Origin of the sequence: Phenylobacterium sp. (assembly GCF_025351295.1) — a bacterium.
GTDB lineage: Bacteria > Pseudomonadota > Alphaproteobacteria > Caulobacterales > Caulobacteraceae > Phenylobacterium.
The window spans coordinates 1-57,215 of record NZ_JANXWD010000105.1 but is presented as its reverse complement, the minus strand read 5'-3'; the positions used below and the strand labels follow the sequence as shown (position 1 = coordinate 57,215).

At 68.5% G+C, this 57,215-nt stretch carries 46 protein-coding genes and 1 pseudogene (1 of these 47 running past the window's edge); 14 read left to right on the top strand and 33 right to left on the bottom strand.

What is annotated here, in order from left to right; translation table 11 throughout:
- From Q0R13_RS14745 to Q0R13_RS14705, 9 genes are all read right to left on the bottom strand, one after another.
- Positions 1-138: the start of a fatty acid desaturase gene (locus Q0R13_RS14745; protein WP_293905189.1), read on the bottom strand. Its footprint begins 804 nt before the window's first position; 138 of the gene's 942 nt are visible here — the first part of the coding sequence; its start codon is at positions 136-138; its stop codon lies beyond the left edge, outside the window.
- Positions 135-1,073, bottom strand: coding sequence for a fatty acid desaturase (locus tag Q0R13_RS14740; protein WP_293905187.1), 939 nt, complete (start codon positions 1,071-1,073; stop codon positions 135-137). The genes Q0R13_RS14745 and Q0R13_RS14740 overlap by 4 nt, the downstream gene beginning before the upstream one ends.
- A 176-nt stretch (positions 1,074-1,249) precedes the next feature.
- The gene (locus tag Q0R13_RS14735) at positions 1,250-1,654 is read right to left on the bottom strand and encodes an EamA family transporter (RefSeq protein ID WP_293905185.1); all 405 of its coding nucleotides are present in this window, start codon (positions 1,652-1,654) and stop codon (positions 1,250-1,252) included.
- Complete coding sequence (locus tag Q0R13_RS14730) at positions 1,647-2,012, bottom strand: EamA family transporter (RefSeq protein ID WP_293905183.1); 366 nt, start codon at positions 2,010-2,012, stop codon at positions 1,647-1,649. Before Q0R13_RS14730 ends, Q0R13_RS14735 begins: the two co-directional genes overlap by 8 nt.
- 91 nt (positions 2,013-2,103) lie before the next feature.
- Complete coding sequence (locus tag Q0R13_RS14725) at positions 2,104-2,871, bottom strand: ATP-binding cassette domain-containing protein (RefSeq protein ID WP_293905181.1); 768 nt, start codon at positions 2,869-2,871, stop codon at positions 2,104-2,106.
- The gene (locus tag Q0R13_RS14720; RefSeq protein WP_293905179.1) at positions 2,868-3,674 is read right to left on the bottom strand and encodes an ABC transporter permease; all 807 of its coding nucleotides are present in this window, start codon (positions 3,672-3,674) and stop codon (positions 2,868-2,870) included. Before Q0R13_RS14720 ends, Q0R13_RS14725 begins: the two co-directional genes overlap by 4 nt.
- Before the next feature lies 1 nt (position 3,675).
- Positions 3,676-4,164 (bottom strand): outer membrane lipid asymmetry maintenance protein MlaD, encoded by a 489-nt coding sequence (mlaD, locus tag Q0R13_RS14715; RefSeq protein ID WP_293905178.1) that lies wholly within the window; start codon positions 4,162-4,164, stop codon positions 3,676-3,678.
- A 53-nt stretch (positions 4,165-4,217) separates the two neighbouring features.
- Complete coding sequence (locus tag Q0R13_RS14710) at positions 4,218-4,829, bottom strand: ABC transporter substrate-binding protein (protein ID WP_293905344.1); 612 nt, start codon at positions 4,827-4,829, stop codon at positions 4,218-4,220.
- Between the two features lie 56 nt (positions 4,830-4,885).
- Positions 4,886-5,692, bottom strand: a complete 807-nt coding sequence (locus tag Q0R13_RS14705; protein ID WP_293905176.1) for a VacJ family lipoprotein — start codon at positions 5,690-5,692, stop codon at positions 4,886-4,888.
- A gap of 268 nt (positions 5,693-5,960) precedes the next feature.
- Between Q0R13_RS14705 and Q0R13_RS14700 the strand changes: the two genes are divergently transcribed.
- From Q0R13_RS14700 to Q0R13_RS14690, 3 genes are all read left to right on the top strand, one after another.
- Positions 5,961-7,895: a PQQ-binding-like beta-propeller repeat protein gene (locus Q0R13_RS14700; RefSeq protein WP_293905174.1), complete on the top strand. Its 1,935-nt coding sequence runs from the start codon at positions 5,961-5,963 to the stop codon at positions 7,893-7,895.
- A gap of 85 nt (positions 7,896-7,980) precedes the next feature.
- On the top strand, positions 7,981-8,835 hold the full coding sequence (locus Q0R13_RS14695) for a DUF1003 domain-containing protein (RefSeq protein ID WP_293905173.1): 855 nt from the start codon (positions 7,981-7,983) through the stop codon (positions 8,833-8,835).
- Between the two features lie 158 nt (positions 8,836-8,993).
- Positions 8,994-10,193 carry a pyridoxal phosphate-dependent aminotransferase gene (locus Q0R13_RS14690; RefSeq protein ID WP_293905172.1) on the top strand — a complete coding sequence of 400 codons (1,200 nt, stop codon included), beginning with the start codon at positions 8,994-8,996 and terminating at the stop codon, positions 10,191-10,193.
- A 3-nt stretch (positions 10,194-10,196) separates the two neighbouring features.
- Here Q0R13_RS14690 and Q0R13_RS14685 read toward each other — a convergent pair whose 3' ends face one another.
- The 3 genes from Q0R13_RS14685 to Q0R13_RS14675 form a co-directional block, all read right to left on the bottom strand.
- Positions 10,197-10,991, bottom strand: a complete 795-nt coding sequence (locus Q0R13_RS14685; RefSeq protein WP_293905170.1) for a phytanoyl-CoA dioxygenase family protein — start codon at positions 10,989-10,991, stop codon at positions 10,197-10,199.
- Positions 10,988-12,145, bottom strand: coding sequence for an amidohydrolase family protein (locus Q0R13_RS14680; RefSeq protein ID WP_293905168.1), 1,158 nt, complete (start codon positions 12,143-12,145; stop codon positions 10,988-10,990). The genes Q0R13_RS14685 and Q0R13_RS14680 overlap by 4 nt, the downstream gene beginning before the upstream one ends.
- Before the next feature lie 98 nt (positions 12,146-12,243).
- The gene (locus Q0R13_RS14675) at positions 12,244-12,900 is read right to left on the bottom strand and encodes a dienelactone hydrolase family protein (RefSeq protein ID WP_293905166.1); all 657 of its coding nucleotides are present in this window, start codon (positions 12,898-12,900) and stop codon (positions 12,244-12,246) included.
- A gap of 200 nt (positions 12,901-13,100) precedes the next feature.
- On the opposite strand from Q0R13_RS14675, the gene Q0R13_RS14670 reads away from it, so the two are divergent.
- On the top strand, positions 13,101-13,973 hold the full coding sequence (locus Q0R13_RS14670; protein ID WP_293905164.1) for an alpha/beta hydrolase: 873 nt from the start codon (positions 13,101-13,103) through the stop codon (positions 13,971-13,973).
- A 79-nt stretch (positions 13,974-14,052) separates the two neighbouring features.
- Here Q0R13_RS14670 and Q0R13_RS14665 read toward each other — a convergent pair whose 3' ends face one another.
- Both Q0R13_RS14665 and Q0R13_RS14660 read right to left on the bottom strand, forming a co-directional pair.
- Complete coding sequence (locus Q0R13_RS14665) at positions 14,053-15,801, bottom strand: ATP-binding protein (RefSeq protein WP_293905162.1); 1,749 nt, start codon at positions 15,799-15,801, stop codon at positions 14,053-14,055.
- Positions 15,798-16,985: an FIST N-terminal domain-containing protein gene (locus Q0R13_RS14660; protein ID WP_293905161.1), complete on the bottom strand. Its 1,188-nt coding sequence runs from the start codon at positions 16,983-16,985 to the stop codon at positions 15,798-15,800. Before Q0R13_RS14660 ends, Q0R13_RS14665 begins: the two co-directional genes overlap by 4 nt.
- Positions 16,986-17,156: 171 nt before the next feature.
- On the opposite strand from Q0R13_RS14660, the gene Q0R13_RS14655 reads away from it, so the two are divergent.
- The 3 genes from Q0R13_RS14655 to Q0R13_RS14645 all read left to right on the top strand — a co-directional run bounded on the left by Q0R13_RS14655 (position 17,157) and on the right by Q0R13_RS14645 (position 22,010).
- On the top strand, positions 17,157-19,772 hold the full coding sequence (locus tag Q0R13_RS14655; RefSeq protein WP_293905160.1) for an AAA family ATPase: 2,616 nt from the start codon (positions 17,157-17,159) through the stop codon (positions 19,770-19,772).
- 101 nt (positions 19,773-19,873) lie between these two features.
- Positions 19,874-20,647 (top strand): methanethiol S-methyltransferase, encoded by a 774-nt coding sequence (mddA, locus tag Q0R13_RS14650; protein ID WP_293905159.1) that lies wholly within the window; start codon positions 19,874-19,876, stop codon positions 20,645-20,647.
- A gap of 304 nt (positions 20,648-20,951) precedes the next feature.
- Positions 20,952-22,010, top strand: a complete 1,059-nt coding sequence (locus tag Q0R13_RS14645) for a helix-turn-helix domain-containing protein (RefSeq protein WP_293905158.1) — start codon at positions 20,952-20,954, stop codon at positions 22,008-22,010.
- Between the two features lie 125 nt (positions 22,011-22,135).
- Here the strand turns inward: Q0R13_RS14645 and Q0R13_RS14640 are convergent, their stop codons facing one another.
- The 3 genes from Q0R13_RS14640 to Q0R13_RS14630 all read right to left on the bottom strand — a co-directional run bounded on the left by Q0R13_RS14640 (position 22,136) and on the right by Q0R13_RS14630 (position 25,566).
- Positions 22,136-24,562 (bottom strand): TonB-dependent receptor, encoded by a 2,427-nt coding sequence (locus Q0R13_RS14640; protein ID WP_293905157.1) that lies wholly within the window; start codon positions 24,560-24,562, stop codon positions 22,136-22,138.
- A 184-nt stretch (positions 24,563-24,746) separates the two neighbouring features.
- Positions 24,747-24,998, bottom strand: coding sequence for a hypothetical protein (locus Q0R13_RS14635; protein WP_293905156.1), 252 nt, complete (start codon positions 24,996-24,998; stop codon positions 24,747-24,749).
- Positions 24,967-25,566 carry an RNA polymerase sigma factor gene (locus tag Q0R13_RS14630; protein ID WP_293905154.1) on the bottom strand — a complete coding sequence of 200 codons (600 nt, stop codon included), beginning with the start codon at positions 25,564-25,566 and terminating at the stop codon, positions 24,967-24,969. The genes Q0R13_RS14635 and Q0R13_RS14630 overlap by 32 nt, the downstream gene beginning before the upstream one ends.
- Positions 25,567-26,091: 525 nt before the next feature.
- On the opposite strand from Q0R13_RS14630, the gene Q0R13_RS14625 reads away from it, so the two are divergent.
- The gene (locus Q0R13_RS14625) at positions 26,092-27,702 is read left to right on the top strand and encodes an FAD-dependent oxidoreductase (protein WP_293905152.1); all 1,611 of its coding nucleotides are present in this window, start codon (positions 26,092-26,094) and stop codon (positions 27,700-27,702) included.
- 25 nt (positions 27,703-27,727) lie between these two features.
- Here the strand turns inward: Q0R13_RS14625 and Q0R13_RS14620 are convergent, their stop codons facing one another.
- Complete coding sequence (locus Q0R13_RS14620) at positions 27,728-28,981, bottom strand: dicarboxylate/amino acid:cation symporter (protein ID WP_293905150.1); 1,254 nt, start codon at positions 28,979-28,981, stop codon at positions 27,728-27,730.
- Between the two features lie 302 nt (positions 28,982-29,283).
- Between Q0R13_RS14620 and Q0R13_RS14615 the strand changes: the two genes are divergently transcribed.
- A complete protein-coding gene (locus tag Q0R13_RS14615; protein WP_293905148.1) occupies positions 29,284-30,150 on the top strand; it encodes a PEP-CTERM sorting domain-containing protein in 867 nt (288 codons plus the stop codon).
- 47 nt (positions 30,151-30,197) lie between these two features.
- Here Q0R13_RS14615 and Q0R13_RS14610 read toward each other — a convergent pair whose 3' ends face one another.
- From Q0R13_RS14610 to Q0R13_RS14575, 8 genes are all read right to left on the bottom strand, one after another.
- On the bottom strand, positions 30,198-31,106 hold the full coding sequence (locus Q0R13_RS14610; RefSeq protein WP_293905146.1) for an SAM-dependent chlorinase/fluorinase: 909 nt from the start codon (positions 31,104-31,106) through the stop codon (positions 30,198-30,200).
- A gap of 84 nt (positions 31,107-31,190) precedes the next feature.
- Positions 31,191-31,988: an ethanolamine ammonia-lyase subunit EutC gene (gene eutC / locus Q0R13_RS14605; protein WP_293905144.1), complete on the bottom strand. Its 798-nt coding sequence runs from the start codon at positions 31,986-31,988 to the stop codon at positions 31,191-31,193.
- Positions 31,985-33,361 carry an ethanolamine ammonia-lyase subunit EutB gene (locus tag Q0R13_RS14600; RefSeq protein WP_293905143.1) on the bottom strand — a complete coding sequence of 459 codons (1,377 nt, stop codon included), beginning with the start codon at positions 33,359-33,361 and terminating at the stop codon, positions 31,985-31,987. The genes eutC and Q0R13_RS14600 overlap by 4 nt, the downstream gene beginning before the upstream one ends.
- A 100-nt stretch (positions 33,362-33,461) precedes the next feature.
- Positions 33,462-34,790, bottom strand: a complete 1,329-nt coding sequence (locus tag Q0R13_RS14595; RefSeq protein WP_293905142.1) for a DUF5690 family protein — start codon at positions 34,788-34,790, stop codon at positions 33,462-33,464.
- On the bottom strand, positions 34,787-35,584 hold the full coding sequence (gene phnX, locus Q0R13_RS14590; RefSeq protein ID WP_293905141.1) for a phosphonoacetaldehyde hydrolase: 798 nt from the start codon (positions 35,582-35,584) through the stop codon (positions 34,787-34,789). Before phnX ends, Q0R13_RS14595 begins: the two co-directional genes overlap by 4 nt.
- Positions 35,581-36,726, bottom strand: a complete 1,146-nt coding sequence (locus Q0R13_RS14585; protein WP_293905140.1) for a TIGR03364 family FAD-dependent oxidoreductase — start codon at positions 36,724-36,726, stop codon at positions 35,581-35,583. The genes phnX and Q0R13_RS14585 overlap by 4 nt, the downstream gene beginning before the upstream one ends.
- Entirely contained in the window at positions 36,723-38,723 is a 2,001-nt protein-coding gene (locus tag Q0R13_RS14580; RefSeq protein WP_293905138.1) for a tetratricopeptide repeat-containing sulfotransferase family protein, read from the bottom strand. The genes Q0R13_RS14585 and Q0R13_RS14580 overlap by 4 nt, the downstream gene beginning before the upstream one ends.
- A gap of 69 nt (positions 38,724-38,792) precedes the next feature.
- Positions 38,793-41,441 (bottom strand): TonB-dependent receptor, encoded by a 2,649-nt coding sequence (locus Q0R13_RS14575; RefSeq protein ID WP_293905137.1) that lies wholly within the window; start codon positions 41,439-41,441, stop codon positions 38,793-38,795.
- Positions 41,442-41,675: 234 nt separating this feature from the next.
- Between Q0R13_RS14575 and Q0R13_RS14570 the strand changes: the two genes are divergently transcribed.
- The 3 genes from Q0R13_RS14570 (at position 41,676) to Q0R13_RS14560 (ending at position 45,617) form a co-directional block, all read left to right on the top strand.
- Positions 41,676-42,710 (top strand): LysR substrate-binding domain-containing protein, encoded by a 1,035-nt coding sequence (locus tag Q0R13_RS14570; RefSeq protein WP_293905135.1) that lies wholly within the window; start codon positions 41,676-41,678, stop codon positions 42,708-42,710.
- A 654-nt stretch (positions 42,711-43,364) separates the two neighbouring features.
- Positions 43,365-44,153 carry an enoyl-CoA hydratase/isomerase family protein gene (locus Q0R13_RS14565; RefSeq protein WP_293905133.1) on the top strand — a complete coding sequence of 263 codons (789 nt, stop codon included), beginning with the start codon at positions 43,365-43,367 and terminating at the stop codon, positions 44,151-44,153.
- 153 nt (positions 44,154-44,306) lie between these two features.
- Positions 44,307-45,617 carry an aromatic ring-hydroxylating dioxygenase subunit alpha gene (locus Q0R13_RS14560; protein ID WP_293905131.1) on the top strand — a complete coding sequence of 437 codons (1,311 nt, stop codon included), beginning with the start codon at positions 44,307-44,309 and terminating at the stop codon, positions 45,615-45,617.
- A gap of 17 nt (positions 45,618-45,634) precedes the next feature.
- Here the strand turns inward: Q0R13_RS14560 and Q0R13_RS14555 are convergent, their stop codons facing one another.
- The 4 genes from Q0R13_RS14555 to Q0R13_RS14540 all read right to left on the bottom strand — a co-directional run bounded on the left by Q0R13_RS14555 (position 45,635) and on the right by Q0R13_RS14540 (position 51,432).
- Positions 45,635-46,714, bottom strand: coding sequence for an IS630 family transposase (locus tag Q0R13_RS14555; RefSeq protein WP_293905341.1), 1,080 nt, complete (start codon positions 46,712-46,714; stop codon positions 45,635-45,637).
- 436 nt (positions 46,715-47,150) lie between these two features.
- Positions 47,151-48,548 carry an MFS transporter gene (locus Q0R13_RS14550; RefSeq protein ID WP_293905129.1) on the bottom strand — a complete coding sequence of 466 codons (1,398 nt, stop codon included), beginning with the start codon at positions 48,546-48,548 and terminating at the stop codon, positions 47,151-47,153.
- A gap of 68 nt (positions 48,549-48,616) precedes the next feature.
- On the bottom strand, positions 48,617-50,374 hold the full coding sequence (locus tag Q0R13_RS14545) for an amidohydrolase family protein (RefSeq protein ID WP_293905127.1): 1,758 nt from the start codon (positions 50,372-50,374) through the stop codon (positions 48,617-48,619).
- A gap of 296 nt (positions 50,375-50,670) precedes the next feature.
- A complete protein-coding gene (locus tag Q0R13_RS14540; protein ID WP_293905125.1) occupies positions 50,671-51,432 on the bottom strand; it encodes a PEPxxWA-CTERM sorting domain-containing protein in 762 nt (253 codons plus the stop codon).
- Between the two features lie 234 nt (positions 51,433-51,666).
- Between Q0R13_RS14540 and Q0R13_RS14535 the strand changes: the two genes are divergently transcribed.
- Positions 51,667-52,332: a response regulator transcription factor gene (locus Q0R13_RS14535; protein ID WP_293905123.1), complete on the top strand. Its 666-nt coding sequence runs from the start codon at positions 51,667-51,669 to the stop codon at positions 52,330-52,332.
- On the opposite strand, the gene Q0R13_RS14530 is transcribed toward Q0R13_RS14535, so the two are convergent.
- From Q0R13_RS14530 to Q0R13_RS14520, 3 genes and pseudogenes are all read right to left on the bottom strand, one after another.
- Positions 52,292-54,073 carry a hybrid sensor histidine kinase/response regulator gene (locus Q0R13_RS14530; RefSeq protein ID WP_293905121.1) on the bottom strand — a complete coding sequence of 594 codons (1,782 nt, stop codon included), beginning with the start codon at positions 54,071-54,073 and terminating at the stop codon, positions 52,292-52,294. The two genes, Q0R13_RS14535 and Q0R13_RS14530, sit on opposite strands and share 41 nt — an antisense overlap.
- A 264-nt stretch (positions 54,074-54,337) precedes the next feature.
- Complete coding sequence (locus Q0R13_RS14525; RefSeq protein WP_293905119.1) at positions 54,338-55,267, bottom strand: PEPxxWA-CTERM sorting domain-containing protein; 930 nt, start codon at positions 55,265-55,267, stop codon at positions 54,338-54,340.
- A 977-nt stretch (positions 55,268-56,244) separates the two neighbouring features.
- Positions 56,245-56,448, bottom strand: a pseudogene (locus Q0R13_RS14520) (DDE-type integrase/transposase/recombinase); the annotation flags it as partial.
- Between the two features lie 161 nt (positions 56,449-56,609).
- Between Q0R13_RS14520 and Q0R13_RS14515 the strand changes: the two are divergent.
- The coding region (locus Q0R13_RS14515; protein ID WP_293905118.1) for a PAS domain S-box protein at positions 56,610-57,215 on the top strand (606 nt) is incomplete at its 3' end.

Below are 57,215 nucleotides of genomic sequence, written 5' to 3'. Positions count from 1 at the left end.
CTGCGGCCAGGCGACGAAGAAGGCGACGATCAGTCCCAGTTGGACATAGACCAGCGCCGCGGGGATCGCGTCCCAGGCTGCGTAGCGGAACAGGCCCGCGCGGGCCTTGGGCCGCTGGCGCAATCCCGCCAGGGTCATGAAGTCACCTCGTCGGACCCGCGCGGCCGCGCCGCCTTCGGCCGCTTGGCGGTCGGCACCTGCCACGTGCTGGGGTCGAGGAAGCCCAGGAAGTGCGCCGGCCCGATCACGGTCACGCCTTCGCGGCGCTGCTCCTCGGCGATGTCGCGATGCAGGGCCGTCATCTTCGTCCAGTGAACCTTGGGCCGGTAGTGATGCTCGGCGTGGTAGCCATTGTAGAGGAAGACCCAGTTATAGACCTTCTCGTAGGTCGAGACCCCCCAGGCGATCGGTTTGTCCGGATTGCCGCCCAGGTGCTCGTAGTAGCCGCACAGGTTGGAGACGCACTGGCCCAGGTAGCTGCCCGCCACGATCAGCGGCACGAACACCCAGCGCCCGGTGAAGACGCCGGCGACCAGCAGGGCGCCGTAGAGGGCGATGATCGACCAGAACTCGAACAGCGCCTGCTTCGCCTCCAGCGGCCGCTTCTCGCCGATCCGCCGGGCCAGTTCAAACGGGTCGTCGTCGCGGAAGAACTGCAGGAACACATAGGACAGCATCGGCTCGGGCTTGCCCTCATGGCCGTGCTGGTAGATCGACAGCGGGTCGATCGTGACGCCGTTCTCGTTCGGACGGTCGGCGTTGCCCGCGTGATGCTTCAGGTGGATGTAGCGGTACATGGTCTGCGGCGAGATCAGCGCCAGGGTGATCGTCAGGCTCATCAGCCGATTGAGCCGCGCCGAGGCGAAGAACGGGTTGTGGATGAAGTTGTGGGCCACCGAATTCAGGTTCCAGCCCACGCTGAAGGCGTAGACCAGCAGCCAGGCGATCCGGCTGGGCCAGGTCAGCTGGGGCCAGACGGCGAAGAACACCGGGACCAGCGCGAGCTGCAGGACGGCGAGGGCCGCCGGGACCGCGTCCCAGCGGCTGACCTTGAAGGCGTGGCGGCGAGCCATCTGCGTATCGGGCACGACAAGTAGTCCCAGGATGTCGGCTGAACCCAGGTCAGCCGGAGGTCGGTTCGGGCGCAGGGCCCGCGCGGGCGCGGAGCAATCGACGACCGCGTGGCGTCCGCTCCGAATGTAGGACGCCACGGACGGCGCTCAACCTCATAATCGTCGCAACGGGCCTGTCAGGGCTCGGAGTCTTCGTCCGACGCCATCAGCACCACGCCGGCGATGATCGCGACGACGCCCACGATCCGGGTCAGGTTCATGGTCTCGTGGAACACCAGGACCGCCGCGGCCAGGGTGGCGACATAGATGGCGCCGGTCATCGGAAAGGCGCGGCCCATGTCGATGGTCTTCAGGATCGTCATCCAGATCAAGAAGCCGCAGAAGTAGAGCGCGAAGCCCAGCAGCACGACCGGCGTGGTGACGGCATGCAGCGCCGTGGTGACCAAACCCTGGCCGACGTCCAGGCTCGCGCCGGCGAACTTGAACACCACCTGGGTGAGCGTCTCCACCGCGATGAACAGCGCCCAGCCCCAGAGCGCGCGGCCCAGCGTCGGCTGGAGGTGTCCCGCGCGCCTATCCAAGGCTGGCGCCCACGAGACCCGCCCCTATGGTGATCAGCCCGGCGGCGAGCCAGCGGCGCCGCCCCGCCCGCTCGCCCAGGAACAGCCGCCCGGCGACGATCGCGCCCACATAGGACAGCGCCGCCATCGGCCCGACCACGGACAGCGGCGCGTGACCCAGCACGAACATCCATGAGGCGGCCTCGACCGCGTAGCCGGCGAGGCCGGCGAAGATCCATGGATTGGTGGCCACCGCCCGCCAGAAGCCCAGGCCCGAGGGCGCGTCGCCGATCCGGTCCAGGCCGAGCTTGAACATGGTCTGGCCGAATACATCGAGCGCGACGGTGAGCCCGAACAGGAACCAGGCCAGGGCAATCATGCGGATCTCCGGGGCGAACGCGCCCGGCCTTTGCGACGGTGGGTGCACCTAGCGCCTTTCGCGGACGCCGTCACCGACCTTGGCCGCGCCCTTACGCCGCGCTGGTGATCGGGCCGTCCGGGCGGCCGTCGACGAACTGGCGGACGTAGGCGTTGTCGGTGCGGTCCAGGTCGGCGGCCGGGCCGCGCCAGACGATCTGGCCGCCCTGCAGCATGGCGATCTCGTCGCCGATGGTGCGGGCCGAGGCGAGGTCGTGGGTGATCGAGACCGCCGTGCAGCCCAGGCGGCGCACCTGGTCGACGATCAGGGCGTTGATCGCCGCCGCGGAGATCGGATCGAGGCCGGTCGTCGGCTCGTCGAAGAACAGCACCTCCGGATCGCCGATGATGGCGCGCGCCAGGCCGACCCGCTTCTGCATGCCGCCCGACAGCTCGGACGGCCGCAGGTCCGCCACCGTCGCCGACAGCCGCACCCGCGCCAGGGCGTCGACCGCCCGGGCCTTGGCCATCCGGCGCGGGACGCGGTCGGCGTGGATCAGGCGGAAGGCGACGTTCTCCCAGACCGTCAGGCTGTCGAACAGCGCCGATCCCTGGAACAGCACGCCGATCCGGGAAAACAGCTCGCGCCGCGCCTGTTCGCCCAGGCCCAGGACGTCGCGGCCGTCCAGGCTCACCGCGCCGGCGTCCGGGCTGAGCAGGCCCAGCGCCACCTTGATCGCCACCGACTTGCCCTGCCCCGATCCGCCGATGATCACCAGCGACCGGCCGGCGGCGACGCTGAGGTCGAAGCCGTCCAGGACCGGCGCGCCGTCAAAGCGCTTGCAGACCCCCGTCCACGCGAGTTTCGCTGGCGCGCTCATCGGTGAGTGAACAGGGTGGTCAGCAGGTAGTCGCTGGCGAAGATCAGAATCGCCGCCGATACCACGGCATGCGTTGTCGCCCGGCCGACCCCGCGCGCGCCGCCGGAGGCGTGGTAGCCGTGGTAGCAGCCCATCAGGGCGACGATGAAGCCGAATACCGCGGCCTTTATCAGCCCGGAGCCGACGTCCCAGCCCTGCACGAAGGCCGCGGTGTTGTGGATGTAGACCGTTGGGTTGAACCCCAGGACCCGGACCGCCACCAGCCAGCCGCCGGCGATGCCGATGATGTCGGCCACCACAGTCAGCAGCGGCAGGACCATCACCGCCGCCAGCAGGCGCGGCGCGACCAGGTAGCGATAGGGATCCGTGGAGAGCGTCCGCATGGCGTCGATCTGCTCGGTGGCGCGCATGGCGCCGATCTCCGCGGCGATGGCCGCCGAGACCCGGCCGGCCAGCATCAAGGCGGCCAGCACCGGACCCAGCTCGCGGGTGATCCCCAGGGCGACGATCTGCGGCATCACCTGTTCGGCGTTGAGCCGCCCGCCGCCGCTGAAGATGTTGAGCGCCAGGGCCGCGCCGGTGAACACCGCGGTCAGCCCCACCACCGGCAGCGAGAAGAAGCCGATGGCCACCAGCTGGCGCAGCGCCTGGCCGGGAAACCAGGGCGGGCTGAAGATCGCCGCGACGCCGCGCACCGCGAAGATCGCCACCGCGCCGACCAGCCGCACGACGCTGAGCGCCGAGCGCCCGATGGCGCGGACGGGACGGAGGGTCCCGCCCCAGGACGCCCCCGTGGCGGTCATGCTACTGCGGCCCGGCCGGCGCGGCGGCGGCGGGCGCTGCGGCCGCGGGCGGCTGCGGGCGGATCACCTGGCCGATCAGGCTGAACAGGTCGACGGCGCCCTGGGTGTTCTCGATCTCGCCGCCGGGCTTGAGGTCGTCGCTGGCGCCGCCCGGCGCGATGGCGACGTGGGCGCCGCCCAGCAGGCTGTCGCTGGTGATCTTGGCGGTGGAATCCGATGGCAGCTTCACCGTTGGGTCCAGGCTCAGGCGCGCCACCGCCAGATAGGTCTTGGGGTCGAGGGTGATCTGGCTGACCGTCCCCACCTTGACGCCGGCGACCGTGACGGTGGCTCCGGGCGCCAGCGCCCCGGCCTCGCCGAACCGGGCCGTCAGGTCATAGGCGCCCGCCTTGCGACCGACCCCGCCGACGCTCAGCGAATAGACCAGGAACCCCGCCGCCAGGACGAGGACCAGAAGACCCATGCCGGTTTCAGCCCATTGTTCGCGCACGGCGAAATCCTTTCGAGAGCGGAGTCAGGCGGCGTCGCAGATGACGGACGCCCTCACCGGGCGTGGGGCGCGGGGCGCTGGACGTCGCGCTGCAACTGGGTGATGAGCACGCCGATATTCCCCCCGGCGTTGTCGATCGTCGAGACGAAATCCTGTTGCTGGGTGATCGCCAGCCAGACGCCCTTGAACTGCACGTCGACCACCTTCCAGGCGGAGCCGCCGCCCAGGACCCGCCACGAGACCGCCACCGGCTGCCCAAGCTGGCCGCCGGAGACCAAGGTGTTGACGACCACGTCCCCCGGCTTGCGCACGACCGAGCCGGTCACCTTCAGGAGTTCGCCGTGATAGTCGTCCAGGCGGTTCTGGTAGACGTGCTCGGCATAGGCCCGGAACGCGGTCGCGAACTGCTCGCGCTGGGGCGGGGTGATCGTCCGGGCATATTTCCCCAGCACGAAGCCGGTGATCTTCGGCACGTCCGCCAACTCGTCGATGGCGCGGTGGAACGTGGCGTTCTTCTGCGCGGCGGTCTGGCCGCGGTCCGCGAGGACCGAGATGATCCGCTGGGCGCCCGTCTGCACGAACTGTTCGGCGCCCGGATCGCGGGCTCCCGCCGCCATGACCGAGGCGGGGCTCCCGAGCCAGGCCAGCGGGATCGCCGCCAGCATCAGGGCGGACAGGCGGCGGCGGGGATGGCGGCGGATCGTGTTGCGCGGCATGGAACTCATGGTTTGTCGGGCGGGAGTTTGTCGAGCGGGGGCATGCTTGGTTGGGGTTCGCCCGAAGGGGGCTCGAAATCGGGAAGTTCGGCGACGGCGCCGGTCGCCTGCTGCACGACGAACACCCGGTGCTGGGTATAGGCGGAACGCGCGGTCGCATAGGGATCGATCCCGTCGTCCAGCGCCCGCAGTGCGGTGTCCTGCGCCACCCGGCTCTCCAGGCCCCCGAGCACGGCGCGCGAGGTCTTGAAACTGGTACGCGAGGCGCCCGGTATCAACGAAACCGGGTCGATGACGATGTCCACCACCCGACCGATTCCGTCCCGCAGGTCCAGCGGGCCGATCACCGGCACGTAGAGGTAGGGTCCGGCCTGGGCGCCGTAGCGGCCCAGCGTCTGCCCGAAATCGGAATCGTGCCCTTCGATCCCCATGCCCGTGGCCACGTCGAACAGACCGAGCAGTCCGATCGTCGAGTTGATCGCGAACCGCGCCGTCGACTTGGCCGCACGCCGCGGGTGGGCCTGGAGCAGGTCGTCGAGCGCGTTGCCGGGCTCCCACAGGTTATAGACCACCGAGGTGACCCGGTTGCGGATCGGCAGCGGCGTCGCGCGCATGTAGCCGTGGACGACCGGCCCGATCAGGTGATGATCCAGGCCGTTGCTGAACGCGAAGACCCTCCGGTTGAGGCCTTCCCAGGGATCGTACGGCTGCGCCAGTTCCGCATTCGGGCCCGGTAGGGCGGCGCCATCGGGCGCTGGCGGTGCGGCCTGGGCCCTGGCCGAGCCGGCCAGCAGCGCGGCGACAAGGGCCAAGCCCGGCGACCACCCCGACAGGCGGAGCCGGCCTTTATCTGGAATCATACGGCAATGCCTGAACGCTGAGGCCTGATCTCAAGGACGCCACGGGCCGTCACCAACCTCAGTTCGGTATGGATACGAGCTTATGCAAGGGTCGGCCGCATGTCGCCGACCTCCGCTGCGATTTCCACCCGCGACGGGCTCGCAAAATGCGAGCGCAGGCGCTACGCCCTTTTCGCCGCCCGGGTTCGGGTCGCCAAGACTCATTCCGGGGGGAACATCGATGGCGAGTTTGGCATCCCGTTTCGCGAGCGTCGCGCTCGCCGCCGTAACGCTCGCCGTCGCCTGGCAGGTTCCGGAGGCGAGAGCCCAGGCGCCCGCCGCCGCGGGCCAGGCGGTGTTCGCGGCGCGCTGCAAGGCCTGCCACGACCCGGCCGTCGAACGTGCGCCCAGCCTCGCCGACCTGGCTCAGCGGCCTGCAGCCGATGTGCTGAAGGCGCTGACCACCGGGATCATGAAGCCGATGGCCGGGGGCCTGAGCCCGGCCGACCTCGACGCCGTGACGGCCTATATCGCCTCGACCGGCAAACCCGCCGCGGTCGCGAACCGGCCGACCGGTCAGGAGATGCCGCAGGTGGCCATCCGCGGCGGCGTGGTCGGGACCGACCCGATGTGCGCCGCCAACCCGCCGATCGAGGCGGCGGCCGGCGACTGGGCCAGCATGGGCGTCGACGACGCCTCGACCCGCTTCCAGCGCCGCCCGGGCCTGGCCGCGGCCGACATCCCGCGGCTGAAGGTGAGTTGGGCCTTCTCGATGACCGGCGGCGGCCAGCCCACGGTGGTCGGCGACTGGCTGTTCGTCACCAACCGCTCGGGCAAGTTCTACGCCCTGGATACCCGGACCGGCTGTGTCCACTGGGCGCTGCGCGACGTGGTCTCGCGTAACACCCCGCCGGTGATCCGCAGCCCGATCTCGCCCAGCGGCTGGGCCATCTTCACCGGCGTCGCCGACCACTCGGTGCGCGCCTATGACGCCCAGACCGGCAAGCCGATCTGGCAGAGCCCGGTGCTGGAGACCCATCCGTCGACGGTGATGACCGGCTCGCCGGTGGTGGTGGGCCAGCGGCTGATCGTGCCGATCTCCTCGATCGAGGAAGCCTCGTCGATGAGCAGGGCCTACGCCTGCTGCACCTTCCGCGGCTCGCTGGCGGCGCTGGACCTGAAAACCGGCAAGCTGCTGTGGAAGACTCCGACCATCGCCGAGCCCCAGAAGGTGATCCGCGAGAAGGACGGCGGCCAGCAGATGAAGGGTCCGGCCGGAGCGGCGATCTGGGCCGCCCCGTCCTTCGACCGCAAGCGCGGCCTCGTCTACGTGGTCACCGGCGACAGCTACACCGACGTCGACACCATCGGCGCCGATGCGGTCATGGCGCTAGAGATCGCCACCGGCAAGATCCGCTGGCAGCACCAGGTGACGCAGAAGGACAACTTCGTCATGGGCTGCGGCCGCAATTCCACCTCCGGCAACTGCCCGACGCCGCTGGGTCCCGACTTCGACTTCGGGGCCACGCCGGTGCTGATGACCCTCGCCGGCGGCAAGCAGGTGCTGGTGGCGGGCCAGAAATCCGGCCTCGCCTACGGTTTCGATCCGGACACCGGCAAGCGCCTCTGGACCACCCAGGTCGGCGTCGGCTCGGCGCTCGGCGGCATCGAGTGGGGGATCGGCGCGGACGACAAGCGGGTCTATGTGCCGGTCTCCGACCTGGGCGCGCTGATGGGCGCTGGACGGCCCGGCGCGCCGGCCGCCAAGCCCGGTCTAAACGCGCTGGACCCGGCCACCGGCAAGATTCTCTGGACCACGCCCGCGCCCGACGCGCCCTGCGTCTACGCCGCCGACAAGGGCCAGCCCAGCCGCTGCGTGCGCTCGCAGTCGGCCGCGCCGGCGATCGTCCCGGGCTTCGTCTTCCAGGGCGCCCTGGACGGCTGGTTCCGCGCCTACGACAGCGCCACCGGCAAGATCGTCTGGGAATATTCCACCACCGCGCGGACCTACGACACCGTCAACGGCATCAAGGGCCAGCCGGGCGGCGGCATCGACGGCATGGGCCCGACGGTGGCCGGCGGCATGGTCTTCCTGACCAGCGGCAACAACGGCGCCGCCCGCGTGGGCAGCAACGGCGTCAACGTGCTGCTGGCGTTCTCGGTAGACGGGAAATGACGCCGCCGCCCTGGCCTCCGGCCAATTTACTCTGAATGGACGGCCGGGCGACCGTCGCCCGGCCGTCGCGTCCGACAGGTGATCCATGGCTACGCGCGCCGAGATCCTTCACGGGATTCCGCTCTTCCAGTTCCTCGACCAGGCTGAACGCGAGACGCTCGCGGCCGACCTGGACGCCACCGAGTTCGCGGCAGGGCACGTGATCTTCGCGGCCGGCGACCCCGGGGATTCGATGTACATCGTCACCGCCGGCGAGGCGGAGATCTTCTTCAAGAACAACACCGGCGACGAGATCATTCTCGAACGCGTTGGCGAGGGTGGTTATTTCGGCGACCTGTCCCTGCTTGACCACGGCTCGCGCACGGCCTCGGCGCGGTGCGTCGCGGCGGTCGAGGCGCTCAGGGTCGATCGCAACGACCTCGAGGTGCTGGTCCGCGCCTATCCCCAGGCCGCGCTCGACCTGCTGGGGGCCATGGCGGGCCGCGTGCGGGTCAACGCCGAACTGCTGCGCCACACCGCCTCGCGCAACGTCAACGACGAGGTCGCCGACGCCCGCAGCGCGGTCGACCAGGCCGCCGACTGGATCGCCGACTTCAGCGGCAGCATCCCGTTCCTGATGATCCACGTGGTGATCTTCTTCGTCTGGATCGCCTGGAACATGGCGCTCAGCGAAACGCTGCGGTTCGACGCCTTCCCGTTCGGCCTGCTGACCATGGTGGTGTCGCTGGAGGCGATCATCCTGTCGGTGTTCGTCCTGCTCAGCCAGAACCGTCAGATCGAGAAGGACCGGGTGCGTGGCGAGATCGAATACGACGTCAACCTCAAGGCCGAGCTGGAGATCATGCAGTTGCACGAGAAGATGGACCGCCTGACCGGCGACCTGCTGGTGCGCCTGGCCGAGATCGAGCGCGGGGTCCGCAAGGTGGGCGCGAAGGGCTGACGCCGCCGGGCGGGCCGAGGTCGCATCGCATAGAAATTCAGCATCGGGGCGCCGGCCGGCGTCCACCCGCCCATCGGCCAGCACGACCGGATTGCCAACTTCGCGAGTGAGCTTACCGTCGCGGTTCGCGAACCACTGACCATTCGAGGGCCGATCCGATGACTGAAGCTTCCGCCGGGCTTTCCGAGGACTTCGAAGCCGACCTGACGCGGCGCGGCTATTCCCGGCGGTCGTTCGGCCGCATCTTCGGCCTGCTGGCCGCGGGGCCAGGGGTCGCCAGCGTGGCCGGCGCGGCCTTCGCCCAGACCACTGCCACCAACCCGCACGCCAAGGCCGACGCCGGGGCCGCGCCCACGGCGGTCTCCGCCATGGTCCACATCGGCGCCAACGAGTGCTGGACCGGCCCGCTGGAGCCGGGCGCCAAGGCCGCCGCCGCCGCGGTCGCCACCGGCAACCGCTACACCAGCACCCAGCGCACCGACTTCGTGAACGCCGTCGTCGCGGTGGAGAAGGTGCCGGCCAGCCACGTGCTGCCGTGGGCGGGCTCCAGCGACCCGATGGCCCGCATCGTGGTCACCTATTGCTCGCCGACCCGCGGCCTGGTGATCGCCAACCCGACCTTCGAACTGGCGCCCAGCGTCGCCCGCTACATCGGCGCCAAGGTCAGCGAGGTCCCCCTCACCGCCGACTACCGCCACGACGTGAAGGCCATGCTGGCGGCCGATCCGAACGCCGGGGTCTACTACATCTGCACCCCCAACAACCCGACCGCCACGATCACCCCGCTGGCCGACGTGGAGTGGCTGCTGGCCAACAAGCCGGCCGGGTCGATCGTCCTGCTGGACGAGGCCTACACCCACTTCGCCGGGGTGCCGGTCGGCAGCTACCTGGCCGCCCAGGACAAGGACATCATCGTCCTGCGCACCTTCTCCAAGCTGTTCGGCATGGCCGGGATGCGGATGGGCCTGACGATCGCCCGGCCCGAGCTGATGATGAAGACCATGCGCTACGACGGACAGATGGCCAGCTTCGCCCTGCCCAACCCGTCGGTGGTCTGCGGCGCGGTCAGCCTGGTGCAGGCCGACCTGATCGCCAAGCGCCGCGCGGAGATGGTCAGGGTGCGCGACCGCAGCCTGGCCCTGCTGGACAAGCGCAAGATCGGCTACATCCCGCCGGCCGCCAACTTCTTCATGGTCGACTGGAAGAAGCCGGCCCGGGACGTGAAGGCCGCGTTCGCCGGCGAGGGCATCGAGATCGGCCGCTCCTGGCCGATCTGGCCCAACCTCTCGCGGATCACGGTGGGGTCGGCCAGCGAGATGGACGCCTTCAACGCCGCCGTGGTGAAGCTGAACCTCTGAGCCCTACACCCGCAACTGCAGGAAGCCAGGGTCGCGGAATGGCTCGCCCGCGACCATCCGCTCGTGGAAACCCGCCACCCGCGGCCCTGCGCCGCCTTCACGCGGCTCGTAGACCGCCTGGTCGCCGAAGAAGCGCAGGGTGAGCGTCCGGCGCCGGCGGCCGGGATGGGTCGGCGCGCCGCCGTGCAGGACCGCCGGGTGGAAGACGATCAGGTCGCCCGGCTCGACCGCCCAGGAGACGATGTCCCAGCGATCCCGGTCGGCCTCGATGTCCGGCAAACGCGGCAGGGACGAACGCGGATGGGTGGGTGCGGTGTCGTCGCCGAGCTCGAAGCGCGAGCCGTTGTAGAGCCGCCCCCGATGCGAGCCGCGAACGAATTCCAGCGAGTCGGCCTTCGGCACGGGATCGAAGGTGATCCAGGCCACCGCCAGGTCTTCGCCGGCGACGGCAAGGTAGGAGGAATCCTGATGCCACGGCGTGCGCCGCGCCTCGCCGCCTTCCTTCAGGAACACCTGCTCGTACATGAACCAGACCGGCCCCGAGCCCCACAGATCGGCCACCAGCGCCGGGATCGGCGAGGCCTCGAGCATGGCCCGGTAGCCGGTGAGGCAGTCGGGATTGTAGAGGTCCTGGTAGAAAGTCGCGTCGCTCGCCTGGCGGATGTTCGAGGCCAGTGGCCCGGGGTGGGCCAGGCTCCAGTCGTAGGCCGCTCGCGCGCCTGCCAGGGCTTCCGCATTCAGGACGCCCGGCAGATGGACGACGCCGTCGCGGGCGTAGGCCTCGCCGACTTCGCTCACGCGTCCATCCGGAACAGCTTCAGCGCGGTCCTGCCCAGGATCTTCTGGGCGTCGTCCACGCTGCAGGCCCGGAACACCGCCTCGATGGCGCTGCGGGTATAGCCGAAGGTGCTTTCCTGGTGCGGATAGTCCGACGACCACAGCACCCGGTCGGCGCCGATCCTGTGCAGCATCTCCAGCCCCACCGGGTCGGTCATGAAGGTCGCATAGCAGTGGTGGGCCCAGTACCAGCTGGGCGCGTGCGCCAGCTTCGGCGAGACCGAGGTGGGGAAGGAATTGTAGATCATGTCGGCGTCGTGGAGCATGCCGGGGACCCAGCTCAGCCCCGCCTCCACGAACACCACCTGCAGGCCCGGGAACCGGTCGAACACCCCGCCGAAGGTGAGCTGCGCCCAGTTCTGCCGGAACCCCTGCATCTGGGTCAGCACCGAGACGCCGACCGCGCCCGGCTCGGCGGTCGGGATTGCCTCGCCGATGTGGAAGGCCAACGGCAGGCCGCTCGCCTCGACGGCCGCCCACAGCGGATCCATCCGGGGGTGATTGTACTGGATGGTCCGGCCGTCGGCGAACTTGCCGGGCTTGATCGGGATCATCAGGCAGCGCGCGCCCAGCTCCGCGCAACGGGCCACCGACGCGCCCGCCGCCTCCGGGTCCCAGTAGCTGGGGACCATCACCGGGTAGAGCCGCCCGGGCGCCTGGGCGCAGACCGCGCCGATGTGCGCGTTGTAGGCGCCGAACACCTCCGCCTTGTGCTCGATCTCGCCGAACATCATCAGGCCGAACAGGCGCTGCGGAAAGATCAGCTCCTTCTCGACGCCCTCGATGTCCAGGTCGGCGATCCGCGCGTCGAGGTCGGTCAGGCCCGGATAGCACTCCAGCGCGTCGCACAGGTGCTGGGCGATCGCCGGCGGGGTCATCGACTTGCCGCCGATGCTCAGGTCCCAGCCGCCGTCCTTGAGGACCATCCGCGGCGCCTGGTCTTTCAGGTGAGCGGGAAAGCGGTCGACCCAGAGGTCGCTCTCCAGCATGTGGCTGTCGGCCGAGACGATCACCGTCCCCGCCGGCCAGTCGCGGCTCCGCGCCTGCGGCCGCCGCTGTGCGGCGACGGCCAGCCCGACCTGTTCCGGGATCTCCAGGATGAAGCCTTCGGCCATGGCGTGCTCCGGCGCGCGACTGCGCTGAAGCAAGGTTATGTCGGGCCAGGGATGGGGGCAATCGAGACGAGGATCGCCGCGGGTTCGCTCAGCTGGGTCTACGCCAGCACCCGGCTCAGGAACTGTCCGCCCAGTCGCAGGCCGGCCTCGTCGATGCTGTGCCCCAGGCCGCGCGACATGTGGGTGCTGACCTCCAGGCCAAGCGGATCGAGCGCCGCCCGGGCCTGCTGCAGGGCGGCGACCGGGACGGTGGGATCGGCGTCCCCGTGAACGAGCAGGACCGGGGGCTTCGAGAGCAACTCGGCGGCCAGGCTGTCCGGATCGGCCAGCATGCCGGAATAGCCGATCACGCCCGCCAGCGGCCGTTCGCGTCGCGGGCCGACGTGCAGGGCGACCATGGTCCCCTGGCTGAAGCCGACGAGGGCGAGCCGGTCTTCCGTCAGGCCGTAGGTGGCCAGCTGGCCGTCGATATAGGCGTTCAGGGTCGGCGCGGCCTCGCGAACGCCGGCGGCGCGGGCCTGCGGACTGAAGCTGGTCAACGGCCACCACTGCCGCCCGCCGGGCGCGCCCGGGCAAGGCTGCGGGGCGTTGGGCGACAGGAAGACGGTATCGGGCAGGGCGTCGCGCCAATAGGGGACCAGCCCGATGAGGTCGTCGCCATTCGAACCATAGCCGTGGAGCAGAATGACCATCGAGGTCGGCGCGCGCCCTGAGGCGGGAAGGACCAGCGGTCCCTGAAGAGTCGGCGTTTCCATCGGACGGGAGGTGGGGGTCTGGGCGGGTTCCGGTCAAGCCGTGACGTGGGCGATGGCGAAGTGGGGCGATGGCGAAGTGGGGCGCTGGCGAAGTGGGCGATGGCGACGCGGGAGATGGCGGTGCGGACCGTCAGACGGTAACGGGTCTGCACGTCCGGCCGGCGGATGATATGGGACCCCGGCGCATCGCGGAGACTGCCATGGAAGGCCCGACGTCCCACTTCTACTTCTCGCAGCGTCTGCGCCTGCATTACGTGGATTGGGGAAACGAGGCGGCCCCGCCGCTGTTGCTCGTCCATGGCGGCCGCGACCATTGCCGCAACTGGGACTGGGTGGCCCAGCGGCTGCGTGACCGCTACCACGTGATCGCCCCCGATCTGCGCGGGCACGGCGACAGCGCCTGGGCGGTCGGCGGCGGCTACGAGATGGCGGGCTACATCTACGACCTGGCCCAGATCATCCATCAGAAGGGCATGGCGCCGGTGACCATCATCGCCCACTCCCTGGGGGCGGGCATCACCCTGAACTACTGCGGCGCCTTCCCCGAGAATGTGAAGAAGGTCATCGCCATCGAGGGCCTCGGCCCTTCGCCGGCGGTCATGGAAGAGCAGGCCAAGCGCTCCGTCGAGGCGCGGATCCGCGCCTGGGTGAAGGATCGACGCGAGAACTCCGGACGGGCGCCGCGGCGGTACGCGACACTCGACGACGCGGTCGCCCGCATGGCGCACGAGAACCCACACCTGAGCCCGGAACAGGCGCGCCACCTGACGATCTACGGCGCCCATCAGAACGAGGACGGCACCTACTCCTGGAAGTTCGACAACCACGCGCGGTGGGGCGGCGGTGTGGGGGGTCTATCGCATGAGGACCAGCAGCACCTGTGGCGCAGCATCACCGCGCCCGTCCTCCTGGTACGCGGCGCGGAGTCCTGGGCCTCTGACCCGGTGGTCGACGGCCGCATCCAGCACTTCCGCAACGCCCGCCTGGTGAACTTCGAAGGCGCCGGCCACTGGGTCCACCACGACCGGCTCGATGCGTTCATGGCGGCGGCGGAGGTGTTTTTGGCGGAATAGGCCGCTCAGTATCCAACGAGCCGGCGCCGATGGGGCGTCCAGCGACAGCAGGTCCCCGCGCCTGTTGGCGCGATCGGCCTCAGCCGAGTCCGAACGCGGCTGGTCCCGCGGCCGGTGCGAGCGATGCCGTGCTGAGCTGCGAGATCTTCGCGAGCAGGGCGGCGGCGTCGATCGGCTTGGGCATGTGCGCGTCGGCGCCGGCCTCCAGCGACTGGGCCACCTGGTGGGTCATGGCATTGGCCGACAGCACGATGATCGGGATCGGCGCATCGCCGCGTTGCAGCTCCAGCGCGCGGATATTCCGCGTCGCCGAGAGCCCGTCGAGGACCGGCATCTGCATGTCCATGAGGATGAGATCGAACGGCTCGCGCGCAAAGGCCTGGCAGGCCTCCAGGCCGTCCTCGGCGTAGGTCACGTCCGCGCCGATCAGCTCCAGGACCATGCCGATGATCCGGCGGTTGTTGGGGTTGTCCTCGGCGACGAGGATGCGCCAGGCGCGCTGCGCGCCCGGCTCTTCGGCTTCCGGGGCGCTCGCCGCCGGCTGGACCGGCGCCGCCACGAAGCGGAATTCGAACTCTGAACCCTCGCCAGGCGTGGAGCGGCAGGTGATGTCGCCGCCCATCTGCAGCGCCAGCGAGCGGGAGATGGCGAGCCCCAGTCCGGAGCCGCCGAACCGGCGGGTGATGGAACCATCGGCCTGCTCGAAACGGTCGAACAGGCGATCGGCCGCCTCGGCCGCGAAGCCGCAGCCGGTGTCACGGACGCGAATGACCACCGTCGACAGGTCGCCGCCCGGCTGGACATCGACCTCGAGGGTGACGCCGCCCTGCTCGGTGAATTTGACGGCGTTGGAGAGCAGGTTGGTCACCACCTGGCGGACCCGGACGCTGTCGCCGTCCAACCAGGCCTGCGCCGCGTCGAGATGCCTGACGTCGAAGCGCAGGCCCTTGGCGTCCGCCTCGGCGGCGAAGAGGTCGCAGACGCACGCCAGGTTTTCGGTCAGGTTGAAGGCGCGCGTCTCGAGGGTCAGCTTGCCGGCCTCGATCTTGGTGAAGTCCAGGATATCGCTCAGCAGGCGCTCCAGCGTTCGACCCGACTCGAGGATCAGGGAGACCATCTCGCGCTGCCGCGGTCCGAGGTCGGTGCGGGCCAGCAGGTCCGCCACGGTGATCACCCCGTTCAAGGGCGTGCGGACCTCGTGGCTCATATTGGCGAAGAACTGGGACTTGGTTTCGTTGGCGTCGACGGCGGCTTGGCGCTCGACCTGGGCGCGGTGCATCGCCTCGGCCAGCCGCCGCCGCTGGCCGGTGGCCAGGGTCTGGGAGACCAGCAGCCCCAGCTTCGAGACCAGCGCCAGATCGGCGGACGAATAGGCGCCCAGCTGGTGGGCGCACAACACCAGGAGGCCCGGTCCGTGTACCGCGGCGATCGGCGCGTAGATCGCCCCGCCCGGCAGCGGGGCGACGCCCTGGCAAGACGCCCATTCCGGCACGCGGGAATTGTCCGGCACCAGCGCCGCCCCACCGCCGGCCACGCGGCGGAAGAAGGCGCCCGCCGGCCAGGTCGCGCCGAGGGCGCCGGGGGCGGTGGAGGCGACGCAGACGAACAGATCGTCCTTGACCTCGAGAACGTAGGCCTCGTCGAACGCCAGCGCCGCGCTCAGCAGCTCGAACATCCGCGCGAGCAGGATGTCCGGGTCGTCGTCGACCGAGAGCGCCCGAATCCCGTTGATCACCAGCACATGTTCACGCAGCCGTTGGCTCTCGGCGGCCTGCAGCCGCCGGGTGGAGGCGAGGGCCTCGCGCAGCTGTTCGACCTCATGTGTCATCCGCCGAACATCAGCCCTGAGACCATCAGGTTGCCGTGGCGGTTGGAGCTGTCGACGATCGCGCCCTGCTCGCCGAAGGTGAAGGCCCCCAGGAACGGAGCGCCCTCCATCGCCTGCGCCACCTGCTCGGCGACCTCGTCCATCCGGTCCCGCACGTGCAGCATGCAGCCGCCGCAGTAGATGACCAGGCCGCCCCGGGTCTGCTCGCCGGCCCAGCCGCCGGCGGCGCGGGCGTCATTCACCACCACGGCCGCGCGCTTGACCAGGGACTCCGGCGAGCCGCGCATCAGGACGATCTGGTCGCCCTCGGCGATGTCGGTGAACAGCGACAGGTCGCCAGCCAGGCCGATCATCGCCGGATGCGACAGCACGAACATTGGCACGCCGTCCAGTTCGCCGGCCAGCCGGCCGAGCGGCGTCGGCGTGCTCCTGGCCAGGATCATGCCGCTCTGGACGGACGGCACCTCGCCGTCCGTCCAGCCGCAATAGACCTCGGCCGCCGGGCGCCCGTCGATCTCCAGGACCTGACGTCCATCCGCCAGCGTCACCGTGCCCGTCCGGTCCGTGGGCGCATAGCCGCTCTGGAAGGCGGCCCCGTGGGAGAGGGTCGGAAACCACACCGACACCACCACGTGCTCGGCGAGGACGCCATCTGTCGAGAACTCGCGCCACTTGCCGGCGATCTGCTCGTCCGCCGAGCTGCCGCCGATGATCGGCGTGTGCGGGCCGATCACCGACTGTATGCCGGCCAGCACGGCTTCCTCCCGGCCCGGCGGCTGGCAGCACCAGACGATCACCGGACTCTCGAAATCGCGGCCCGAGGCGACTAGCGCCTGCTCGACCGCCGTCGCGCCGGCGGTGAACGGATCGTCGGCGAGGGGCGCGGAGCCGACACCGTAGGCGCCGCCGGGGTCCTTGACGCCGAGCAGTCCAATGGCCCCGTCCGGGCCGGTGTGGAACCCGGCTTCGGTCATCACGCCGCCGCATGAGGTGCTGCCGAGGATCGGCGTTCCGGGGACCAGCCCACGGACGCAGGAGATCAGCGCGTCCGTCGCGTGGCTTTCCGTGGCGTAGATCAGCAGGAGATCGGGTGCGCCGCCCAGCTTTTTCAGAAGGGTCTCCATGGCAGCGGTGGCGGCCCGTCCGGGGTCACCGAGCAGACTGTAGGCGGAAGCAAAGCGCATGGTGGTCCCCAGGGTCCCGCAACCTGGACCACAGACGCGTTAAGGAATGCTCCTTGTCGTGTATCGCGCGCGCCGCCGCGGCGCCGGGCAGGGCTCGCCAGGACCGGCCGAGTTGGCCTGTACAAGCCATTCCTGTTTCGGCGGTGCGTTCCGGCGGCTAAACTGCCCGCCATGCAAGATGACGCCATTCTGCTGGAGCGAGAGGAGCCGCTGTCACGGCTCGAATCCGCCTTCAGGGCGGCTGCGCGCGGCCGTGGGCGGGTGGTGTCCATCGAGGGCGAGGCGGGCATCGGGAAGACCTCGATGGTCTATGCCTTCGCGGCGGCTCACCAGGCGCAGGCGAGCGTCCACATCGGCGGCTGCGAACACCTGACCACCCCCGAGCCGCTAGGCCCCCTGCGCGATGTGGCCCGCGAGAGCCAGGGCCGCTTCACCCTTTCCGCCACCAGCCACCTTGCCTCCTTCGAGTCCCTCCTGCGCCTGCTCACCGACCCGCGCGGCGCGGCCGTCCTGGTGATCGAGGACCTGCACTGGGCCGACGACCTGACCCTCGACCTGCTGCGCTATCTGGCGCGGCGCATCCGGACCGCGCGCGTCCTGGTCGTCGTCACCTCCCGCAACGACGAGGGCGGCTCCCAGGGTCGACTGGCGGCGCTCTGGGCGGACATGCCCCGCGACGCCCACGAGCGGATCGAACTGCCCGCGCTTTCGCTGGACGCGGTCTCGACGCTGGCCCAGGCGCTCGGCCGCCCCGCCCGCGAAGTTTTCGAGGCCACCGGCGGCAACCCGTTCCACGTCACCGAGTACCTCGCGACCTCCGGCGAGGGGGTTCCGCGCAGCGTGCAGGACGCGACCCTGGCGCGCGCCGCGCGCCTGACCGCCGGCGGACGGCGCGCGCTCGACTGCGCCTCCATCTTTCCGCGCCGGATCGACGAACCCCTGCTGCGCGTCCTGGCCGAGGACGGCCATCACGTCGGCGTCGAGGAGTGCCTGCGCGCCGGCATGCTGGAGGCCCGCAACGGGGCGCTCGGTTTCCGCCACGAGCTGGCGCGGCGCGCGGTGCACGAGGCCATATCCCCCCTGCGTCGCCGCGACCTGCACGCGGCGGCCCTGGCCGTGCTCAAGGGGCGCGACGACGGCCGCGCCGCCGAGGCCGCCCACCACGCCGAACAGGCCGGCGCGGCGGAGGACCTTGTGCTGTTCTCGGTCAAGGCCGCTCAGGAGGCGGCGGCGGTCGGCGCCCACAGCGACGCCGTCGCCCATCTAGCCAAGGCCCTGGCTCAGGGCGACGGACCCGCGGGCCTGGCGCGGGCAGACCTGCTGGAGCGGCAGGCCGAGGCGGGAGAACAGTGCGGCGCCTTCGATATCGCCGCCGCCGCCATCGCCGCCGCCATCGCCGCGCGTGAGGCCGCCGGCGACGTGCTCGGCCTCGGCAACGCCCTGCGGATTTCCGCGCGCCTGCAGTTTCAGCACGGCGGGACGGAACTGGCGGAGCAGCACGCGCAGGACGCGCTGGAGGTGCTTCGCGACCACACCGAGACCTGGCAATACGCCATGGCGTTGAGCGGCCAGGCCCAGCTGGACATGCTGGCGTCGCGGGCCGCCCCGGCGATCTCACGGGGACTGGCCGCCATGGCCATGGCCGATCGCCTCGGCCGCTCCGACATCTACATCCACGCCCTCACCAACGTCACGGCCGCGCAGGTCTCGGCGGACACCGACGCCGGTATACCCCAGATGCAGGCGGCGATCGGCGAGGCCCGCCGGCGCGGCGAGCTCGATTCCCTGCCGCGCCTGTATTCGAACCTGGCGTATGTGATGGCGCACGATCGCCGCCATGACGGCCTGTTCCAGGTTATCGAGGACGGGATCGATGTGGCGGTCGCGCGGGACAACGCGCCCATCCAGGCCTACATGCGCGGCTCGCGCGCCACGGCCCTGCTCGACCTCGGTCGCCTGAAAGAGGCGATGACCGAGGCGGAATCGGTTGTCTATGGGCCCTATCCCAAAGGCACCCTGCGGTTTCCCGCCTTGCTGGTCCTGAGCCGGGCCCGCGTACGCTTGGGTCTGGCGGAAGGCGGGGTCGTCGACCAGGCGCGCGCTCTGCCGACAGCGCAGCGCGACGTCATGCGACGCTGTCCGATCGCCGTAACCGACGCCGAGGCCCATTGGCTGGGAGAGAAACGGCCGGATGCGCCCCGCGCGCTGCGCGCCGCGTTCGAACAGGCGCTGTCGAGCGGCTGCGCGCTGTGGGCGCTGGCGGAAACGGCCTTGTGGCTGAAAGTCATGGGCGAGCCGGTGTCGCTTCCCGCGGCTGTCATGAACCGCATGTCTCCGGCCTATCGGCTGCACATCGCCGGCCGCTGGCTGGAGGCCGCCGCGGCCTGGCGCGACCGGGGATGCCCGTACGAGCAGGCCCTTGCCCTGTCGATTGGCGAGGAGGCGGCGCGCCGCGAGGCGCTGGCGCTGTTCGACGACCTGGGCGCCCGCCCGGCCGCGCGCCGGCTTCGCCGGACCCTGCGCCAGAGCGGCGTGCGCGGCCTGCCCGTCGGTCCCCGCTCGGCCCGCCGCAATGACCCGGCCGGCCTGACTCCCCGGCAGAACCAGGTGCTGACCCTCCTGGCCGAAGGGCTGTCGAACAGCGAGATCGCCGAGCGTCTCAGGACCTCGGCCAAGACCGTCGAGCACCACGTGGGCGCCGTCCTCGCCGCCCTGGATGCCGGCAGTCGCCTGCGGGCGGTGCACGTCGCGCGCGAACGCGGCCTGCTGGCCCCCAAGGAAAGCTAGGGGCCCAGCCTCACAAATCTAGGGGTATTCCCCGAAGCGCCGCCGCGCCGGACCCGTCATTTCCAGTCGCCTCTGTAAACCGAGCTCAACTGGAGGTGGAGATGTCCCGCGTGGGCGCAATGTTCTACAGCACCGTCTGTTACGTCATCTTCTCCGCCGTCTCTCTCTATGCGATCGGGTTCATCGGCGGCTTTCTGACGCCGACCATGCTGGACGGCGCGCCCGGCCGGCCGCTCGGGCAGGCGCTGGCCATCGACGTCGGATTGCTGGTGGTGTTTTCCCTGCAGCACAGCGGCATGGCGCGTCCCGCCTTCAAGCGCTGGTGGACCCGCGTCGTGCCGGACGCCGCCGAGCGCAGCACCTATGTGTTGGTCAGTTCGCTGGCGCTGGCCGCCCTTTTCGTCCTGTGGCAGCCCATCGGCGGCGTCATCTGGCGCGTTCCTCCGGGCGGCGCCTGGAGGGCCATGATCGGCGTCAACCTCGGCGGATGGGGCCTGCTGATATACGCCACCTTCCTGATCGACCACTTCGACCTGTTCGGCCTGAAGCAGGGTTGGCGCAAGCTCACCGGCCACGCCTACCGGGCGCCCCAGTTCCACACGCCCAGCCTCTACAGGCTCGTGCGCCACCCGCTCTACATCGGCTGGCTGACCATCTTCTGGGCGGGCCCGGTGATGACCAGCGCGCATCTGCTCTTCGCGGCCGGCGCCACGGTCTACATCCTGGTCGCCATCCAGCTCGAGGAGCGGGATCTCGTCGACGCCTTCGGCCAGATCTATGTCGAATACCGCGAAACGACCCCGATGCTGATCCCGCGCCTAGGCCGCCGGCGGCCCCTCCTGCCGCGCACCCTGGGCGGCCGCCTTGGGGGTTGAGGGCGAGTTGACGATCATCGCAGGACGAGGCGCATCCCGGTCCGTATCCCCAGGCTCAAGGTCTCGATCGCCGTGATCGCTGAGGCCTGAATCCGCCAGGGCGCCGAACCCGGACGGGTCCCTCGGGACAATCGCCACCCCCGCTTCCGGAGGCCGCGCGATCGCCGCGGCCGGGAGTCCGTAATGCCGCCATTCCGGTGCGGGTCGCGCCGTCCGGCGCCGAGGGTCGCGAACAGAATCAGCGCCGGCGGCCGACGGCGCGAGTGCCGACCGCCAGGCGATAACGCAGAGGAGGAGATCGAATATGCTGGATGTGACGATCGTGCTGCTGGAGGACGGATTTTCGTCAACCGCCGTCATGCCGCTGGAGATCTTCCATTCGGCGGGAAGGCTATGGAACGTGCTGCATGAGAACCCCTCGGAGCCCGCCTTTCGCGCGCGGACCGTGACGCTCGACGGCGGTCCGGTGCGCGGCGCCCACGGCCTCGGGGCCACGCCGCACGGCGCGCTGGCGGATGTGGCGCGGACAGACGTGGTCATCGTCTCGACGTCGAGCCTCGATCTCGACCTTGCGTCCGTGGCCGACAGCCCGCTGCTGCCCTGGCTGCGCCGTCAGCACGAACAGGGCGCGCTGGTGGTCGGCGTCTGCATGGGCGTGGCCTATCTGGCCGAAGCGGGCCTCCTGGATGGCCGCGCCGGCGCCACCCACTGGGCGCTCGCCGACAAGTTCGCCGGGCGCTATCCGGATGTGTGCTGGAGGCGGGAGCAGTTCATCACCGAGGACAACCGCGTGCTCTGCTCCGGCGGGGTTTTCGCCTCGGTGGACGTCAGCCTCTACCTGGTCGAGAAGCTGTGTGGCCACGAGATCGCCGCTCAGTGCGCCAGGTCTCTGCTGCTCTCGATGCCGCGGATCCCGCAGTCCGGCTATGCCGGGCAGACGCTTTCACAGGCGCACGGGGACGAGCGCGTGCGGCGGATCGAAGCCTTCCTGCAGGCCAACTATCGGCGCGACGACCTGTCGACCCCATGCCTGGCCGAGCGCGCCGGGCTGGGCGAGCGGACCTTCGTGCGGCATTTCAAGGCGGCCACGGGCCAGCTGCCGGCGGCCTATCTGCAGGCGCTGCGCATCCAGGCCGCCAAGGTGATGCTCGAACGTGACGCCAAGCCGATTCAGGCCATCAGCACGGAGGTCGGCTACGACGATGTCGCGTTCTTCCGCAGCCTGTTCAAACGGATGACCCGGATGACGCCCACCGAGTATCGCGCCCGCTTCACACCCCTGAAGGCGCCAACGCCGACTCGTCTGCAAGCTCCGGAGCGGCGTTTTGACCGTCCGCGCTCGAGCCCGTGCGCAACGCTCTGACCGAACCGGCCGGGTAATTCGGCGGCGGAGAAGGCCGTCCCGGAGGTTTGCGCCCGACCCCGCCCGACGCGCCTCCAGGTCCCGGGCCGGGCCACCGCCCGCGCCGGACCTGAAGCGGCCCTGCCCTACCAGGCGTAGCTCAGGCGCGCGTAGACGAAGCGGCCGTTGAAGCCGAAGGGCGAGAAGCTGGGGAAGCCCAGCGGACCGTTGGTGTTGACGTTGTTCGGCGTGGCGTTCGGATATTCGTCGAACAGGTTGTCCGCGCCGATCGCCGCCACCAGACCGAGCGGGCTCTTCCAGCGCGCCTCCAGATCGACCACCACGTGCGCGCCGGTGTCGAAGTCCAGCGCCGCCGCGTTGTTCGGGACCAGGACGTTGCCGTAGTAGGTGGCCGAGGCGGTGGCCCCGAAGGCGCCCCGCGACCAGTCCGTCGAGGCCACATACTTCTGCCGGGGCGTGCCGCGCTCGAACGTCAGGCGATTGCCCCGGTCGAAGAGGATCGGCGGAACCGGCAGACCGGAAAGCACCGCGGTCGTCGGGATCTTCTGCACCTTGGTCTCATTGAAGTTCGCCGCCGCCGTGACATCGAACCGGCCGAGGTCCTGGCTGCCCCAGCCGTAACGGCCCACCACATCGAGGCCCCTCGTGCGGGTGTCCACGCCGTTGATGAAGAAGCGCGCCGCGCCGAGCCCGGCGCCCGAGCCCGGCGGATTGATCAGGTTGAAGATGGCGATCGCCGTGGGCGAGCCGGTCGGAGACCCCTGGATGTTCTCCGACAGCACGATGCGGTTGTGGATCTCGATCTGATAGGCGTCCAGCGTCAGTTCGAATCCGCCGCGATGGAAGACCGCGCCGGCCGAGACATTGGTCGACTTTTCAGGCTCGAGCGGTCTGCCGCCCAGCGCCTTGGCTACCACGCTGGTCGAGGGGAAGGTCCCGACCTCCACCGGGGTGTTCACTCCACCGATCAGGATGAAGTTGGTGGAGGTGGCGGTGAAGAACTGTTGCTGCAGCGCCGGCGCCCGGAACCCGGACGCCACGGTGCCGCGCAGGGCGACGCTGTCGGTCAGGGCGTAGCGGGCGGAAACCTTGCCGTTGGTGGTCGATCCGAAGTCTGAATAGGTCTCGTAGCGGGCGGCCAGATCGACGTCGAACCGGTCCGTGATCGGCGCATCGAGGTCGACATACAGCGCTTCGGAGTGCCGGGTCCGGTCAACTTCGTTGGACGGTTGGAAGCCCGGGAAACCCTGGGCGCCGGCCGCCTTGCCGGCGATCCCGCCGAACACGAACGACGCCACGTCGCCCCGGCCGATCCGATAGTGCTCGCGCCGATATTCCGCGCCGAACGCCAGGTTCGCGGGCTTGGCCAGCCGCAGGTCCAGCGGACGGGTGACGTCGAACGTCGCGACCAACTGGTCGTACCGCATCGTTCCGGCGTCGAACCTGGTGGGGGACGCCGCGCCAAGCGAGGCGTTGACCGAGTCGATCACGCCATAGTGGATCTTGTCGTAGCCGTAGACGGCGCCGGCGTTGACCTTGAACCCGGCGATGTCGCCCCTGCTGCCACCGGCCACGGTGAAGTCGTCGATATCCGTCGTGATCCGCGGCAGGAAGCCGCCCGGGAAGATCGCTGTCACGTTGTTGGCGTTGTTGGCCAGCCGCGGGTTGGCGGCGCTGTCGGTCTTGCGCTTCTGGTAGCCGGCGAATCCATAGGCATCCCAGGTGTCGTTCAGGGGCAGGCCGGCGTTGGCGTAGAGGCTGGTGTTGCGCGATTGCGGGTCACCGTAGCGCGAGGTGATCTTGGGGGGCGTGACGCGCGGATCCAGGTCGCCGCGGCTGGTCGGGTTGCTCAGCCGGTATTCCCCCGACAGGGTCAGGAAGCCGGTGTCGCCCAGCGGCAAACCCTGCCAGCCGGAGGCGGTCCAGGTGACGCCGTCGGTCTTGTGCTTCCCGGCCGGGTCCCGCGTGGTTTTGACGTCGGTGTCGTAGCCGCCGTAGGTCACGCTCGCCGATCCGCCCTGGCGGGCTTCGCGCAGGCGCAGGTTGATCACCCCGGCAATGGCGTCGGAGCCATATTGCGCCGAGGCGCCGTCGCGCAGGATCTCTACCCGGTCCAGGGCTGACGACGGGATGGCGTTCAGGTCGACGGCGGCCGAGCCGCGGCCGATGGCGCCGTTCACATTGACCAGGGCGGAGGCATGACGGCGCTGGCCATTGACCAGCACCAGCGTCTGATCGGGCGCGAGGCCCCGCAGCGTCGCCGGCCGGATCGAGTCCGTGCCGTCCGCGATGGCCGGCCGCGGGAAGTCCAGCGAGGGCGCCAGCGCCGCTAGCGCCGCCGCCAGTTCCGTGTTGCCGCGCCGCGCGAGGGCGTCCGTGGAGATCACATCGACGGGGGCCAGGCTCTCGAGCCGGGTGCGGCCTTCGGTGCGGCTGCCCGTGACGACGATTTCGTCGACCTCGCCCGGGGATCGTGGCGGGGCGGCGGTGGCGGCGCCGGTCCACAGGGTCAGTACGGACGCTGCGGCAAACAACGCGGTGCGAGAGTTCATGAGGCAGGTTTTCCCAGCTTGATCCGGAGGTGCGTCCGGACGCGCGCGGAGGCCCGCGCTCAGCGCCCGGCGATCCGTTCAGGCTCAGAGATGCGCGGCGGTCGATTTGCCCCCAGGCGCCGCGGGGACGCGACGGTGGCGCGGAGGGTCTAGATGTTGCGGGCGCCGAGCCGGTGGTTGAGGTTCAGCTGGACTTCGAGGCCGTCCGGCGGGCCGCTCGCGCACGCGGAAGGAAGTCCGGGGCGGGCGCCTTGGCGATATCGAAGTGGGCCAGCACGGCCATGGCTCGCGCCAGGGCGCCTCGACGTCTGGGATCGGCCAAGGCCCAGGCTTCCAGGGCCAGAGCCTCGTCGGCGGACAGCGGTGCGCCGTCGATCCGCGCCGCCCAGTCGGCGGCGGCGTGGTCAATATCCTCGCTGGACTCGCGGCTGGTCATTCTGGCGCGGATCTCGATTCTCAGAAGCATGAGATGCTTGAGGCTCCGGCATTCCACCAGTCTTCATCGCCGCCATCAAGATGCGCAAGGCGCGGCCAATGTGCTTCTCCACCGTGCTCTCCGAGATACCCATCCGCTGCGCCGTGGCCCGCTGCGAAAGACCCTCGACCTTCCGAAGCGTGAAAGCCTCACGACACTTCAGGGGAAGCGCGGCGATCAGTTCGCTGACCCGGTGCAGGTCCCGGCGCCCCGCGGCGTGTCGCTCAGGGCTAGGTTCGTCCAGTGCGGTCGTCAGGGATTCGACGTCGCCGATCGCGTCGATACGAACGATCCGGGCGCGGCGCAGGTGGCGCAGGATGACCGAATTCGCCGTCTGGAATGCATAGGCCTTGGGCGAGGCGATGTGCTCGACGGCCGGAAGCGCCGCCAGGACGGCATAGGTTTCCTGGACGACGTCGTCGGTCTCCAACCCGTCGACCCTGCGCCGGAACAACCACGCCCGAAGGGCAGGCTCATGGGGCAGGATGTGGCGGGCGAGCCAGGAACTTCTTTCGTGGGGCGGTATCATTGTCGCCCCATGGTGCATCTTTGCTATTATGTCGCAACCGGATGCTGCAATTGCCCTGCCTAATTGTCAGAATCACCCCTGTCATGGCGTTGATAATCTTGGTGGGCCCTTGGATATATTCTCGTATCTTAAATTGTGGCGTTCATTGGGCTGCGAGATATTCGAATCGCCGATGGCGAGCCGCGCCGCAGGCTCCCTGGGAGGAAAGGCCCGCGGCGCGGCTCTCCCGGCGTCGCGGCGGCGGGCTCGGGGGGGCCGCCGCCAGCCGGGAACTGGGCGTGTCGATCGGTCTGCGCTGACGTGCAGCGTGGAGTCAGAGAGCCCTGGCCAGAGAATTGCCCCCATCCGCCCCCGCCGGCGAAAAGTGCGCGAACCGGGGTGTCGCGTGTGGGGGGCGTGAGGCGCGCCGTGGCTCCAGCAGCAGGGCGGCGCCGTCGTGTCGTCGTCCGCCAGACCCGATCGGACGGCAGACGGCGGTGACGCCTGTCCGCCGGTCGGGGCGGGGCGGCAGTCGTGGAGCGGATCATGGGTCTCAGTCGTCGCAAGTTCCTGCATCGGATCGGGGCAGTGGGCGGCTATGGCGCGGCCTATTCGGTGATGACCACGCTGGGGTTGATGGCCGTGCCGGCGAAGGCCGCGCCGCTGCAGCTGCCGGCCACCCTGGGGGCTGGCAAGCGCGTCGTGGTGCTTGGCGGCGGCATCGCCGGGCTGGTGGCGACCTACGAGCTGGAGCGCGCCGGCTTCAAGGTGACGCTGCTGGAGGCCCGCGACCGGCTGGGCGGCCGCAACTGGACGCTGCGCAACGGCTCCAAGGTCGAGATGGTGGGCGAGGCCGACCAGACGGTCTCGTTCTCCGAGGGCCTCTATATGAACGCCGGCCCGGCGCGCATCCCCAGTCACCACCAGGGCCTGCTCGGCTACTGCGACAAGCTGGGGGTGCCGCTGGAGGTGGAGGTCAACGCCAGCCGCAGCGCCCTCATCTGGTCGGAAGGCTCCAACGGCGGCCAGCCGATCCAGATGCGCCAGGGCGTGAGCGATACCCGCGGCCATATCTCCGAGCTGCTGGCCAAGGCCATTCGCAAGGGCGCGCTGGACCAGGAACTGACCGCCGCGGACAGGGAGAAGCTGCTGCCGTTCCTCAGGTTCTACGGCGACCTGGACGAGAGCATGGCGTTCAAGGGCTCGGAGCGATCCGGAATGACCCAGCTTCCCGGCGCCGGGCCCCAGCTCAGCGTCAAGCGGACGCCGCTTTCGCTAAAGGACCTCCTGGCCAACGAACAGCTGCGCCAGACGCTGTTCGAGGAACAGCTCGTCCAGCAGGCCACCATGTTCCAGCCGGTCGGCGGGATGGACCGCATCCCGGCCGCCTTCGAGCGCGCGATCAAGAGCCCGGTGATCAGGAACGCCGAGGTGCTGAAGATCCGCCAGGCGCCGGCGGCCGTGACCGTCGCCTGGCTCGATCGCGCGAGCGGCGCGGAACGGACCACCCGGGCCGACTTCGCCATCGTCACGATCCCGCTCAACATCCTCGCCGGCATCGACAGCAACTTCGACCCGGCGGTGAAGGCCGCCATCGCCGATGTGCCCTTCGGCTATTCGAACAAGATCGGTTTCGACGCGCCGCGGTTCTGGGAACAGCAGCAGATCTACGGCGGCATCTCCTGGGTCGGCGGCGAGACCAACATGGTCTGGTATCCGTCGAACGGGATGCATGCGGCGCGCGGCATGCTGCTGGCCTGCTACGCTTCAGGAGATGTCGCCAAGTCCCTTGCCGCCCGTCCGATGGCCGAGCAGATCGCGATCGCCAAGACCGCCGTCGGCCACCTGCATCCCGGGCACGCCGGCGACCTCAGCCGCCCGGCGGTGGTCAACTGGAGCAAGATCCCCTTCAACCTGGGTCCCTGGCCGGCCTGGGTCGGCTCGGGCCGCGCCAGCGAAGGCTCCATGGTCGATGCCGGCTTCCGCCTGCTCAACGCGCCGCATGGGCGGGTCTATTTCTCGGGCGCCCATCTGTCACAGCTGCCGAGCTGGCAGGAAGGCGCGGTGTCCGCAGCCCAGCGCACCCTGGGCCTGATCGCCGCCCGGGTCTCACAGTCTGCGGCGACCGGCGGCGGTCGCCCCGCCGCCCCCGCCTAGACCCCCTCGCCCCGACCTTCGGCGCTCAGGCCGGCGCCGGCGCCGGTGCGGGATCCGGAACCACGAGCTCGTCTTCCCACTTCCCGACCACCGCCGCGGCCACCGAGTTACCCAGCACGTTGGTCGCCGAGCGGCCCATGTCGAGCAGATGGTCCACGGCGAGGATGAGCAGCAGGCCGGCTTCGGGAAGGTGGAAGTAGGAGAGGGTGGCGGCGATCACCACCAGCGAGGCCCTAGGGACGCCCGCGACCCCTTTCGAGGTGATCATCAGCAGCGCCAGCATGGTGATCTGCTGGCCCAGGGACAGGGTGAGGCCATAGGCCTGCACCACGAACAAGGTTGCGAAGGTGCAGTACATCATCGACCCGTCCAGATTGAACGAGTAGCCGAGTGGCAGCACGAAGCTGGCCACCTTGCGCGAGACGCCCCACCGCTCCAGTTCCTCCAGCGTGCGCGGGTAGGCGGCTTCCGAGGAGGCGGTGGAGAAGGCGAGCAGCGCCGGGCTGCGGATGGCGGCCAGCAAGGCCAGCCCGCGCCGCCCGACGATCAGCAACAGCGCCAGCATCAGCAGGCCCCAGAGCACCCCCATGGAGAGATAGAAACCGCCCACGAAGCGGGCGTAGGTGAGCAGGATGGACAGGCCGTTCGTGGCGACCGTGGACGCCAGCGCCGCGAAGATCGCGAAGGGCGCGGTCTTCATGACATAGCCGATCACCTTGAGCATGATCCTGGCGATCTGGTCGACCAGGACGATCACCGCCGGCGCGCGGTCCTCAAGGGCCGAGACCGCCGTGCCCACGAAGACCGAGAACACCACGATCTGCAGGATCTCGTTGTTGGCCATCGCCTCGACGATGGATCTCGGAACCAGGTGGGTGACGAACTCCCGCAGCGTGAACTTGGTCGTGTCGACACCGGCGGCGCCGGCGGCGCCCGGGTCGATCAGGCCCAGGCCGGTCCCCGGATGGAGCCAGTGGACCATGATCAGGCCGATGGTCAGCGACACGATGGACGCGCCGACGAACCAGAGCATGGTCTTGGCGCCCACCCGGCCCACCGCCGCGGCGCCTTCCATGTGGGCGATGCCGGCCACCAGGGTCGAGAACACCAGGGGCGCGATGACCATCTTGATCAGCCGCAGGAACACGTCGGTGACGATCGACAGGTTGTCGGCCACGGTCTTGGCTTCCGCCGCCGGCAGGAGGTGGTTCACAAGCCAGCCGACGCCGACGCCCAACACCATGGCTGCGACGACAAGGGTGGCGAACAGTCGATTCATCGGGGGTCTTGCTCCGGCGCGAGGCCCGCGGGGGGAGGCGGCGCGAACTCTAGGCAGAGAGCTTCGGGCCGACGTTTTCCGCCGCCGGCGCACGCGGACGGGCGCACTCGTGACTGATGTTTCGCGACCGGAGATGGCGGAAGGCCGAGCGCCAAGCCTCCCTGTCGTGGGCGAAGCGCCGATCTCGACCGACTTGGGTTCCGATGCAATTGCGCGCCGGACTGCGGTGTGTGTCGCCACTCACAAACCCGCCGGAGACAGATATGAAGCCATCATTGACAACAGCCAGGGGCCTCCGCCGGTTGGCGCCGCTCGCCATTGCGGCCCTGGGCGTGGCGTCGGCCGTCGCCGCCACACCGGCCGGCGCGGCGACCTTCGCCTTCAGCACCGGGAACCCCGACGGCCGAATCGGGACCCTGTCCCGGCCGGCCGGCCCGGGCGCTGTCCAAACCGAGACGGCCGACGACTTCGCCCTGGGCCAGGTCTCGCGGATCACCCACGCGACCTTCATCGGTCTGCTGCCGACCGGAACTGCGCTCAGCAGCGTCCGGAATGTCGAGATCGAGTTCTACAACGTCTTTCCGGGAGCCTCGGCGGATCCGCCCTCCGGCAACGTGCCCACGCGCGCCAATTCGCCGGCCGACTTCGAGATCGCGTCGGCGACGCGCGACGGCCATGACGGGTCCCTGACCTTCGCCACGACCCAGCTCGATCCGTCGTTCACAGTCGCCAACACCGTGGTCGACGGCATCAACCGCAGCCCTGGCCAATTCACCGGCGGCGAGGGTCCGGCCACCGGGCAAGAGGTGCTCTTCGACATCCAGTTCACGACCCCCGTCTTGCTCGGCGCCGATCACTTCTTCTTCCGCCCCGAGGTCGAGCTGGCGGATGGCCAGTTCCTGTGGCTGTCAGCGCCGAAGCCGATCCTTGCGCCTGGGACGCCCTTGGCCCCGGACTTCCAGGCGTGGATGCGCAACGACAATCTCGTCCCAGACTGGCTCCGGATCGGCACCGACATCACCCATCAGGCCCCCTTCAACATGGCCTTTTCGCTGGACGGCGTGGCCGGCGTGCCAGAGCCGGGCGTGTGGGCGATGATGCTGATCGGTCTGGGCGCCGCCGGCGTCCAGCTTCGCCGCGCGCGCGCCCGAGCCGGCGCCGTGACCTGAGCGCCTCCTGAGACGCGCCGCCCCGCCGGGGGCGGCGCTGCTCCGGCCTAGGACTTCGCCGGCGCCTTGCGCGGAATGAACAGCTTGGCGCCCTTGCCGGTCTTGTAGGCTTCGGCAAAGTTCGCCTGGTTGATCCCGAGGCTCAGACGCCCGCGGGAGTCGATATAGAACAGCTCCTTGCCGACCGGGACGTCACTGAAGGTATTGACCAGCGGGAACGCGTAGCGCTTGCCGTCGATCTCCACCGGCACCACGTCGCCGCGCACATAGCCGAGCTGGGCAAATGCATCGCCCGTGAGGTTGAGGATCAGGTTGCCATAGGGGCCGTCCGTGCCGATCGCCTCGGCCGAGGCGCCGGCGGCGTCGAGCTTTGCGGATTTCAGGTCCAGCCGCACCAGCTTGGCGACATCCAGGGCGGGACCCGCCTGCGTCCAGTCGTCGCCGCGCGCCAGGTGGGCCGCGACGGGGGAGAAGATGTCGCGGCCATGGAAGGTCGACGAGCGCTTCTCGCCGATCATCCAGGCGGTGTTGGTGATCTCGCGCGCACCGACCAGGCCGTCGCGATCCTGAATCAGGGTCAGCAGCCCGTTGTCGGGCAGCACGAAGAACTGGCCGCGCCGCGACTTGGCGATGATCGCCTTGCGGGTCGATCCGACCCCGGGGTCGACCACCACCAGCAGGATCGCGTCGGCCGGCAGATAGGGCGCCGTGCCGGCCAGGAAACGCGCGGCCTCGGCGATGTCGTACGGCTCCACCGTGTGCGTGATGTCGAGGATGCGGACACCGGGGGCGACGCCGTCCATCACCGCCTTGCAGATCGCCACCGCGTCGTCCTTCTGGTCGAAGTCGGTCATGAAGCCGATGATCTTCAGCGGCGGGCCTGCGGACGCTGCCGGGGCGGCCGGGGCGCCCAGGAAGGCCAGGGCCGCGGCCAGCAGCAGAAGCAGTCGTTTCATCGGCGGTCCTTTCCAGATGCGCCGGACCAATCAGCACGCTGCACGGTCCGGCTCAAGCCATCGGCGGCTGGAGCCTCTGCGTCGTCAGGACGAATTCCGCGCCGCGGCGCCGGGCAGGGGCGGGGCGGTGGGCGCGCCCAGGGTCTCGACGTCGCTCTCATCCTTCAGGGCGACGCCGGTCAGCTCCAGGCGAAGCGCCTCGCGCGCCAGCCAGCCGATCTTGAAGGCCGCAGCCGCGTAGCTCAGGCCGGCCCCCCGGATGTTCGAGACGCAGTTGCGCTCGGCGTCGGTGCGGCCGACACGCGGCGCGAAGGTGATGTAGGCGCCCAGGCTGTCGGGCGATGACAGGCCGGGCCGTTCGCCCACCAGCAGGATCACCAGCCGGGCCTGGAGGATCTCGCCCACCTCGTCCCCGAGCGCGACGCGCGCCTGGCTGGCGACGACGATCGGGCCGACCCGCCAGTTCGCAGCGTCGATCACTGGCTGCAGGGCGCCGAGCAGGGCGGCCGCGTGGGCATGGACGGCGGTGCTGGAGAGGCCGTCGGCGACCACTACCGCCAGGTCGCATGGCGCCTTTGCCGCCTGGGCCAGCCGCTGGCGGCTCGTCTCCGACAGCCGGCGGCCGAGGTCGGGGCGGCGCAGGTAGGTGGCCCGGTCGACGGCCTGGCTGGTCGCCTCGAGCGTCCGGAACCCCAGCGCTTCGATGTCGTGCGCCGTACGCGCGCTGTCGAACGGCGTGGTGACGGCGTCGCGGGCCTGGGCATGGGCGAGCGCGAAGGCCAGGACTTCGCGGGTGGGCAGGCTGGCGCCCGTGCGGCCCAGGGCGATGCGGGCCGGGGTCAGGCGCGCGAGCCGGCTCCAGGGATCCGGCGGCGGGCTCACGAAAACCCTTCCAGCAGGGCGTGGCCCGCCCGGGCGGGGGCGAGGCGCCCATCGCTGCGGGTGATCTGCCAGCGCGCCAGCCAGGCCTCGAACTCCGGCGCGCGCTTCAGGCCCAGCAGTTCGCGCACATAGAGCGCGTCGTGGAACGAGGTGGACTGGTAGTTCAGCATCACGTCGTCGGCGCCCGGCACGCCCATCACGAAGGTGACCCCGGCCGTCGCCAGCAGGGTCAGCAGGGTGTCCATGTCGTCCTGGTCGGCCTCGGCGTGATTGGTGTAGCAGACGTCGACCCCCAGCGGCGCGCCCAGCAGCTTGCCGCAGAAATGGTCCTCCAGCCCGGCGCGGATGATCTGTTTGCCGTCGTAGAGATACTCCGGCCCGATGAAGCCCACGACGCTGTTGACCAGCAGCGGCTCAAACGCGCGGGCGACGCCGTAGGCGCGGGCCTCCAGGGTCTGCTGGTCGATCCCGTGGTGAGCGCCGGCCGAGAGCGCTGAGCCCTGGCCGGTCTCGAAGTACATGACGTTGTCGCCCAGCGTGCCGCGCTTCAGCGACCGGCCGGCCTCCAGCCCCTCCTGCAGCAGCGCCAGCGTCACCCCGAAGCTGGCGTTGGCGGCCTCGGTGCCCGCGATCGACTGGAAGATCAGGTCGACCGGCGCGCCGCGCTCGATCAGTTGCAGGGCCGAGGTGACGTGGGTGAGGACGCATGACTGGGTGGGGATCTCGAACCGCCGGATCAGGTCGTCCGTCAGGCGCAGCAGGTCGCCGATCACGCCCAGGCTGTCGCTGGCCGGATTGATGCCGATCACGGCGTCGCCACAGCCGTACATCAGGCCGTCGAGGATCGAGGCGGTGATGCCGGCCAGGTCGTCGGTGGGGTGGTTGGGCTGCAGCCGCACCGCCAGCGTCCCCGGCAGGCCGATGGTGTCCCGGAACCGCGTCGTCACCCGGCATCTGGACGCCGCCAGGATCAGGTCCTGGTTGCGCATCAGCTTGCTGACCGCCGCCGCCATCTCCGGTGTCAGGCCCCGGGCCAGGGCGGCCAGCGCTTCGGACGTGGCCGCTTCCGACAGCAGCCAGTCGCGGAAGCCGCCCACCGTCAGGGCCGCGACGGGCCGGAACGCCGCCTCATCGTGGGTGTCACAGATCAGCCGGGTGACGTCGTCCAACTCGTAGGGGATCAGCGGTTCGGCGAGGAAGGCCGTCAGCGGCGTGTCGGCCAGCACCATCCTGGCGGCGACATTCTCCTGTGCCGACCCCGCGGCGATCCCCGCCAGCATGTCGCCGGACCGCAGGGGTGAGGCCTTGGCCATCACCTGCGCCAGGCTGTCGAACGTCCAGGTCGTCGCGCCCAGGGTCTTGCGATATCGCATGGCCGCTCCCAGCCGCCGCTGCCGGCATGGTGGCCCTAAACCCCGGTCCCCCCAAGCGGAACCGCCTGGCGCGGCGCCTGTGCCGTCGCGTTGGCCCGCTTCAAGGCCGGGAGGGCTGGGCGCCGGAGTTTGCGCGACCGAGGCGGCGGTCGAAATAGAGTGCGGCGCCGACGATCAGGATCAGCCCCGTGACCGCCGCGCCGTAGGAGATGTTGAGCAGGAACTGGACCCACGAGAGCTTCACGCCGATCACGTCGCGAAAGACCAGCAGGGCCACCGAGCTCACATACCCGCTCGCGTCTGCGACATAGATCAGGAAGCCGGCCGTGCCCGCCTGGCCGCCCGCGGCGATGAAGCGGTCGAACAGCAGCGCGTTGAACGGCGTGTAGGCGAGGTAGAGGCCCGCGCCCAGGCTGATCATCCAGGCGACGGGGCCAATCAGGTGCTGCTGGAAGGCCAGCGAGCAAAGCCCGGCGGTCGCCAGCCCCACCGCCACCAGGGCCAGGTTGGCCAGGAACGCCCGCCGGTTGTCGCGAACGAACATGACGACGCTCAGGCTGGCCAGCACGATCCCGGCGACCGGCAGCTCCGAAAGCGTGAAGATCTCGGCATCGTCCTTGAACCCAAGGCCGTTCCATATCTCGACGGCGAAATTATCGCGAAAATCACGCAGGGCGGTCAGGCCGACGTAGATTGCCACCAGGGCGATCAGACCTGGCGCGAAGGCCGCGAACATCCGGACCCGGGCCGCGCCGTTCATTGGCGCGCGCACGACCCGCAGGCGCTGGTCCTCGGCGTTCGGCGGCGGCAGGGCGGCGAGGCCGAACACACAGATCAGCAGCAGCGGCGCGAACAGCAGGCCGGTCACCGCCGGCATCCAGTATTCGTTCGCCCATCCCCGCAGCATCACCCCGGCGCCGACCGACTTCACAACGCCTGACGACACGATGAAGCTGACGCACAGCATCGCGCCCAGCGGTTCCGAGAGACGGCGGCCCTCCAGGAACCCGAACACCAGGCCCCAGATCATGCCCAGCGCCAGGCCGTTGGCGAACAGGCAGGCGATGTTCCAGGGCGCCGGGATCAGGGCGAATAGGACCAGCGACAGTTCCGCGGCGGCGATCAGCGCCAGGATGGCGATGGCGCGCCACTGCGGCGGCATTTCGGAGATCACCTTCACGCCGGCGATCTTGGAGATCGCATAGCCCAGCAGCTGGGCGATCACGAGGGCGATCTTGTACTTCACGAACACCGGCACGACGCCGGCGAAGCCGGCCACCGTGAACGGCTTGCGGAAGGCGTACATGGCGAAATAGGCCCCGAAAGCCATGAGGCCGCCGTAGAGTGTGAAGACCGGCGCCGGCGCCCTCGAGAGCCAGTCGCGAAGGCGAGCCATCGGGGACACGATGGCCTCGGCTGCGAGGCTCATGCGGCGCCGACGCGGGCGGCGATCTCATGCACCACCGGCAGGAGTTGCGAGACGTCCTCTATGACGTAGTCTGCGCCGGCGTCCTTGAGGCTGGTTTCGGCGCGGGCCAGCCGCGCTCGCCGCTCGTCCGGCGCCAGGGCGTAGAAGGCCGCGGCGTCCAGCCCAACCTCGTTGCCCGACGCCGAGAGGCCGACGGTCCAGCAGCCCGCCGCACGGCCCTCCTCGATCCCGACCGGGGCGTCGTCCACCTTGATGCACGCTCGCGCCGGCCAGGCGTCGAGCGCGATCAGCGCCTTCCAGGTCATCAGCGGGGCGGGGCGTCCGCTGGGCGTTTCGCCGGCGCAGACCACGATCTCCGGCGCGTAGCCCTGGGCGGCGGCGGCGGGCAGGATGTCGGCCATCATCTCGCGGGTGTAGCCGGTTCCGGAGCCGATCCGCACACCCAGCGCGCGCAACTCGGCCGCCGCCTCGGCTGCGCCCGGGATCAGCCGCGACGTTCTTGCGGCGGCGGCGGTCATGGCCGGGACAAGCCGCTGATACAGCCGCTCGACATCGGCCTCGGAGGCCGGGCCGCCCATCTTCGCGGCCCAGCGGGTCGACACCCCCGGCTCCGCCAGCAGCGCGCGCAGGTGGTCGAGCTTGGCCTTGCCCATGTCGCGGCGGGCTTCGGCGGCGGACAGCGCCAGGCCCTCCTCGGCGAAAACGCCGACCATCGCCTCGACCGGGGCCATGCAGCCGAAGTCGATCATGGTCCCCGCCCAGTCGAAGATCACCGCTCGGATGGGAAAACTCATGCGAGCGCCTCCGCCTTGAGACCCAGAAGCTCGCCCAGCACCCGCTCGGCGAGGCCGAAGCTGGTGGACGCCCCCGTGCCGCTGGTGACCATGACCAGGCGCACCCCGGGCTCCGGCGCCTCGATCAGATAGGTGCGGTCGTCGGCCACCGTGTAGACGCCGGCCCAGCGCTCCAGCACGGGCGGCGCGTCGCGTCCCGTCGCGCGGGCGAACTCGTCCAGGATGTCACGCTCGGCCGCGGCCGGCGCGAAGGGCGCGGGGAGGCGGTCATAATGATGGCTGTCGCCCACGATGAGGCCACCATCGGCCCCTTGTGCGACGATGAGATGCACGCCGTTCTCGAAATGGCTGGGCTGTTCGGCGCGCAGCTTCGCCTCGAGCCGCCGCGCCTCCGGCAGGTCGGCGTATCCGCGATAGCGGGTCAGGCCGAGGTCCGACATCAGCGCGCCGGGCAGCCTGAACCCGGGGTCGGTGAGTTTCAGCATCGAGAGCCGGCACTTGCGCAGGCCATGGCGGGCGATGAGGTCCGGGTAGAGCGTGACGAAGTCCTCGCCCGGGCAGACGACGACCGCCGCGGCCTCGATCGGGCCGCGCGACGTGCGAAGCCTGGGCGGCGTCGTCTCGAAGGCCACGGTCTCATTGAAGAAGGCCACACCGGCCGCCGCCAGCCAGGCGGCCAGCGCCGGGATCACCGTCCGCGATTCCAGCCGCAGTTCGTGCGGGCTGTAGAGCGCGCCCTGCAGGTCCGAACCGCCAAGCCCGTCGGTGAGGCCGCGAAATCCGCCGGCCGACAGCAGCGCGCAGCCTTCGCCCATCTCGGTGGCCAGGAACGCCTCGATCACCGCCATGGCTTCCGGCGAGCGGGCGGTCAGGTAGAGGCCGTGGTGCTCGATCGGCAGCGCCGCCTCGGCCGCGACCCGCGCCCAGACGTCGCGCGTGCGGCGCGCCAGCCGCCAGCTGTCGCCCCGCGCCTGACCGGTGACGGTAATGAAGCCGAAGTTGCGGATCGAGGCGCCGTTGGCGCGGGCGTCACGCTCGATCACCGCGACGCGCAGGCCCGCGCGGGCGGCCAGATAGGCGTGCGCCAGGCCCAGCACCCCGCCGCCGATCACCGCCAGGTCGAACGCCCGCGACCCCATCATGCCGCTGCGTCGCCCAGCGCGGTCCGCAGCGGTTCGAGCCAGCGCTCGTAGCGGGTCCATTGGTCCAGGCCGTCCCGGAAGATCGGCTGCCGCACCTGCTCGGAGCTGGGCGTGCGCACGCTGCGGCGGGTCTTGTGGAATTCGAGGCAGGCCGGCTCGAAAGGTAGGCCGCAGAAGTCCAGCATACGGCGCACGCTGCCCTCCAGGTCGGCGATCACGTCCTCGTGCCGCACGCAGAGCACCTTGCCCGGCAACGCTTGGTCCCAGTGCCGCATCAGCTCCAGATAGGTCCGGTAATAGCGGGCGATGTCGTCCATGGAATAGGTGAACTCCTGGCCCTGGGCGAAGAGCTGCTTCAGGTTGCTGAAGCAGCACGACATCGGCTCGCGGCGCGCGTCGATGATGCGCGCGTTCGGCAGCATCAGGTGGATCAGGCCGATGTGCCGGAAGTTGTTCGGCATCTTGTCGATGAAGAACGGCCGGTCCGTGCGGTAGGCCCGGGTCTCGCTCAGATAGCGCTCGCCAAGCTGGCGCAGGTCCTCGCGTGTCAGGTCGGCCAGGCCGGCGGGATAGCGTGGCGGGTCGGCGTCGGGGTCATGGCCTTGGATCTCCAGCACCCGGTGCTGGACGTTCGACAGCTCCTGGGTGCCCTCGACCTGCGAATGCGAGGCCAGGATCTGTTCCAGCAGGGTGGAGCCCGAGCGCGGCAGGCCCAGGATGAAGATCGGGTCGGGATCCGGCGCGCCCCAGCCCGCGCGGGCCCGGAAGAAATCCCAGCTGCAGACCTGGATCTGCCGGCGCGTGTTGGCCTCGATGTCCTCGGGCGCGTAGCGGCTCTCCGATCGCCTCAGGGCGTTGCCGCGGTCGTAGTAGAGCCACGACTCCGTGATCTCGCCCCGGTCCTCCAGAGCTTTGCCCAGCGCGAAGCACAGATGGTAGCGGTCCTGCAGCCCGGTCGTCGCCGCCGCCTCCTGCTCGCGCATGCGGCCGATCTCGTCGTCGGTGAACCGGTACGTCTTGAGATTCGCGAGACTCCAGTAGGCGTCGCCGAAGTTCGGCCGGGCCGTGGCGGCGGCGCGATAGGACTCGATCGCCTCCGGCACGCGCCCGACGGTCTTGAGCGCATGTCCCGTCCACAGCGGCACGTCCCAGGAGTGCGGTGCGTCGGCCATCAGGCCGCGATAGATGTCGATCGCCTGATCGTGGTGGCCCAGCCCGACGGCGGCGGTCGCGGCCAGGGTCCGGTAGTCCAGGTTCGCTGGCTCAAGCGCCAGGAGTTGATCCACCTGTAGCGCCGCCTCGGCGAACTTCTGCCGCTTGACCAGCGTCTGGGCATAGTCGTGGCGCGCCGCCGTGTAGTCGGGCGTCAGCGTCAGGACCGCCTCCAAGAGGATGTCCGCCTCGTCCAGCACATCGTGCGCCAGGGCGATCCGGGCCAGCAGCCGCATGGCCTCGGGGTGGTCGCCATGGGCCAGCAGGTAGGTGCGGACGATCTGTTCGGCGGGCGCCAGGTCGCCATCGGAGAACAGACTGGTAGCGATCACCACCTCCGGCGGCAGGCTCGCGAGAGTCGCCACATGCTCGCCGGCGGTGGCGGCGTTGGCGCGGTCTCCGGTCAGGCCGTAGAGGCTCTGGAGCATCTTCCAGCTGGCCGGCAGAGCCGGATTGATATTGACGGCGACAAGCAGCGACTCGATCGCCCGCGGAGCGTCCTTCAGCTGCACGTGGCAGAAGCCGCGCTCCTCGTGCAGGCGACTGAAGGCGGGTTGCAGGCGTTCGAGGCTTTCGAGCCGGGCCAGCGCCTCGGGAATCCGGCGCAGGTGGCGCAGGCTGACGGCGGCGATCAGCAGCAGGTCGCGGTTTTCCGGCAGGTCGACGAGACGCCGCGCGGCGCGGTCCAGGGCCTCGGCATGCCGCCCCTCCTGCTGCAGCCGCGGCAGCAGGGCGACCTCGTCCTCTACGGACAGGGCGGGCGCCGGATCAGCGGTTACGGACATGGGTCTCCAACAGAGATGGGCGGCGGCCGGACGCCGCCACCCTCTCCCACATAGCTGTGTGTGTCAGCTTCAGAAGGTCGCGCTGACCGCCAGGCTCACCTGCCGCGGCCGGACGGGGACTTCGGACCGGATGAACTGGGCGGTGCTGGTGAAGGTGGAGTGGTGCGAGTTGCCCAGGTTCGTGCCGATGAGCCGGACGGTCCAGTTGTCGCGCGAAACCCCGATCTGGGCGCCGTAGAGGGCGTAGGCTGGCAGCCGGAAACGCAGATAGGTGGTGTCGGGGATCGGAATTTCGCTGGGCGCGTCACCGGGCGTGTAGTTCGACGGCTGGGTGTACATCGCGCCCACATAGTTCACGTCGCCCTGGACGAACGCCTTGAACGCGTCGACCGACCAGTCGTAACGGGCCGTCAGATTGCCCGACCACTTGGGCGAGAACGCCGAGACGCCGCCTTGCACGCCGAACGGGTTCACGAACGGCTTGCCCTTGATCGCGGTGATGCAGTTGCCGGAGTTCGGCCCCTCGTTGGCGGTGAGACAGGGCGAGTTCGACTGGCTGTTGTCGTTGTAGGCGCCCGAGCCGGAAAGGGTGAGGCCCTCCATGGGCAGCGCCGTGAACTGCAGTTCGACGCCCTTGATCTCGTAGCTGGGACCGTTGACCAGGAAGGTCGTGTTGCCGAGGCAGCACGGCTGGTAGAGGGCGATCTGAACGTTGTTCCATTTCATATAGTAGGCCGAGGCGTTCACCTGCAGCCGGTGGTCGAAGAAGTCCTTCTTGGCGCCGACCTCGTGGTTGGTCAGCGTGTCTGGGGAGTAGGCCAGGGGGGTCTTGTACTGCGGCACGCCGTTGGCGTCGGGCGCCTTGTCCCGGGCCGAGCGGCTGAAGCCCCCCGGACGGAAGCCTTGCGAGAAGGTGTAGTACAGCAACGTGCCCGGTTCCGGCTTCCACTGCACGCCGAGGTGGCTCTTGAAGCCATCGTAGGTGGCGTGAAGGTGCTCGGCGTCGATGTTGGTGTTGTGCCCGCAGAGCAGCACGTTCACGCACGCGCCGTTCGTGCTGTAGACCGACCCGGTCTCGTTTTCCTTGTAGTGATAGTATCGCGTGCCGGCCGTCACGGTGAGCACGTCCGGGATGACGTCGAAGTCAAGCGATCCAAAGAAGGCGTACTGGTTGTAGCCTCGCTGGACTTGCTCGCCGAAGCCGGTGTTGTCGGGCCGCGGCCCCGGCTCGTTGGTCGTCGATCCCGGGAACGGCTCGTCGTTGCCGAAGCATGTCGGCCCACCGGCCAGCGCGACGGCGAGGTTGTTGCCGACGCGGCAGGCCGGCACGGTCTTGTAGTTGAAATCCATGGTGTCGTAGATGCGGAACTTCTCGTAGTAGGCGCCGGCGATCCCGCGCAGCCGCCAGGTATCGGGTGTGCTCAGGCGGGCTTCGTGGCTCCAATGGGTGTTGCGGACCCGGTCGTACCAGCTAGTGACCGGCGAGTAGCAGGTCAGCGGCCCCTTCCCCAGCAGCCCCGCTCCCCCGCCGGTGCACTCGTAATACTGTCCGTACAGCGTGCGCGAATAGTTGGTGTAGTCCTGCTGTTGCTTGATGTTCCGGGTCATGTAGCCCCCGGTGTAGATCGCCTTCAGGGGCCCGAGCTTGCCGTTCACCGTCCAGGCGGTGTTGGAGAACCGGTCCTTGTCGTAGGTCGGTGAGAAGGCGGTGATCTGCAGCGGCTTGAGCGGCTGGAAGTCCGAGCCCACCGGGTAGGAATTCGCCAGGCCTTCGGCATTGAGGTATTGCAGGCTCTCGGTGATCAGCACATCCCAGTCGTCGTTGACCTTGTAGAGGGCCGACAGGCGCGCGCCGTCGTGTGTTACCGGGTTCCAGTCCTTCTTGGCGACGGTGGAGTTGTTGGCCGGTTGCAGGTTGGGAATGGTGCAGAAGCCCGTTTGGCTCCCGGCCGGCTTGCCGTTCGGACAGACGCCGTTGGTGGGCTTGATGCCGAAGTAGACGTTGTTGTCCTGGTTCGAGCGCGTGAAGTTGCTGGGCACGTTGTCGATGTAGCCGCCCTGACGGTCGTTGTAGATTACCACCCGGACGGCCAGCTTGTCGGGAATCACCCCGACGTTCAGCACCCCGGTCAGGCTGGTGCTGGGATCGCCGGAGGTCTGCAGGCCATAGGACGCGTCGAGCCGGCCCTCGAAGGTGTTCAGCTTGGGCTTGTTGGTGATGTAGCGCACCGCGCCGGCCTGGGCGCCGCCGCCAAACAGCGTGCCCTGCGGACCCTCGAGGATTTCCACCCGCTCCAGGTCGGCCAGGAACAGGTCGACGTTGCGGGCCGGGAACTGCATGGACTGCTCGTCCAGATAGAGGGCCACGTTGGGGAAGTTGCCGACCGTGGCGCTGGACTGACTGCCCGCGAAGCCGGCGCTCAGGCCGCGCATGAAGATGTTGCCCTGGCCGGGGCCGTTCTTGGCGAACGAGATGTTCGGGGTGAAGCGGAACAGCTCGTCGACGGTGAAGATGGCCTTGTCGCTCAGGGTCTTCGTCGAGAAGGCCTGGATCGTCATCGGCACGTCCTGGATCGACTGCTCGCGGCGCTGGGCGGTCACCACCAGTTCCTCGATGGTCCCGGGCGAGGCGTCGGCCGCCTCGGCCGCATAGGCTGAGGCCGCTCCGCTGCTCAGCAGCGCCATAATGGCGCACGAAATCAGATAGCTGGTCTTCATAGGATATCCCCCGAAACGCACGCGGCGACCGCGACGGAGGGGGATGGGAGGCCCCTGCAGGCGTGGCCGGAACGTTGCGCGGAAACTGGCGGACATCCAATTCCGGAGCCAATATTAAAAAACAAAACAGGGGATAGGTTCCACCTATGGAGATGTATCCGTCATCAAAGTGCAATCGAAATGAAGTAATATTTATTACTGTCGTAATAACAAGCTGAAAACACGGGTTGTATCGTGACCGTCAACCACCAGCATCTGCGGGCATTTCATGCGATTGCCGTGGAGGGCAGCTTCAGCCGGGCCGCGCGCCGCCTGAATGTTGCGCAACCGACGTTGTCGCAGCAGATCAAAGCGTTGGAGAACCGTCACCAAGCCGCCTTGTTTCAGGGCCGTCGACCGCCACTGCGGCTGACCTCCATGGGCCAGGACCTGTTCGCCCTGACCAAGCGGATGTTCGCCACGTCCGATGAGATCGACGAACTTCTAGGCGGCGAGGCGGAGGCTGGCCCGCGTTCGATTCGCCTGGGGTCGGACTCGCCGATCTACGCGGCGCGCTTGGCCAAGGCGGTGATGGCGTCTCATCCGGAGGCCGCCATCGAGGTGCGGATCGACAATGCGCGTGAAACCATGCGGCGGCTGCAGGAGGCGAGCGTTGACGTCGTCGTCTCCAGCGATCCGCCGATGGACGGCCAGTTCTTCTACGAACCGCTGTTCGCCGATTACCTGATGGTCGCCGTGCCCTCGAGCCATTCTCGCGCGAAGGACGGGTTGATCAATATCGAAGCCCTGGCCCACGAACCGCTGTTGATCCGGGAGCCGGCATCGAAGACGCGGGCGGCCATGGAGATGCTGCTGGCCACGGCCAATGTCGCGCCAGACTGCTTGATCGAGCTGCACAGCCGCGAGGCGATCCGCGAGGCGATCGCCCTGGGCATGGGCGTCAGCCTGTTCTTCTCCAGCGAGTGTCCGCCGGACGCGCGCCTGGCCTTCCTGCGCCCGACGCCCCAGGCCGAGCGCGCCCAACTGATCGGCTATGTGGTCTGCCGGGTGGAGCGGCGTCGTACGGCCCTGATGCGCGCGGTTTTCGCCGCGGCCGAAACCTTGAAACCTTTGAGCCCGCTCCCGCTACCTGGCCTTTCCCATCCCGTTGAGGCCGCCCCCCTTGTCGCCCGAGCGGCGGCGCTGGCGGCGGTACGCTCACGCCCAGGGCGTCGAAGCCATGCTGAACGCCGACGGGGACCTGAGGGCGGCGCCGCGCAGCAAACATGACGTCGACGCTCACCCGCGTGAGGTCGCAAACTTCAGCAGTGAAGCGGAAGCGGCCGCACACAGCTTAGACGCAATCGACCCATCAGCCGCCTCGCCAGAATCCCAACGTCACGGTCGACGGTAGAGAAATCGATTCTCGATGCGTCCTTGTTCGTACCGACAATCCTCCGGTTTCGCCGGTCGAACTCGAAGACCGGCGGCCAGCTTTCGCGCGGGCGTTGTTCATGGCGGACCATCCGCTCGGGAGCGTGGCCTACGGGATCGCCGCGCTGGCGAACGGATCGCCGCAGGCGCGCGACCGGGCGCTCGTGGCGGGAGGGTTGGTTGACACGCCCACGCTGGCTATGGCGCCGGTTCGAGGCCCGGCGATGTCGCCGCAGGCACGAGTCGCTCCGCCGACGCTGCCGCGGCCCAATATCCGGTTTAGAGACCGCAACGCGAACGGACAGGCGACGGGCATCCCTGAAGTTTACCTGACAGTTCCTTGTCGGATATTGTCAGCTCCATGCAACATCGGCAGCGTGGCCGCGCTGCCGGGCGGCGGACTCTTGTGATCTCGCGACGCCCAGCTGATTTTCCGGACGGGGCCATCCAGGAAATGCAAGGGCATCTGGGCGAGTTTACGAACAAATTTCAAGGGGATAGGCGGCATCCATGACCGAACACCACATTCGTTATGACATAGACGCTGACGGTATCGGCGTTATCACCATCGATCGGCCGGAAAAGCGAAATGCGATGACCTATGCCATGCTTGGCAAGTTCATCCGCTGTGTCGGCGAGGCCGGCGCGGATGATCGGGTGCGAGTCCTGATCATCACGGGAAGCGGCGGCGCATTTTGCGCGGGGACCGATCTGGCGGACCTGGCGACCATTCCCGGCGAGACGCGCGGCGTGCGCGGGCGCGCCGACGAGGGCGAGAAGTGGTGGCCGATCGTGCAATGTCCGAAACCGGTCATCGCGGCCATCGATGGCGTCGCCGTCGGCATGGGCGCGGAATTCTCCAGCCAGTGCGACGTTCGGATCATTTCGGATCGGAGCCGATTTTCTTGGAACTTCGCGCATCGCGGACTGGTGCCGGATACCGGCGCGGGCAGCTGGCTGTTGCCGCGCCTCATCGGGCCGCATCGCGCGCTCAGGCTATTGTATTCGGGCGCCGTTCTCGAGGCCGCCGAGGCCAAGGAGATCGGCTACGCCGCGGAAGTTGTCGCGCCCGCGGCGGTGATGGAAACCGCCCTGGCGGAGGCCCGCCGCTATCTGGCCTCTTCGCCGTTCTCGCTCAGACATATGAAGCAGCTGGTGTGGCGCGGAATGGAGCGCGATATCGCCCAGCACATGGAAGCCCACGTCCAGGCCTTGAGCGCCTGCTTCAAGTCTGCCGACCATAAGGAAGGCGTAGCGGCGTTCCTGGAACGGCGGCCGGCGGTGTTCGTCGGGCGTTGATGTTGCGAACCTTGGCCCCCAGGCGCCGGCAGACTCCGGCGGACGCACCGCGGCGTTTGGGTTTCAGCCACGCGATGTCGTGGCGGAGGTGGCGTACCCGTGGGCAATGCGCTCTGATGGCGCCGCCGATCCGAACCGCCGCTGGAGACCGATATGGCGCAGACCACCACCTACGTTGAGGTTCCGAGTGCGCCGGCGGCGAAACCGGCCGCCGCGGCCCGCCTCGAGTCCAGCCGCTACACGTCGCGCGCGTTCATGACCCGCGAATGGGACCAGATGTGGACATGCACCTGGCTTCTGGCGGGAATGGAATGTGACCTGCAGGCGCCCGGCGACTTCTTTGTGTTCTCGATCGGCCGGGAGTCGATCATCGTTACGCGGACCAAGGAGGGTGGCGTCTCCGCTGTCTACAACGTCTGTCAGCACCGGGGAAACCGGCTGCTGGTCAAGGAGCGGGGCTGTCACAAGGCCATCACATGTCCCTACCACGGATGGTCGTATGACCTGGAGGGACGGCTTCGGGCGACGCCCGATGCGGACCGTTTCAGCCAGGGCATCGACCGCGACGCCCTGTCGCTCAAGCCGGTTAAGGTGGAGCTCTGGGCGGGCCTAGTCTGGATCAACATGAACCCCAACGCCGAGCCGCTCGGCCATTTTCTAGGGCCGATCCCCCAACGTCTGGCGCCCTATTGCTTCGAGCGCATGACGCTGGTGGCCGATCAGACCGTGAGTCTCGACGCCAATTGGAAGACCGTGATCGATAATTTCAACGAACAATACCATGTCGACTTCCTGCATCCGCAGCACGCCAGCTTCGTCGATTGCTGCAACGCCGCCAACCAGCTCTGGCCACATGGCCACCGCAGCGTCCAAGTTGAAGGCTTTGTGGTCAATCCGCGCTACCCAGTCCCCGACGAGGTGCCCGCTCCGCTTAGGGCTGCGATCGCGCCGCTGGGCATGGATCCCGGGGAATTCGCCGGCCGGGTTCCGGACCTTCGCAAAGCCGTGCAACGGCAAAAACGTGAGGTGGGGGCCAGTCTCGGCTACGACTATTCCGCCTTCAGCGACGACCAGCTCACCGACGTCTGGCAATACGACCTGTTTCCAAATGTCATCATGACCGTACAGGCCGAAGAGCTTTGGGTGATGCGGCCAAGACCGCACCCCTCCGACCCTGACAAGTGTTTCTTTGACAAATGGACGCTCCGGACCGCGAGCCATATGGCTGCGACCGGGTCGGGGATCGGACTTAGCGTTGAGGCCCACGCGAGCGGCGTCTGCGCTCGCCCGGAACGCGAGGTGTTCACCCAAGAAGACGTGGACGCCGGAAAATACTCAATGAACATCACCATCGACCAGGATGTGCACCTGCTGCGATACATGCAGGCAGGCATGCATTCACGGGGGTTCCGCCAGGCGTTTCTCAACGATGATGAATCACGAGTGCAGCATTTTCACGACTAGCTCGATGTGGCCCTGACCTAGTGGATCGACTCTAACGTTTCCCTCCCGCGTTTGACGGCGGCGAGAATGGCGTCTGGTTTGGCGGTCCAGATGAAGGGTTTGGGGTCGTCGTTGGTCTCGGCGATGAAGCGGTGGATGGCGGCCTGGAGATCGACGACGCCCTTGAAGACGCCGCGCTTGAGGCGTCGGCGAGTGAGCTTGGCGAAGTAGCCTTCGACAGCGTTCAGCCACGAGCATGATGTCGGGGTGAAGTGGAAGGTCCAGCGCGGATGGCGGCCCAGCCACTCACGCACCTTGGGATGTTTGTGGGTGGCGTAGTTGTCCAGGATGGCGTGGATCGATTTTCCGGCCGGGACGGCGGCCTCGACGGCATTGAGGAAGCGGATAAATTCCTGATGCCGGTGGCGCTGCATGCAGCGGCCCACGACCTTGCCCTCCAGCACGTCGAGGGCGGCGAACAGGGTGGTCGTGCCGTGGCGCTTGTAATCGTGGGTCATGGTCCCGGCGCGGCCCTTCTTCATCGGCAGTCCAGGCTGAGTGCGGTCCAGGGCCTGGATCTGGCTCTTCTCGTCGAGGGACAGCACCACGGCGTGGGCCGGCGGGTCGATGTAGAGACCGACGACATCCCTCAGCTTCTCGGCGAACTTCGGGTCGTTGGAGAGCTTGAAGGCGCGCATGCGATGGGGCCGCAGGCCATGGGCCTTCCAGATGCGCTGCACCGAGGAGATGCTGACGCCCGTCGCCCTGGCCATCGCCACCGCCGTCCAGTGGGTGGCCTCATGCGCCGGCTCGGTGTTGGTCAGGGCCACCACCCGATCGATGGTCTCGATCGGTACGGATGGGATGCGTGAGGGGCGGGTCTTGTCGCGCACCAGGCCTTCGACGCCTTCCAGCATGAACCGCTCCTGCCAGCGCCAGACGCAGGTCTTGTCCTTGCCGGTCGCCGCCATGATGGCGTTCGTGCCGACCCCATCGGCCGTCAGCATGACGATCCGCGCCCGCCAGACGTGCTTCTGGGGGCTGTTGCGATCTCGGGCTATCGTCTCCAGGCGGAGCCGATCCTTGGACGTGACGGTGATGGAAATCCCTGTGCGCATGCCGCAGACTCGCACGACCGCCACGCCACGGGAATCCCAAACTGGGAGTCTTCCGTTAGGGCGAAACCACTAGATGTCCAGTTCCACGCTCAAGCGGGTTCTGTCAGGCAGCCGCACCGTCTCGTGGCGGATATCGAGCCCCGCTCGAACAGCAGGTCCTCTACGTTGCACAGCCAGGCCGGGTAGCGGACTTAAATCATGACGACCAGCCGGATCACTTCTGGCGATGAATCGAACTCGCGGAACGGATCGGGGGTCTTGGTCTGACGGGCGATTGCGGCCGCGCGCTATGAAGCTAGGTAGGCCGTCACAATCCCTTCTTGTGGGCGTTCGCCCGACTCTCTCCCGAGTATTTGTAGCGTCGCAAATGCAGCTGCACCGATCGGGGTTCGACTGGACAACCTGTTGAGCGCTGGCAGCCTGAGCGCCGGGTCCGTCAGCCCGCGGCGAGCTTGCGGGCCTGCAGAGTCGCGGCGATTTCCGCATGTCGGCGCCGATCGATGCGATAGAGAAACATCAGGGCTGTCGCCGCCAGCGAGACGGCGGCCGCGCTCGGACCGGTGGCCCAGACGAGTTTGTTCAGCATCGTCGGCGTGAGGTGGGCCGTGACGCCCTGCGCGGCCGCCATCTTCGGAAAATGGATGATGTCCAGCGCGATCCCGGCGAGCAAGGCGCCAAGCCCTGTCGCCGCCTTCTGCGCGAAGCCGATGCCGGCGAAGAACAGCCCCTCCCGACGGGCGCCAAACAGGAAATCGTGCTCGTCGGTAGCGTCGGCCATCATCGAGCCGATGGCGATGCCCGTGAAGGTCAGACCGACCCCGGCCACGAAGCTGTTGATGCAAAGCGGCAGCACGGCGGCCGCGCCGGTCGGTGTGAACAGACCCAGCGCGCGCAGGGTGGAGAGCCCGCCTTGCGCTACGCAGAACATTGCCAGGCCCGATATCACCAGGACCTTCTTTTCCAACCGTCGGCCCAGGATCGGGGCCAAGGGAACGCCAACCATCAGGCCGACGAACACCGAGACGGTGATCAGCAGAATCTGAGGCGAACTGATCCGCCAGACGAAGACAAACATGTACCCGCTGAGGGTCGCGGCCAGCCCCTGGGCGCTGGCGAACAGCACCGCGCAGGAGAACATTACCCGGAACGACGGGTTCCTGAAGATTTCGGCCAACTCCTCGAACAGGCGCCGGTGCAGGGCCGTTTTGTCCCGCGCCGCCACAGGCAGGGCTCCGGCGAACCGTCGCGCCCCCGCCACCGACACAAGGCCGCCCACCAGGATCACAACCGCGGCAGACCACGCCAGGGGCGCGTATCCCTGCGCGTGGCGCATGCCCTCCGCCCCGCCGAGAAAGACACCGTACCCGAGGACCAGAACACCCAGCGGACCGAAGATCGAGAACAGGGTGCGATAGGTCACCACGCTCGAGCGTTCGATATAGTCCGTCGACAACTCGGCCCCCAGGGCCAGAAACGGGACGTGGAAGATCGAGATTGCGAAGCGCATAAGCAGAGATACGGTCACCAGCCAGCCGAACAGGCCCACGGTCGAAAGCCCGGCGGGCGGCGAGAACGCCAAACCCAGTCCAAGCGCCACCAGCGGCCCTCCGAAGAACATGAACGGAATCCGCCGTCCCCAGCGAGAGCGAGCGTTGTCTGAGAGGGATCCCAACAGGGGGTCGGCGATCGCGTCCGCCACCAGACTGATCGCCGTGGCGGCCCCCACCAGGGAGCCCGGCATGCCGAGCAGCGCCGTGTAGTAGAAGAACAGGAAGGTGCTGAACACCGACGTGCTGACGCTCTCCACGAGCTGGCCAGCGCCGGCGGTCACCATTATCGGAGTGGAGAGGCGCAATCGCGACGCGGCGATGCCCGCTTCGCTTGGGGGCGTGCCTGCGTTTGTCAGTGACTGCGGACCAGCCGGCCCGGCCTCGCGCCCGTGTCCACGTCGTTCTTGCGGGTCATAACGCCGTTCACGTAGGTCGCAAGATATCCCGAAGCGGGTTGCAGAATGCGCGTCCCCCCCGCCGGCAGATCATCCCTGACCTCAAGAGCTCCAAGCCGCAGCCGATCGAAATCGATGACATTGATGTCGGCGCGCTTACCGACCTCAAGCGATCCACGGTCCGTCATTCCATAGAGGTCAGCGTTGCGCTTGGTCTGCTTGGCGACGATGTACTCAAGGGGAATGCCTTCGCCCCTGGACCGGTCACGCGCCCAGTGGATCATCTGGTAGGTCGGCGCCACCCCATCGAAAATCAGATTCACATGGGCGCCGGCATCACTGAGACCTGTAATGGTTTCGGGATGCAGCAGCATCTCCCGGATGGCATCAAAGTTTCCGGCGTGGAAATTGGCGCCGAGAAGAATGGCGAAGCTGCTCCCGTCGTCTCTTGTTAAGAAGTCGTACATGAACTCTTCCTCGGACTGGCCGGCGTCCGCTGCGCGCTGCGCAAAGTTGCTTTCCCGGGTCGGCTCGTAGTTGATCGGGTGATCCAGGGCGAAGATGCGCCGGGCGGCGCCCTTGAAAATGAGATGAGCGTTGGCGATCATTCCGCCCCTGTCCGAAGGGCAATCGCGGTCCGACAGGATCGCGGTGCGAACCTCAGGCTTGCGCATTTCGGCCACGCGCTGCCTTGGCGGCAGCGCCTCAAGCTTGAGATACGTCTCGCGGCGCTGAAACATATGATAGGTCGCGATGTTGGTGACCAGGCCGATCGGCCTTGAGGCGACCTGAGGATAGAGTTTCGCCGCGCCGGTGTTGATGGCCGTGACCTTGTCCAGAACCTCGCGCCAGGCCTCCGGGCTTTCGTCATGTTGCACCAAGGTGAAGGTCACCGGGCGTCTGCTGACCTGCGACACCTGATCCAGCAGCGCCACCTCGTCGGCCAAAGTGTGCTGTTCGCCACCTAGCTGCTGAAGTTCTCCCAGGGATCCGGCGGGAATGAGTTCGAAGACGCCGCGGCCTGCACGGCCCATAGCTTCGGCGAGCATCATGATCTCGTCGTCGGCCGCAAAGGTGCCGGGGATGGGCACACCGCCCATGGTGCGATGACCGATGGTGCGGGAGGTCGAAAACCCGACAGCGCCGGCCGCCAGCGCCTCTTCGACCAGCTGCGACATCGTGGCCATGTCTACGGGTGTCGCAGCTTCATTGGCGCGGCCGCGCGCGCCCATGACGTAGTTTCGCAGCGCCGCGTGGGGAACCTGCGCGCTGATGTCCAAGGCGAACCTGCGCGTCGCCAGATAGTCCATGTACTCCGGGAAGGTTTCCCACGCGCCCCACGCAACCCCCTCGTAGAGCGCCGTGCCGGGAATATCCTCGACGCCCTCCATCACCTCGATCAACTCCCGTTCACCGCCTGGCAGCGCCGGCGCAAAGCCAACGCCGCAGTTCCCCATCACGACAGTGGTCACCCCGTGGCTGGCGGACGGGTCCAGCTGATCGTCCCAGCACACCTGCCCGTCGTAGTGGGTGTGCACATCGACGAAGCCCGGGGTCACAATAGCGCCGTTGGCGTCGAATGTTTCGCGCGCAGCGGTGGAGATCGACGGGCCGATCTCGACGATGCGGCCATCCTTGATCCCGATGTCGCCCCGCGTCGGCGCTCCGCCCAGGCCATCAATGAGCTTGCCGCCCTGGATCAGAATGTCGAGCATCTGGGTCGCCCAATCCTATGCGAGAGCGGTCTACTCTCGTGTTCGGCGAGGCGTATCGAAACTGGCGGAAACGCTAGAAACCGTGCCGTCCGTCTGACGGGACGATCTCTGACGCTTGGGCCGCGGGGCCGCCGGCCGAGGCGAAAACTGGATGCGGCCACGCTCTTTCAGACATCCTCCCCCCACCGGACGGCAACCGGTGGCCGCTTCGGGGCGGCGGCAAGCGAGCACCGTCCAGACCGCAAAGGCGGCTGCGGATGGCGGTGCTTGCCGTTGCACGGTCGCTGGTCTCCACCTCAGTGCAGCGCGACGAAGCCCGCACGGTGGCGGCGCAGGACGGCGCCCATGAGGCCGAAGCCCGTGATCAAAAGCACCCAGGTTGCGGGTTCAGGCGCCGGCGAGATGGTGCTGGAGGCGCGGTTGAAAGTCGCTGTGCCGAGATAGGAGATCGCGTCGGATCCTGGACAGCTGTTGCCGCAGTTGGCGTAGAATCTCGCGGCGATGAAATCATAGGGGAACGATTGCCCCTCCAGGAACGTCTCAAGCGACGTTTCGCTTGTTATGGGTATGATCGGTCCGCAGCAGAACTGCGTGATGAGCCGGATTCCGTATGTGTACCGGGTGTCGATGCCGTCGTCGCCCCGGACCCTGAGGGACCGGCGCGCCCGGAAGTCGGAACGAAAATCCTCGAACTGGCCGAAGTAGGTGTACGTCGCCAGCACGCCCTCCACTGGCGCCTCCGGAATGCCCAAGAACGCCGCGCCGATGGCGTTCGTCGGATCGTCCGCCGTCAACACGCCGTCGGCGCGATATCGGAGATAGGGGCCGCTATCGTCGACGCCGGTCTGGGTCGAAAAGGTGGGCGTCACCGTGAAGGCAACCTGAAACTGGAGGTTCACGGCTTCACCGAAGCTGGTCGCACACCCTTCGAAGTTGCAGTTCCTCTGCTCATAGCGGTCCGTCACGTTGACATCGAACACGTAGACCGACGCCGCCACGGGCTGAGCCATGGCCAGCACGGCGGCGAAACCCATGAGGGCGAGGAATTTGGCAGGCATATCGAGACTTCCAACAACCGGCCCACTTGCCGGGATACTCTTCCGAATATCCTAGGATGTTGCAAAGGCTAATGAAATTGGACTGAAGACCTACGACTTTAGACGTATGGTCCCGGCTTGTCGGGCGCCGTCGTTCAGCGCGGGGGCCTCCCCGAGCGAATTCGGCGCGAGAGCCCCTGCCCAAGAGCCGGATCGCTTGCGTCGGACGCCCGACACCGCGCACCATCCGCAGTCATGAAGATGCTCGTCGTGGACGACCATGCGATCGTGCGGCAGGGCCTGGCGGCGCTGCTGATCGATAGCGGGGCGGCGGCGCAGGTGCTGGAGGCCGGCGATGCGGCGGCCGGGCTGGCCCTGGCGCGGGCGCATCCGGACCTGGACGCGGCGATCCTGGACCTGCGAATGCCGGGGGCCGAGGGCGCCTCGGCCGTGCGGGCCTTCGCCGCGCAGCGCCCAACCCTGCCGGTGATCGTCTTGTCATCCTCGGAGGACGCCGCCGACGTGCGCGAGGCGCTGGACGCCGGCGCGCTGGGTTATGTTCCCAAATCGGCAAGCCCGGAGACGATACTTTCGGCCGTGCGGCTGGTGATTGCGGGGGAGATCTATGTGCCGCCGCTGATGCTGCAAGCTGAGTCTCCCGCGGCGGCCGGCGGCCCCGGCGGCGCGGGGGAAGCGCTGACCGCACGCCAACGCGAGGTGCTGGCCTGCGTCGCGCAGGGGCTGTCCAACAAGCAGATCGGGCTGAAGTTCGGCCTCTCCGAGAAGACCGTGAAGGTGCATGTGAGCGCGATTCTGCGGGCGCTGGGGGTCGCCAACCGCACCCAGGCCGCGACCGCCGCCCAGGCGCTGGGCGTGGGCGCTACTCCGCCGCGGGGGCCAGCCGCGCCGGCCGGCGGATGAGGTTGCTGACCGCGGCGCGCAGGCGGGCGTGACTGAGCGGCTTGTGGAGCAGCGGATAGCCGCTGGCCTCGGCCTCGCGAATGCTCTCCGCCGCAGCGTCCCCGGTGACCAGCAGCGCCGGCACCTCGACACCGAGCGCGGCCCGGACGCGAGCGACGGCCTCGACGCCGTTTTCGCCGGCGCGCAGGCGATAGTCGCAGATGATCAGGTCCGGAGCCCCCTCACCGGACACGGCGGCCAGGGCCTCCTCCACGCCGCCGACCGCGATCACGCGGTGTCCCCAGCTTTCCAGCAGCGCCGCCATGGCGACGCGGATCGCCTGCTCGTCGTCGATGGCCAGGATGGTCCCGGTGCGCAGGTCGACCGGTGCGCGGCGCGGCGCGGAGGGCGCGACCGCCCTGGCCGTCGCGCGCGGGACCAGCACGCGGAACGTCGTGCCCTGGCCGGCTTCGCTGTCCATCTCCAGCGGATGGCCGAGGATGGCGGTCAGGCGCTGGACGATCGGCAGGCCGAGGCCCAGGCCCTTGGCGCGGTCCCGGTCGGGGTTGCCGATCTGGTAGAACTCCTCGAACACCGCCTCGCGCTGCTCGGGCGCGATGCCTGGCCCCGTGTCGCGCACCTCCAGGCAGTAGCTGCGCCCACGCCTGCGGCAGCCCACGATCACCCAGCCGCTTTCGGTGTAGCGCACGGCGTTGCTGATCAGGTTGGGCATCACCCGCTCCAGCAGGATCGGGTCGGACAGCACGTAGGCCGTCGTCGGCACGATCACCAAGTCGATGCCCTTGGCCTCGGCCTCCGGCTCCAGCTCATGGCAGATCCGCGCCAGCATGGGCTGCACGGGCAGCACCGTGGGCTTGCCGTCGATCAGCCCGGCATCCAGCCGCGAGATGTCGAGCAGCGAGGTGAACAGGCCGTCCAGGGCGCCGATCGAGGCGTCCATCTGATCGACCAGCTCGGCCGACCGCTTCGGCAAGCGGTGGCTGCGCATCGCCCCGATGAACAGGCCCAGCGCATGGACCGGCTGGCGCAGATCGTGGCTGGCGGCCGCCAGGAAGCGGGATTTCGCAAGGCTAGCCTGTTCGGCGATCGCCTTCTGCGCGGTCAGGCTCTCCACCAGCGCGGCGTTCTCGAACCGCAGGCGCAGCGCCTGAACCTGGCCCTGATTATAGTGCCTCGCCAGCAACAGCACGGTCGGGATCCACGCCAGGAAGCATACCGTGCACGCGATGTGCAGCACGTCGCCCTGCAGCGTGAACCACGCCACCACCGGAATGAATGTGGGCAGGAACGACGCCAGGAAGGCCGGCAGGTAGCCGCCGAACGCCATCATGCCGCCGTAGGCCACCGCCAACAGCACGGCGACCACGAACATCTGCAAATCGACGCGTCCCGGCGCGAGCAGCCAGAGGGCGCCCACCCCCCAGGTGAGAGCGCCGATCAGGGTGCCGATCACGAACCGGTCGGCCCACCTGCGCCATTCCGCATCTGGGGGACGGGCGCGCTGGAACGCGATCCGCAGGCCCTGGCGCGCCCCGGTGTTGAGCGTCATCACCCCCATCCAGATGCCCGCTTCGGGCGCCGGCAGCGTCCCGACCCAGACCAGCAGGCAGGCCAGCAGGCCTCCCACGGCCAGGGTCGTCACGACCGGGAAGCCGCCGCTGGCGTAGAGCAGGCGTATCTGCTCGGCGCGCACGGCGTCCAGGGGAGCGGGCGGGGGGCGGTGGATCTCGGCCGCGGTCATGGGGCCCTCGGGCGGCGGTCGGCCATCTTCGCGGAAGTTGCGACGCATGGCTACGCCGAAGCCGGAGCATGGCGCCGTCGAAGCCCCCGAAGAACACGGCCGCTGTAAAGGCCAAGGTTAGGCCGCGGCGCTCGGGTTTGGAATTGGACTGATGGCCTACGCCCTTCGACGTAGTTGTCCTCGCCCGGCGCCGTCGCCGACGACATTCGCAGCTGGGTGATCGGTGGTGGCGCGCCTGCTGTGGAGCCCGCGGTCGCCGATCCATCACCTCGGCCGCCGGCCGTTAGACCAGACGGTGTTCACCTCTTCGATCAAGTGGCAATGACGCCGCCGCGCCCTCAGGGCTGCGCCGGCAAGGCCGAAGCCGGCCAGCATCAGCACCCAGGTTCCGGGCTCCGGCACGCCGCCGCCCATGCCGAGCGGCGGACCGCCGGTCTGCAGGACGTCGAAGCTGAGGCTGACGCCGTCGAGCACGAAGCTGCTGCCGTCGAGGATGGGATTGTCGAACTTCGGACGGTTAAAATCCCACGGGAGCGATGGGCCGCTGTAGGGCTGGATCGATGCGGCCGAGAGACCGAAGTTCAGGTAACCCAGGCGATTGAGCAGCATCAGGTTATCGCTGTTGAGGTCAAACGAGAGGCCGAGGTCACCGTAGAGCGCGTGGTAAGTGTTCACCACCAGGGTGTGCACGTGGTTGATCGTGGGGAAACCGGCGATCGCGGGCCCGTTCTCGTCGGTAAAGCCGAGATCCTGGGTGTCCGTGGTGTCGAGCCCCTGGGTCGCGTGGCCCGTGGCGGTCTGGCTGGGGACGAAACCGCCGATCCCCAGAATGAGGTTGTCCGCGAAGTTGTCAGTATGGGTCGTGGTGGTGGTGCGGGTCATGTTCACGATCAGCCGGCGATTGGGGAAATCCGCGGTTGGAAAGCCCGAGATGACATCGTCGACGGTAGTCGTGGAACTGTAGCGCGGGTCCGAATGGGCCTGGGACGACAGGCTCGCCGAGGTGACGGCGAAGGTCCGGCCCTGGCCGTCGGAGAGGTAGGGTGACAGGTCGAACCGGCCGGTGAAGCCGCCGGAAAAGCCCGCCAGGCCGTCCACGACCGCGCCCGGCGTCTGGGTGAGGACGACGGTGTTGGCATCGGCAGACGGCGCGATGGCCGCCAGAGAGATCGCCAGTGCGCCCGCCAGCACCATATTTCGCAAATGCCGCATACTCATCTCCAGGCGTCCTTGTTGGGTAGCCTGGATTGTCGCTCGGAGAATGTGCCGACGATATTGGGCTGAGGTCGTAGTCCCTTGGACCTAGAGCAGAGTCTGCTCAAGCTGCCGGGCCTCGGCCACGTCAGGCCGGTCCTGCTGCTCGGCGTGCATCGTTTTTTTTGAAGCTCAGCTGCTCGCGCTCGCAGAACCTCCAGACCTCGCCATGACTGCGCGCATAGATCCAGCCAAGGTCACGGCCCTCCTCACCGTACATCACATACCGGTAGTCTGGATCGACATAGAGCACGAGAAGCGGCAAGCTGACGGGACAGAACGCTTGGACTCGCCAGTGCGCGTTGCCCGTGCCCGGCCGCAGTCGAACGTGAACCGTAAGGTGGAGGCAGTCGGGCTGTCACCGGTCTCCAAGAACGGCCGGAGAAGCGACGTTACGCCAAGGGAATCAACTTTGTTCGGATGAAGTCGACGCGGCCCAGCAGCATCCCGGCATGCTCTCGTGTCGGCGCCACGGGAATCGGGTAACCTCAACGCCCCAGTCCAGCCTGGTCCCCTTGCCCATCCCCGCCCTCTACGACCCCGCTAGCACCCGGACAATTTTAGTCTGACAACACCTGCGGGGGTATCGCGAGAACCTCCTGCTCGCCGACGACGGCACCTTCGGGTCGCTGGAACTGGCCCAGCCGTTCAACCTCGGAGGCCAGGCCGGCGCATCGCGTTTCCGATAGCGCGCCTTCACCGTCAGCGCCTTCCTGGACGGGGCCTGGGTCGACAACCGCCGCGGACCCGATCCGTCGCCGCAGTCGATCGCCAGCCTGGGTGCAAGCCTGGCCTGGACGCCGATTGACGCGCTGTTCGTCCGCGTCACCTACGGCGAAGCGCTTCGAAGCGCGCCCGCCAGCGGCGGCCACGATCTGCAGGACCGTGGCGTGCAGTTCCGGATCACCGTCCGTCCGCTAGCGGTCCGAGAGGTCGCTAGCAGTTTCCCCAGTTGGTCTCTCCGCGGAGAGACCAATTGCCCGGACTGCGTGGCGGAGCGTCTTCATCCTGCGAAACCGGCCCATCGCCCGTTCTCGTCGTCGGAACTGTTGGTGTGAATTCTCCGCCCGGTTGTTCAACCAGCGTCCGGTCTCGTGGCGTACGGTGGCGCCGATTTTCGCGAGATCCTCATATGAACGTCGAGACTGAAGGTCGCTCGCGCCAGGTCGCCAGCGTCCTTGGAGGTTGCGCTTTCTCGGGCCACGGTCTTTGTAGGCAGGTGGGACAACGAATTTCCAGATCTGACGCCAAGGCGGGGCAGCCCCCCCCAGAGACCCGGGTCGTGGGCGGTGGCGTCCAATCCGAGGAATCGCTTGTCCAGACCGGCGCACTGCAGAGCGCCATTTTCAACAGTGCCAACTTCTCGAGCATCGCCACCGACGCCAAGGGTGTGATCCAGATCTTCAACGTCGGCGCCGAGCGGATGCTTGGCTACACGGCGTCTGAAGTCACGAACACCATCACCCCAGCTGACATCTCCGATCCTCTGGAGCTGATCGCGCGCGCCGAGGCGCTGAGCGCGGAGCTCGGCACGCCCATCACCCCAGGATTCGAAGCGCTGGTGTTCAAGGCCTCACGCGGCATCGAAGACATCTATGAGCTTACCTACATCCGCAAGGACGGCACCCGTTTCCCGGCGGTGGTGTCGGTCACCGCGTTGCGCGACGCCCAGGAGACGATCATCGGCTACTTGTTGATCGGCACCGACAACACCGCGCGCAAGGAGGCCGAGGCGGCGCTCCTGAAGGCCGGGGCGCTGCAGAGCGCGATCTTCAACAGCGCCAACTTTTCGAGCATCGCCACCGACGCAAAGGGTGTGATCCAGATCTTCAACGTCGGCGCCGAGAAGATGCTGGGCTACGCCGCCGCTGACGTGATGAACAAGATC

Excerpts from the sequence above, each read along its gene's own strand:
- Q0R13_RS14740 (WP_293905187.1), bottom strand. The coding sequence starts at position 1,073 with ATGGCTCGCCGCCACGCCTTCAAGGTCAGCCGCTGGGACGCGGTCCCG.
- Q0R13_RS14730 (WP_293905183.1), bottom strand. The coding sequence starts at position 2,012 with ATGATTGCCCTGGCCTGGTTCCTGTTCGGGCTCACCGTCGCGCTCGAT.
- Q0R13_RS14725 (WP_293905181.1), bottom strand. The coding sequence starts at position 2,871 with ATGAGCGCGCCAGCGAAACTCGCGTGGACGGGGGTCTGCAAGCGCTTT.
- Q0R13_RS14720 (WP_293905179.1), bottom strand. The coding sequence starts at position 3,674 with ATGACCGCCACGGGGGCGTCCTGGGGCGGGACCCTCCGTCCCGTCCGC.
- Q0R13_RS14710 (WP_293905344.1), bottom strand. The coding sequence starts at position 4,829 with ATGCTGGCGGCGATCCCGCTGGCCTGGCTCGGGAGCCCCGCCTCGGTC.
- Q0R13_RS14700 (WP_293905174.1), top strand. The coding sequence starts at position 5,961 with ATGGCGAGTTTGGCATCCCGTTTCGCGAGCGTCGCGCTCGCCGCCGTA.
- Q0R13_RS14695 (WP_293905173.1), top strand. The coding sequence starts at position 7,981 with ATGGCTACGCGCGCCGAGATCCTTCACGGGATTCCGCTCTTCCAGTTC.
- Q0R13_RS14690 (WP_293905172.1), top strand. The coding sequence starts at position 8,994 with ATGACTGAAGCTTCCGCCGGGCTTTCCGAGGACTTCGAAGCCGACCTG.
- Q0R13_RS14680 (WP_293905168.1), bottom strand. The coding sequence starts at position 12,145 with ATGGCCGAAGGCTTCATCCTGGAGATCCCGGAACAGGTCGGGCTGGCC.
- Q0R13_RS14675 (WP_293905166.1), bottom strand. The coding sequence starts at position 12,900 with ATGGAAACGCCGACTCTTCAGGGACCGCTGGTCCTTCCCGCCTCAGGG.
- Q0R13_RS14670 (WP_293905164.1), top strand. The coding sequence starts at position 13,101 with ATGGAAGGCCCGACGTCCCACTTCTACTTCTCGCAGCGTCTGCGCCTG.
- Q0R13_RS14665 (WP_293905162.1), bottom strand. The coding sequence starts at position 15,801 with ATGACACATGAGGTCGAACAGCTGCGCGAGGCCCTCGCCTCCACCCGG.
- Q0R13_RS14660 (WP_293905161.1), bottom strand. The coding sequence starts at position 16,985 with ATGCGCTTTGCTTCCGCCTACAGTCTGCTCGGTGACCCCGGACGGGCC.
- Q0R13_RS14655 (WP_293905160.1), top strand. The coding sequence starts at position 17,157 with ATGCAAGATGACGCCATTCTGCTGGAGCGAGAGGAGCCGCTGTCACGG.
- mddA (WP_293905159.1), top strand. The coding sequence starts at position 19,874 with ATGTCCCGCGTGGGCGCAATGTTCTACAGCACCGTCTGTTACGTCATC.
- Q0R13_RS14645 (WP_293905158.1), top strand. The coding sequence starts at position 20,952 with ATGCTGGATGTGACGATCGTGCTGCTGGAGGACGGATTTTCGTCAACC.
- Q0R13_RS14640 (WP_293905157.1), bottom strand. The coding sequence starts at position 24,562 with ATGAACTCTCGCACCGCGTTGTTTGCCGCAGCGTCCGTACTGACCCTG.
- Q0R13_RS14635 (WP_293905156.1), bottom strand. The coding sequence starts at position 24,998 with ATGACCAGCCGCGAGTCCAGCGAGGATATTGACCACGCCGCCGCCGAC.
- Q0R13_RS14630 (WP_293905154.1), bottom strand. The coding sequence starts at position 25,566 with ATGATACCGCCCCACGAAAGAAGTTCCTGGCTCGCCCGCCACATCCTG.
- Q0R13_RS14625 (WP_293905152.1), top strand. The coding sequence starts at position 26,092 with ATGGGTCTCAGTCGTCGCAAGTTCCTGCATCGGATCGGGGCAGTGGGC.
- Q0R13_RS14620 (WP_293905150.1), bottom strand. The coding sequence starts at position 28,981 with ATGAATCGACTGTTCGCCACCCTTGTCGTCGCAGCCATGGTGTTGGGC.
- Q0R13_RS14610 (WP_293905146.1), bottom strand. The coding sequence starts at position 31,106 with ATGAAACGACTGCTTCTGCTGCTGGCCGCGGCCCTGGCCTTCCTGGGC.
- Q0R13_RS14600 (WP_293905143.1), bottom strand. The coding sequence starts at position 33,361 with ATGCGATATCGCAAGACCCTGGGCGCGACGACCTGGACGTTCGACAGC.
- Q0R13_RS14595 (WP_293905142.1), bottom strand. The coding sequence starts at position 34,790 with ATGAGCCTCGCAGCCGAGGCCATCGTGTCCCCGATGGCTCGCCTTCGC.
- phnX (WP_293905141.1), bottom strand. The coding sequence starts at position 35,584 with ATGAGTTTTCCCATCCGAGCGGTGATCTTCGACTGGGCGGGGACCATG.
- Q0R13_RS14585 (WP_293905140.1), bottom strand. The coding sequence starts at position 36,726 with ATGATGGGGTCGCGGGCGTTCGACCTGGCGGTGATCGGCGGCGGGGTG.
- Q0R13_RS14580 (WP_293905138.1), bottom strand. The coding sequence starts at position 38,723 with ATGTCCGTAACCGCTGATCCGGCGCCCGCCCTGTCCGTAGAGGACGAG.
- Q0R13_RS14575 (WP_293905137.1), bottom strand. The coding sequence starts at position 41,441 with ATGAAGACCAGCTATCTGATTTCGTGCGCCATTATGGCGCTGCTGAGC.
- Q0R13_RS14565 (WP_293905133.1), top strand. The coding sequence starts at position 43,365 with ATGACCGAACACCACATTCGTTATGACATAGACGCTGACGGTATCGGC.
- Q0R13_RS14560 (WP_293905131.1), top strand. The coding sequence starts at position 44,307 with ATGGCGCAGACCACCACCTACGTTGAGGTTCCGAGTGCGCCGGCGGCG.
- Q0R13_RS14555 (WP_293905341.1), bottom strand. The coding sequence starts at position 46,714 with ATGCGCACAGGGATTTCCATCACCGTCACGTCCAAGGATCGGCTCCGC.
- Q0R13_RS14550 (WP_293905129.1), bottom strand. The coding sequence starts at position 48,548 with ATGGTGACCGCCGGCGCTGGCCAGCTCGTGGAGAGCGTCAGCACGTCG.
- Q0R13_RS14545 (WP_293905127.1), bottom strand. The coding sequence starts at position 50,374 with ATGCTCGACATTCTGATCCAGGGCGGCAAGCTCATTGATGGCCTGGGC.
- Q0R13_RS14540 (WP_293905125.1), bottom strand. The coding sequence starts at position 51,432 with ATGCCTGCCAAATTCCTCGCCCTCATGGGTTTCGCCGCCGTGCTGGCC.
- Q0R13_RS14535 (WP_293905123.1), top strand. The coding sequence starts at position 51,667 with ATGAAGATGCTCGTCGTGGACGACCATGCGATCGTGCGGCAGGGCCTG.
- Q0R13_RS14530 (WP_293905121.1), bottom strand. The coding sequence starts at position 54,073 with ATGACCGCGGCCGAGATCCACCGCCCCCCGCCCGCTCCCCTGGACGCC.
- Q0R13_RS14525 (WP_293905119.1), bottom strand. The coding sequence starts at position 55,267 with ATGGTGCTGGCGGGCGCACTGGCGATCTCTCTGGCGGCCATCGCGCCG.